The organism is Streptomyces sp. NPDC017943 (genome assembly GCF_044328425.1).
In the GTDB taxonomy this organism is placed as follows: domain Bacteria; phylum Actinomycetota; class Actinomycetes; order Streptomycetales; family Streptomycetaceae; genus Streptomyces; species Streptomyces djakartensis_A.
The window spans coordinates 667,649-722,936 of the sequence record NZ_JBIRHH010000004.1; the positions used below are offsets into that span (position 1 = coordinate 667,649).

The 55,288-nt window shown below is 73.1% G+C and carries 49 protein-coding genes, 9 tRNA genes, 1 other RNA gene and 1 pseudogene (1 of these 60 only partly in view); 29 read left to right on the forward strand and 31 right to left on the reverse strand.

The genetic code is table 11. The features are described from left to right. Nucleotides 1–84: 84 nt before the first annotated feature. A complete protein-coding gene (locus tag ACH4C6_RS16625; RefSeq protein ID WP_398109365.1) occupies nucleotides 85–264 on the reverse strand; it encodes a hypothetical protein in 180 nt (59 codons plus the stop codon). A gap of 258 nt (nucleotides 265–522) precedes the next feature. On the opposite strand from ACH4C6_RS16625, the gene upp reads away from it, so the two are divergent. Continuing rightward, nucleotides 523–1,158 carry a uracil phosphoribosyltransferase gene (gene upp, locus ACH4C6_RS16630; protein ID WP_398109277.1) on the forward strand — a complete coding sequence of 212 codons (636 nt, stop codon included), beginning with the start codon at nucleotides 523–525 and terminating at the stop codon, nucleotides 1,156–1,158. A gap of 86 nt (nucleotides 1,159–1,244) precedes the next feature. Here upp and ACH4C6_RS16635 read toward each other — a convergent pair whose 3' ends face one another. Together ACH4C6_RS16635 and ACH4C6_RS16640 are read right to left on the reverse strand one after the other, a co-directional pair. Then, a complete protein-coding gene (locus ACH4C6_RS16635; protein ID WP_398109366.1) occupies nucleotides 1,245–1,862 on the reverse strand; it encodes a LytR C-terminal domain-containing protein in 618 nt (205 codons plus the stop codon). Between the two features lie 147 nt (nucleotides 1,863–2,009). Continuing rightward, complete coding sequence (locus ACH4C6_RS16640; protein ID WP_004943146.1) at nucleotides 2,010–2,306, reverse strand: type II toxin-antitoxin system VapB family antitoxin; 297 nt, start codon at nucleotides 2,304–2,306, stop codon at nucleotides 2,010–2,012. A 106-nt stretch (nucleotides 2,307–2,412) separates the two neighbouring features. On the opposite strand from ACH4C6_RS16640, the gene ACH4C6_RS16645 reads away from it, so the two are divergent. Beyond that, on the forward strand, nucleotides 2,413–4,026 hold the full coding sequence (locus ACH4C6_RS16645; protein ID WP_398109278.1) for a helicase HerA-like domain-containing protein: 1,614 nt from the start codon (nucleotides 2,413–2,415) through the stop codon (nucleotides 4,024–4,026). Nucleotides 4,027–4,057: 31 nt separating this feature from the next. Here ACH4C6_RS16645 and ACH4C6_RS16650 read toward each other — a convergent pair. From ACH4C6_RS16650 to ACH4C6_RS16670, 5 genes and pseudogenes are all read right to left on the reverse strand, one after another. Continuing rightward, nucleotides 4,058–4,150: pseudogene (locus ACH4C6_RS16650) on the reverse strand (MarR family transcriptional regulator); the annotation flags it as partial. A gap of 51 nt (nucleotides 4,151–4,201) precedes the next feature. Next, nucleotides 4,202–4,333: a hypothetical protein gene (locus ACH4C6_RS16655; protein ID WP_398109279.1), complete on the reverse strand. Its 132-nt coding sequence runs from the start codon at nucleotides 4,331–4,333 to the stop codon at nucleotides 4,202–4,204. Nucleotides 4,334–4,387: 54 nt separating this feature from the next. Beyond that, nucleotides 4,388–4,732, reverse strand: coding sequence for a hypothetical protein (locus tag ACH4C6_RS16660; protein WP_398109280.1), 345 nt, complete (start codon nucleotides 4,730–4,732; stop codon nucleotides 4,388–4,390). A 407-nt stretch (nucleotides 4,733–5,139) separates the two neighbouring features. Continuing rightward, on the reverse strand, nucleotides 5,140–5,760 hold the full coding sequence (locus ACH4C6_RS16665) for an HhH-GPD-type base excision DNA repair protein (RefSeq protein WP_398109281.1): 621 nt from the start codon (nucleotides 5,758–5,760) through the stop codon (nucleotides 5,140–5,142). 47 nt (nucleotides 5,761–5,807) lie between these two features. Then, nucleotides 5,808–6,527: a siderophore-interacting protein gene (locus ACH4C6_RS16670; RefSeq protein ID WP_398109367.1), complete on the reverse strand. Its 720-nt coding sequence runs from the start codon at nucleotides 6,525–6,527 to the stop codon at nucleotides 5,808–5,810. Between the two features lie 77 nt (nucleotides 6,528–6,604). Between ACH4C6_RS16670 and ACH4C6_RS16675 the strand changes: the two genes are divergently transcribed. The 4 genes from ACH4C6_RS16675 to ACH4C6_RS16690 all read left to right on the forward strand — a co-directional run bounded on the left by ACH4C6_RS16675 (nucleotide 6,605) and on the right by ACH4C6_RS16690 (nucleotide 11,909). After that, entirely contained in the window at nucleotides 6,605–8,695 is a 2,091-nt protein-coding gene (locus tag ACH4C6_RS16675) for a penicillin acylase family protein (RefSeq protein WP_398109282.1), read from the forward strand. Then, a complete protein-coding gene (locus ACH4C6_RS16680; protein ID WP_398109283.1) occupies nucleotides 8,688–9,296 on the forward strand; it encodes a GNAT family N-acetyltransferase in 609 nt (202 codons plus the stop codon). The genes ACH4C6_RS16675 and ACH4C6_RS16680 overlap by 8 nt, the downstream gene beginning before the upstream one ends. After that, the gene (locus ACH4C6_RS16685; RefSeq protein ID WP_398109284.1) at nucleotides 9,293–9,778 is read left to right on the forward strand and encodes a cupin domain-containing protein; all 486 of its coding nucleotides are present in this window, start codon (nucleotides 9,293–9,295) and stop codon (nucleotides 9,776–9,778) included. Before ACH4C6_RS16680 ends, ACH4C6_RS16685 begins: the two co-directional genes overlap by 4 nt. A gap of 151 nt (nucleotides 9,779–9,929) precedes the next feature. Next, complete coding sequence (locus ACH4C6_RS16690; RefSeq protein WP_398109368.1) at nucleotides 9,930–11,909, forward strand: copper resistance CopC/CopD family protein; 1,980 nt, start codon at nucleotides 9,930–9,932, stop codon at nucleotides 11,907–11,909. Here the strand turns inward: ACH4C6_RS16690 and ACH4C6_RS16695 are convergent. After that, a complete protein-coding gene (locus ACH4C6_RS16695) occupies nucleotides 11,809–12,780 on the reverse strand; it encodes a DUF72 domain-containing protein (protein ID WP_398109285.1) in 972 nt (323 codons plus the stop codon). The genes ACH4C6_RS16690 and ACH4C6_RS16695 overlap by 101 nt on opposite strands. Nucleotides 12,781–12,929: 149 nt before the next feature. Between ACH4C6_RS16695 and ACH4C6_RS16700 the strand changes: the two genes are divergently transcribed. Together ACH4C6_RS16700 and ACH4C6_RS16705 are read left to right on the forward strand one after the other, a co-directional pair. Next, nucleotides 12,930–15,446: a SpoIIE family protein phosphatase gene (locus ACH4C6_RS16700; protein ID WP_398109286.1), complete on the forward strand. Its 2,517-nt coding sequence runs from the start codon at nucleotides 12,930–12,932 to the stop codon at nucleotides 15,444–15,446. A 56-nt stretch (nucleotides 15,447–15,502) separates the two neighbouring features. Further along, complete coding sequence (locus ACH4C6_RS16705) at nucleotides 15,503–15,970, forward strand: MSMEG_6728 family protein (RefSeq protein WP_398109287.1); 468 nt, start codon at nucleotides 15,503–15,505, stop codon at nucleotides 15,968–15,970. Nucleotides 15,971–16,034: 64 nt separating this feature from the next. Here ACH4C6_RS16705 and ACH4C6_RS16710 read toward each other — a convergent pair whose 3' ends face one another. The 3 genes from ACH4C6_RS16710 to ACH4C6_RS16720 form a co-directional block, all read right to left on the reverse strand. Next, nucleotides 16,035–16,181, reverse strand: a complete 147-nt coding sequence (locus ACH4C6_RS16710) for a hypothetical protein (RefSeq protein ID WP_398109288.1) — start codon at nucleotides 16,179–16,181, stop codon at nucleotides 16,035–16,037. Between the two features lie 92 nt (nucleotides 16,182–16,273). After that, a complete protein-coding gene (locus tag ACH4C6_RS16715) occupies nucleotides 16,274–16,495 on the reverse strand; it encodes a hypothetical protein (RefSeq protein ID WP_333931599.1) in 222 nt (73 codons plus the stop codon). 149 nt (nucleotides 16,496–16,644) lie between these two features. Continuing rightward, a tRNA-Ser gene (locus ACH4C6_RS16720) sits at nucleotides 16,645–16,732 on the reverse strand. A gap of 72 nt (nucleotides 16,733–16,804) precedes the next feature. Between ACH4C6_RS16720 and ffs the strand changes: the two genes are divergently transcribed. The 6 genes from ffs (at nucleotide 16,805) to ACH4C6_RS16750 (ending at nucleotide 25,950) form a co-directional block, all read left to right on the forward strand. Further along, nucleotides 16,805–16,901: signal recognition particle sRNA small type (gene ffs, locus ACH4C6_RS16725), an RNA gene on the forward strand. A gap of 92 nt (nucleotides 16,902–16,993) precedes the next feature. Continuing rightward, nucleotides 16,994–19,384: a DNA polymerase III subunit gamma and tau gene (locus tag ACH4C6_RS16730; RefSeq protein WP_398109289.1), complete on the forward strand. Its 2,391-nt coding sequence runs from the start codon at nucleotides 16,994–16,996 to the stop codon at nucleotides 19,382–19,384. Nucleotides 19,385–19,506: 122 nt separating this feature from the next. After that, on the forward strand, nucleotides 19,507–20,757 hold the full coding sequence (gene purD, locus ACH4C6_RS16735; protein ID WP_398109290.1) for a phosphoribosylamine--glycine ligase: 1,251 nt from the start codon (nucleotides 19,507–19,509) through the stop codon (nucleotides 20,755–20,757). Nucleotides 20,758–21,094: 337 nt separating this feature from the next. Next, complete coding sequence (locus ACH4C6_RS16740) at nucleotides 21,095–23,059, forward strand: hypothetical protein (protein WP_398109369.1); 1,965 nt, start codon at nucleotides 21,095–21,097, stop codon at nucleotides 23,057–23,059. Nucleotides 23,060–23,502: 443 nt separating this feature from the next. Further along, nucleotides 23,503–24,981 (forward strand): N,N-dimethylformamidase beta subunit family domain-containing protein, encoded by a 1,479-nt coding sequence (locus tag ACH4C6_RS16745; RefSeq protein WP_398109291.1) that lies wholly within the window; start codon nucleotides 23,503–23,505, stop codon nucleotides 24,979–24,981. A 69-nt stretch (nucleotides 24,982–25,050) separates the two neighbouring features. Beyond that, nucleotides 25,051–25,950, forward strand: coding sequence for a phosphoribosylaminoimidazolesuccinocarboxamide synthase (locus ACH4C6_RS16750; RefSeq protein WP_398109292.1), 900 nt, complete (start codon nucleotides 25,051–25,053; stop codon nucleotides 25,948–25,950). A gap of 42 nt (nucleotides 25,951–25,992) precedes the next feature. Here the strand turns inward: ACH4C6_RS16750 and ACH4C6_RS16755 are convergent. The 8 genes from ACH4C6_RS16755 to ACH4C6_RS16790 form a co-directional block, all read right to left on the reverse strand. Further along, nucleotides 25,993–26,068, reverse strand: a tRNA-Gly gene (locus ACH4C6_RS16755). Nucleotides 26,069–26,090: 22 nt separating this feature from the next. Then, entirely contained in the window at nucleotides 26,091–26,714 is a 624-nt protein-coding gene (locus tag ACH4C6_RS16760; protein WP_369197561.1) for a response regulator, read from the reverse strand. After that, complete coding sequence (locus tag ACH4C6_RS16765; RefSeq protein ID WP_398109293.1) at nucleotides 26,711–28,012, reverse strand: sensor histidine kinase; 1,302 nt, start codon at nucleotides 28,010–28,012, stop codon at nucleotides 26,711–26,713. The genes ACH4C6_RS16760 and ACH4C6_RS16765 overlap by 4 nt, the downstream gene beginning before the upstream one ends. Nucleotides 28,013–28,034: 22 nt before the next feature. Continuing rightward, complete coding sequence (locus ACH4C6_RS16770) at nucleotides 28,035–28,838, reverse strand: ABC transporter permease (RefSeq protein WP_398109294.1); 804 nt, start codon at nucleotides 28,836–28,838, stop codon at nucleotides 28,035–28,037. Further along, on the reverse strand, nucleotides 28,835–29,806 hold the full coding sequence (locus ACH4C6_RS16775; RefSeq protein WP_398109295.1) for an ABC transporter ATP-binding protein: 972 nt from the start codon (nucleotides 29,804–29,806) through the stop codon (nucleotides 28,835–28,837). Before ACH4C6_RS16775 ends, ACH4C6_RS16770 begins: the two co-directional genes overlap by 4 nt. A gap of 129 nt (nucleotides 29,807–29,935) precedes the next feature. Next, nucleotides 29,936–30,008 (reverse strand) — tRNA-Gly (locus tag ACH4C6_RS16780). A gap of 81 nt (nucleotides 30,009–30,089) precedes the next feature. Next, a tRNA-Gly gene (locus ACH4C6_RS16785) sits at nucleotides 30,090–30,161 on the reverse strand. 135 nt (nucleotides 30,162–30,296) lie between these two features. Next, nucleotides 30,297–30,614, reverse strand: coding sequence for an Lsr2 family protein (locus ACH4C6_RS16790; RefSeq protein WP_398109296.1), 318 nt, complete (start codon nucleotides 30,612–30,614; stop codon nucleotides 30,297–30,299). 268 nt (nucleotides 30,615–30,882) lie between these two features. Here ACH4C6_RS16790 and purS point away from each other — a divergent pair, with 268 nt between their 5' ends. From purS to purM, 7 genes are all read left to right on the forward strand, one after another. After that, nucleotides 30,883–31,146 (forward strand): phosphoribosylformylglycinamidine synthase subunit PurS, encoded by a 264-nt coding sequence (purS, locus tag ACH4C6_RS16795; RefSeq protein ID WP_309063126.1) that lies wholly within the window; start codon nucleotides 30,883–30,885, stop codon nucleotides 31,144–31,146. Continuing rightward, nucleotides 31,143–31,823, forward strand: coding sequence for a phosphoribosylformylglycinamidine synthase subunit PurQ (purQ, locus tag ACH4C6_RS16800; RefSeq protein WP_398109297.1), 681 nt, complete (start codon nucleotides 31,143–31,145; stop codon nucleotides 31,821–31,823). Before purS ends, purQ begins: the two co-directional genes overlap by 4 nt. Continuing rightward, the gene (gene purL, locus ACH4C6_RS16805; RefSeq protein ID WP_398109298.1) at nucleotides 31,820–34,078 is read left to right on the forward strand and encodes a phosphoribosylformylglycinamidine synthase subunit PurL; all 2,259 of its coding nucleotides are present in this window, start codon (nucleotides 31,820–31,822) and stop codon (nucleotides 34,076–34,078) included. The genes purQ and purL overlap by 4 nt, the downstream gene beginning before the upstream one ends. 82 nt (nucleotides 34,079–34,160) lie before the next feature. Beyond that, complete coding sequence (locus ACH4C6_RS16810; RefSeq protein ID WP_398109299.1) at nucleotides 34,161–34,958, forward strand: sterol carrier family protein; 798 nt, start codon at nucleotides 34,161–34,163, stop codon at nucleotides 34,956–34,958. 73 nt (nucleotides 34,959–35,031) lie between these two features. Beyond that, nucleotides 35,032–35,808 carry an META domain-containing protein gene (locus ACH4C6_RS16815; protein WP_398109300.1) on the forward strand — a complete coding sequence of 259 codons (777 nt, stop codon included), beginning with the start codon at nucleotides 35,032–35,034 and terminating at the stop codon, nucleotides 35,806–35,808. A gap of 63 nt (nucleotides 35,809–35,871) precedes the next feature. After that, the gene (gene purF / locus ACH4C6_RS16820) at nucleotides 35,872–37,401 is read left to right on the forward strand and encodes an amidophosphoribosyltransferase (RefSeq protein WP_398109301.1); all 1,530 of its coding nucleotides are present in this window, start codon (nucleotides 35,872–35,874) and stop codon (nucleotides 37,399–37,401) included. Between the two features lie 44 nt (nucleotides 37,402–37,445). Then, nucleotides 37,446–38,525 (forward strand): phosphoribosylformylglycinamidine cyclo-ligase, encoded by a 1,080-nt coding sequence (gene purM / locus ACH4C6_RS16825; RefSeq protein WP_398109302.1) that lies wholly within the window; start codon nucleotides 37,446–37,448, stop codon nucleotides 38,523–38,525. An 82-nt stretch (nucleotides 38,526–38,607) separates the two neighbouring features. Here purM and ACH4C6_RS16830 read toward each other — a convergent pair whose 3' ends face one another. Both ACH4C6_RS16830 and ACH4C6_RS16835 read right to left on the reverse strand, forming a co-directional pair. Then, nucleotides 38,608–38,856 carry a DUF3073 domain-containing protein gene (locus ACH4C6_RS16830; RefSeq protein WP_398109303.1) on the reverse strand — a complete coding sequence of 83 codons (249 nt, stop codon included), beginning with the start codon at nucleotides 38,854–38,856 and terminating at the stop codon, nucleotides 38,608–38,610. A gap of 310 nt (nucleotides 38,857–39,166) precedes the next feature. Then, on the reverse strand, nucleotides 39,167–40,273 hold the full coding sequence (locus tag ACH4C6_RS16835; RefSeq protein WP_398109304.1) for a Leu/Phe/Val dehydrogenase: 1,107 nt from the start codon (nucleotides 40,271–40,273) through the stop codon (nucleotides 39,167–39,169). 221 nt (nucleotides 40,274–40,494) lie between these two features. Here ACH4C6_RS16835 and ACH4C6_RS16840 point away from each other — a divergent pair, with 221 nt between their 5' ends. Further along, complete coding sequence (locus tag ACH4C6_RS16840) at nucleotides 40,495–41,340, forward strand: hypothetical protein (protein ID WP_398109305.1); 846 nt, start codon at nucleotides 40,495–40,497, stop codon at nucleotides 41,338–41,340. 598 nt (nucleotides 41,341–41,938) lie between these two features. Next, complete coding sequence (gene bldC / locus ACH4C6_RS16845) at nucleotides 41,939–42,145, forward strand: developmental transcriptional regulator BldC (RefSeq protein ID WP_003949541.1); 207 nt, start codon at nucleotides 41,939–41,941, stop codon at nucleotides 42,143–42,145. A 477-nt stretch (nucleotides 42,146–42,622) separates the two neighbouring features. Here the strand turns inward: bldC and ACH4C6_RS16850 are convergent, their stop codons facing one another. From ACH4C6_RS16850 to hrpA, 3 genes are all read right to left on the reverse strand, one after another. Further along, complete coding sequence (locus ACH4C6_RS16850; protein WP_398109306.1) at nucleotides 42,623–42,817, reverse strand: DUF6274 family protein; 195 nt, start codon at nucleotides 42,815–42,817, stop codon at nucleotides 42,623–42,625. 217 nt (nucleotides 42,818–43,034) lie between these two features. Next, nucleotides 43,035–43,109: transfer RNA gene (locus ACH4C6_RS16855), tRNA-Asp, on the reverse strand. A gap of 93 nt (nucleotides 43,110–43,202) precedes the next feature. Continuing rightward, complete coding sequence (hrpA, locus tag ACH4C6_RS16860; RefSeq protein WP_398109307.1) at nucleotides 43,203–47,171, reverse strand: ATP-dependent RNA helicase HrpA; 3,969 nt, start codon at nucleotides 47,169–47,171, stop codon at nucleotides 43,203–43,205. Between the two features lie 179 nt (nucleotides 47,172–47,350). Between hrpA and ACH4C6_RS16865 the strand changes: the two genes are divergently transcribed. Beyond that, nucleotides 47,351–47,923 carry a hypothetical protein gene (locus ACH4C6_RS16865; protein WP_398109308.1) on the forward strand — a complete coding sequence of 191 codons (573 nt, stop codon included), beginning with the start codon at nucleotides 47,351–47,353 and terminating at the stop codon, nucleotides 47,921–47,923. Between the two features lie 76 nt (nucleotides 47,924–47,999). On the opposite strand, the gene ACH4C6_RS16870 is transcribed toward ACH4C6_RS16865, so the two are convergent. After that, on the reverse strand, nucleotides 48,000–48,347 hold the full coding sequence (locus tag ACH4C6_RS16870) for a DUF6233 domain-containing protein (protein WP_398109309.1): 348 nt from the start codon (nucleotides 48,345–48,347) through the stop codon (nucleotides 48,000–48,002). Nucleotides 48,348–48,669: 322 nt separating this feature from the next. On the opposite strand from ACH4C6_RS16870, the gene ACH4C6_RS16875 reads away from it, so the two are divergent. Continuing rightward, nucleotides 48,670–49,011: an STAS domain-containing protein gene (locus ACH4C6_RS16875; RefSeq protein ID WP_398109310.1), complete on the forward strand. Its 342-nt coding sequence runs from the start codon at nucleotides 48,670–48,672 to the stop codon at nucleotides 49,009–49,011. Nucleotides 49,012–49,158: 147 nt separating this feature from the next. On the opposite strand, the gene ACH4C6_RS16880 is transcribed toward ACH4C6_RS16875, so the two are convergent. From ACH4C6_RS16880 to ACH4C6_RS16895, 4 genes are all read right to left on the reverse strand, one after another. After that, nucleotides 49,159–49,232 (reverse strand) — tRNA-Phe (locus ACH4C6_RS16880). A 24-nt stretch (nucleotides 49,233–49,256) separates the two neighbouring features. Further along, a tRNA-Asp gene (locus ACH4C6_RS16885) sits at nucleotides 49,257–49,331 on the reverse strand. Between the two features lie 36 nt (nucleotides 49,332–49,367). Next, nucleotides 49,368–49,440 (reverse strand) — tRNA-Glu (locus ACH4C6_RS16890). Between the two features lie 80 nt (nucleotides 49,441–49,520). Continuing rightward, a complete protein-coding gene (locus ACH4C6_RS16895; protein ID WP_398109311.1) occupies nucleotides 49,521–51,149 on the reverse strand; it encodes a metallophosphoesterase in 1,629 nt (542 codons plus the stop codon). Nucleotides 51,150–51,232: 83 nt separating this feature from the next. On the opposite strand from ACH4C6_RS16895, the gene ACH4C6_RS16900 reads away from it, so the two are divergent. From ACH4C6_RS16900 to ACH4C6_RS16915, 4 genes are all read left to right on the forward strand, one after another. Beyond that, entirely contained in the window at nucleotides 51,233–51,583 is a 351-nt protein-coding gene (locus ACH4C6_RS16900; RefSeq protein WP_398109312.1) for a metallopeptidase family protein, read from the forward strand. Between the two features lie 86 nt (nucleotides 51,584–51,669). Next, a complete protein-coding gene (locus tag ACH4C6_RS16905; RefSeq protein WP_398109313.1) occupies nucleotides 51,670–52,212 on the forward strand; it encodes a hypothetical protein in 543 nt (180 codons plus the stop codon). 355 nt (nucleotides 52,213–52,567) lie between these two features. Next, complete coding sequence (locus tag ACH4C6_RS16910) at nucleotides 52,568–54,685, forward strand: DEAD/DEAH box helicase (protein WP_398109314.1); 2,118 nt, start codon at nucleotides 52,568–52,570, stop codon at nucleotides 54,683–54,685. A gap of 203 nt (nucleotides 54,686–54,888) precedes the next feature. After that, nucleotides 54,889–54,961, forward strand: a tRNA-Lys gene (locus ACH4C6_RS16915). A 102-nt stretch (nucleotides 54,962–55,063) separates the two neighbouring features. Here the strand turns inward: ACH4C6_RS16915 and ACH4C6_RS16920 are convergent. Beyond that, a protein-coding gene (locus ACH4C6_RS16920; RefSeq protein WP_398109370.1) for an RNA polymerase sigma factor SigF crosses the window boundary here: on the reverse strand, nucleotides 55,064–55,288 show its 3' end. The gene runs 624 nt beyond the window's last position; 225 of the gene's 849 nt are visible here — the last part of the coding sequence; its start codon lies beyond the right edge, outside the window; it ends in the stop codon at nucleotides 55,064–55,066.

Consider the following 55,288-nt stretch of genomic DNA (forward strand, 5'->3'; position numbering starts at 1 on the left):
GGCTTTCCCCCGCCCCAGGTGCGGTCACCCGCGAAGAACGTCCGCGCGGTTCGCGATCTTCGCCGCCGGTTCGCCCGCCGTTCCCTACCAGCGGAACGTGCGCATGCGCATCGCGTGCCGCAGCCGGGCCGTCTTGGCGCGGCGCGGCTGCACGCGGTCGCGCAGTGCGCGGGCCTCCGCGAGGTCGCGCAGGAACCGGGCGCGGCGCCTGCGGCGCTCGGCGTCCGACTCGTCCGTCTCGTTCATCCGGTCGCTCCCCGGCATCCGGTCGGTCGTCGGCATCCGGTCCGTCGTCGGCATCCGGCCGGTCTCCGGCCTCCGGTCGGTCGCCGGGTTCCTCATCGGCCGCACGCGCGGCGACGGATCGTCTCGGGCATCCCGGTCGGGCATCTGGTTCACCACCCCCAGTCCGTCCCTCCCACCTTCCCCCGGACGGGCGGTTTGACGCCAGCGAGCGGGTGACGGGCTCGCGGGCACCTTGCCGTGCGGCCGGGGTCACCCTGCCCGGTTAATGTTGTGGCCATGCGTCTCCACGTCGTCGACCACCCTCTGGTCGCCCACAAGCTCACCACCCTGCGCGACCAGCGCACCGACTCCCCGACGTTCCGGCGTCTCGCCGACGAGCTGGTCACCCTGCTCGCCTACGAGGCCACGCGGGACGTGCGCACCGAGCAGGTCGACATCCAGACGCCGGTCGCCCGGACCACGGGCGTCAAGCTGTCGCACCCGCGTCCGCTGGTGGTGCCGATCCTGCGGGCCGGCCTCGGCATGCTCGACGGCATGGTCCGGCTGCTGCCGACCGCCGAGGTGGGCTTCCTCGGCATGATCCGCAACGAGGAGACGCTGGAGGCGTCCACGTACGCCACGCGGATGCCGGAGGACCTGTCGGGACGTCAGGTGTACGTGCTGGACCCGATGCTCGCCACCGGCGGCACGCTGGTCGCGGCGATCCGGGAGCTGATCCGGCGCGGCGCCGACGACGTGACGGCCGTGGTGCTGCTGGCGGCGCCCGAGGGCGTGGAGATCCTGGAGCGGGAGCTGGCGGGCACGCCGGTGACGGTCGTGACCGCCTCGGTGGACGAGCACCTGAACGACCAGGGCTACATCGTCCCCGGCCTCGGGGACGCGGGGGACCGCATGTACGGGGCGGCCGAGTAGCCCGGACGGGTAGCGCGGACGGGTAGCCCGGACGGGTTTCCCCGGGCCCTGCCGCCGGTGTGCCGCCGGTGTCCCGGCGGCGGGCCTCAGCAGTTCTTCTTCGACTTGGGCGCCGGCTCGGGTCTGGCCATCTCGGTCAGGGCCCGGTCGGCGTCCGGCTTTTTCGCCAGGTCCTTGAAGGCGTCGCCGATGACGAGGTCGAGGGCGGTGCCCTTGCGGGTGGCGTCGGTGCGCCGCTCGGCACCGGGGAGCTGGGTGCCGAGCACCGGCAGCGTGGTGTCGAGGGCGGCCGAGGGGCCGAGCAGGACGCCGGTGCCCTTGACCTTCTTGTCGTACTGCTTGGTCGCGTTGCCCACGTCGCCGATCTTGAAGCCGCGCTTCTTCAGCTCGTCGGCGGTCTTCTTGGCCAGGCCGCCGCGGGTGGTGGCGTTGAGGACGTTCACGGTGATCGTGCCCGGCCGGGGCACGGTCCGGGCGACGGGCGAGGCGCTCGCCCTGGTCGTCGGCTCGCACTCGGTGCCTCCGCCGGTCGCCGAGGCCTTCCGGCCGCCGCCGGTGAAGACGTCGATGAGCTGCAGGGTGCCCCAGCCGCCCACGCCGAGCACCAGGACGGAGGCCACGCCGACGGCGACGAGCCTGCCGTGCCGCCGGGGCCGGCGCATCCGGGGGTACTTGTTGCCCGTGATGCGGTACTTGCCGCCCATGCCGGGGGGAGTCAGCATGCTCATGAGCGCAGCGTAGTGCGCCCGGGCGACGATGCCTACTAGATGATCATTCGACATCGCCCAGTGGAACCCGAAAGGGCCAACCGGCCCCCGGACGGGGAGCGCGGCGGGCGCCGCGGCGGGGGGTCAGTCGAGTTCGAGCACGCGCGCGTGCAGCACCTGGCGCTGCTGGAGCGCCGCGCGCACCGCGCGGTGCAGGCCGTCCTCGAGGTAGAGGTCGCCCTGCCACTTCACGACGTGCGCGAAGAGGTCGCCGTAGAAGGTCGAGTCCTCGGCGAGGAGCGTCTCGAGGTCGAGCTGCTGTTTCGTCGTGACGAGCTGATCGAGGCGGACCGGGCGCGGCGCGACGTCCGCCCACTGCCGGGTGCTTTCCCGGCCGTGGTCGGGGTACGGCCGGCCGTTTCCGATGCGCTTGAAGATCACACGGAAAGCCTACCGGTCAAGACCTTCCGGGCGCAGCCATGGCGGCGGAGTGCGACGCTGAAAAAAACCCCACAAGGCGGTACGTAACGGGAACAGGGGCGTGAACATGCCGGATCACGAGACCATGCCGTCCACTCCCGCCCCCGAGGTGTCCGCCCGTGCCGCCGCCCTGCCGCAGGAGGCCCTGAAGATCGCTTCCGGCTACGCGTTCTCCGGCCCCGCCCTGGAGCTGGGCGCCCTGCTCTGGGACGGACGGTGCCTGCCCGACGCGCAGATCCGCGTGCCGCTGTCGATGCTCAACCGGCACGGGCTGGTCGCCGGCGCGACGGGCACCGGCAAGACCAAGACGCTCCAGCTGATCGCCGAGCAGTTGTCCGCCCAGGGGGTGCCGGTCTTCCTCGCCGACATCAAGGGCGACCTGTCGGGCATCGCCGAGCCGGGCCGTGCGGACGCCCGGGTCGAGGGCCGTGCGGGCGAGGTGGGCCAGCGGTGGGCGCCGGCCGGGTGCCCCGCCGAGTACTACGCCCTCGGCGGCATCGGCCGGGGCATCCCCGTCCGCGCGACGGTCACCGGCTTCGGCCCGGTGCTGCTGTCCAAGGTGCTGCGGCTGAACCGGACCCAGGAGCAGTCCCTCGCGCTGATCTTCCACTACGCCGACGGCAAGGGCCTGGAGCTGATCGACCTCAAGGACCTGCGGGCGGTGGTCGCGTACCTGACCTCGGACGAGGGCCGGCAGGAGCTGAAGACGATCGGCGGCCTGTCCGCGGCCACGGCCGGGGTGATCCTGCGCTCGCTGACCGCGTTCGAGGCGCAGGGCGCGTCCGGGTTCTTCGGCGAGCCCGAGTTCGACACGGGTGAGCTGCTGCGCACCGACGGGGACGGCCGGGGCGTGGTGTCCGTCCTGGAGCTGAGCGCCGTGCAGGACAGGCCGCAGCTGTTCTCCACGTTCCTGATGTGGCTGCTGGCCGACCTCTTCCACGACCTGCCCGAACTGGGCGACGTGGACAAGCCCCGCCTCGTCTTCTTCCTCGACGAGGCGCACCTGCTGTTCGACGACGCCTCCGAGGCGTTCCTGGAGTCGATCACGCAGACGGTGCGCCTGATTCGCTCGAAAGGGGTCGGGGTCTTCTTCGTGACGCAGACCCCGAAGGACGTGCCCGCGGACGTCCTCGCCCAGCTCGGCAACCGCGTCCAGCACGCCCTGCGCGCCTTCACCCCCGACGACCAGAAGGCCCTGAACGCCACGGTGAAGACCTTCCCGAAGTCGCCCTACGACCTGGAGGAGGTGCTGACCGGCCTCGGGACGGGCGAGGCGGTGGTCACCGTGCTCAGCGAGAAGGGCGCGCCGACCCCGGTCGCCGCGACGCGGCTGCGCGCGCCCGGGTCGCTGATGGGCCCGGTCGGCCAGGAGGCGCTGGACCGGGCCGTCCGGGAGTCGCCGCTGTACGAGCGGTACGCGCAGGCCGTGGACCGGGAGTCGGCGTACGAGCGGCTGGAGCGGGACCCGCGGGAGGGGCGCGGCCGGGGGGCCAAGGGGCCCGACGAGATGCGGGACGCCGCGCCCGCGCGGCGGGGCGGGGAGGAGCCGTCCATGGTCGAGCAGGTGGTCGGGAGCGGGATCTTCAAGTCCCTGGCCCGCTCGGTCGGGACGCAGGTCGGCCGGGAGATCACCCGATCGCTGTTCGGCACGGCACGCCGCTCGGGCCGCCGCAGACGTTGATCCCCACCCCTGCGGACTCGTGCGGCGGTCTGCTCGGGCTGATCCGCACCTGCTCCCCCAGCTCGGCGGAGGTCGTCGCACCCTCGGCGGAGGAGAGGAGCGCGGCGAAGGCCCGGGCGGGCATCCGTGGCGGCGGAGGCGCCGGTCGGTCGGGGGCCTCCGCCGTCCGCGTGGGTCAGCCGCGGTCGCGTTCCTCCGGGGGCCGGGGCGGCTCGGACTTCGTGGTGCGGGGAGCCGGCTTGGGGGCGCTGCGGGCGGCCTCGGCGCGCAGCAGGGCGCGCAGGACCGCGTAGGGGTCTTGGAGCATGGCGGTGCCGTTCCTTCTGGTTGCGTACGGGCTGGTGGACCGGGGCGGGTCCGTTCAGCAGCGCAGAACCCAGGAACGCGGGGGGCGCGGGACGTGCGGCGGGTGCGCCGGCCCGGGCGCGGCGGGGCGGGCCGGGCGTGCGGGCCGGGAGGCGGCCGGGAGCGGGGCCCGGCGCGGGGCGGCCTCCGTGCGCCGGGTGGTGCGTGCCGAGGGGCGCAGGACCGTGTCGAGAACGTCGGCCTCGGCGGTGGTGCTCTCCCCGGTGACGGTGACGGCCACGGGTCCGCCGGGGGCCGTGGCGTGGGCGCCCGGCAGGAGCAGGGCCAGCAGCAGGACGAGCACCCGCGGCCAGACGGGCCGGCGCGGGCCGCGGAGGGCCGGCTGCGGTGCGGGGGTCACGGGAGGTCACTCCCCACCGGGCGCGTGCCGTTCATCCCGTCCGCCGCGGGATCTACCCGCTCGGCCCAGTGCGTCCTGCCCGCCACGGGACCCCGGCTCGTCCGGCGGGCCGTGCGGGCTGTGCGGGTCGGGCGGCCAGGCGTCCCCGGACGGCACGTGCCGCGCGTGTGCCTCGGGCGCCTCGGGGTCGGAGGGCCAGCGGCCGGAGCGGCCGGAGGGGCCGGAGTGGCCGGGCGCGTGGTCTCGGTCGGCGTCGGGCTCCGGATCGCCGGGGGAGCCGCCCGGTGGCTCGGTCATGCTCCATGCTCGGACCGCGCCGCGGCCGTCCGCCATCCGGGCCGGTCCGGGAGACTGACGGCGGTGTACGGACGGGGGATCCCGCCCGGCGGGCCCCGGCCGGCGTCCGGCTACGCACCCGGCGGCTTCGTCTCCCCGGACGTCTTGGCCGCCTTGGACGCCTTCGCCGCCGCCTTCATCTCCTGCTTGTGCGCCCGTACCTTCGTCAAGGACTCGGGGCCCGTGATGTCGGCGACCGAGCGGAAGGAGTCGGCCTCGCCGTAGGAGCCCGCCGCCTCGCGCCAGCCCGTGGGGCGCACCCCGAGCTGCTTGCCGAGCAGGGCGAGGAAGATCTGGGCCTTCTGCTTGCCGAAGCCGGGCAGCCCGGCCAGCCGCTTCAGCAGCTCCTGTCCGGTGCCGGCGTCCTTCCAGACGGCCTCGGCGTCACCGTCGTAGTGCTCGACGAGGTACTGGCACAGCTGCTGGATGCGCTTGGCCATGGAGCCGGGGTAGCGGTGCACGGCCGGCTTCTGCGAGAGCAGCGCGGCGAAGGCCTCCGGCTCCTGCGCGGCGATCTCGTGCGCGTCGAGGTCGCCGGTGCCGAGCCGCTGCGCGATCGTCGCCGGGCCCTTGAACGCCCACTCCATCGGGACCTGCTGGTCCAGCAGCATCCCGACCAGCGCGGCGAGCGGACTGCGGCCGAGCAGCGCGTCGGCCTCGGGGTCCTGGGCGAGGTGAAGGGTGACGTCCATGCCCCGATCATCCCCCGGTGCGGGCCCGGCCGCGTCCGGAGCCGGTCTCAGGGGCGCCAGTACCCGAGCGCGTGCACCCGCTGCTTGGGCAGCCCCAGTTCCTTGCGGACGTACGCGGCGAGCGTGCGGGTCGTCGCCGTGTCGCAGGCGATCCACACGTACGGATCGCTCGTGCCGTGCAGCAGCTCCGGCAGCTCCGCGCGCACCCGGTCGACCAGGTGGGCGCCGGAGTCCCGGCGCGGCACCGTGCGCAGCTCGTGCCGGCCGGGGTCGGTGCGGAACGGCAGGTCGTCGTCGCCGCCCTCGAACCAGACGGTGGCCGGGGCCGGACCCAGGGCGTCCAGCAGGGAGTTGAGGGCGGGCAGGGAGGCCGGGTCGCCCACGGCGAAGACGTGCGAGGGGGCCGGGGAGGGCTGCTCGAACCCGGTGCCCTGGACGGTGGCCTCGATGGTGTCGCCGGGCGCGGCCGCCCGGGCCCAGTCGCTGGCGCACCCCTCGTGCAGGGCGAACTCCAGCGCGAAGGTGCCGTTCTCGGGGTCGGGGTCCACCAGGGTGTAGGCGCGCTGGTGGGGCTTGCCCGCGTTGTCGAACCAGAGGCGCACCCACATGGTCGGGTGCACTCCGGTCGCGGCGAGCAGACCGCCGTCGGTGAAGCGCAGCCGCCGGTACGCGGGCGTGACGTCCTCGTCGCCCGTCACGGTGAACCGGAAATCCTTCGCGCGCAGCAGTTTGAGGACCGCGCCCTCCCAACCCCGCCCCTGCCCCATCGCGTGGTCACCCTTCACGTACGATTCCGCCACATTGACTTAGGCAAGCCTAACCTAAAGGTAAGTGAGGGCACAGCGTGGTCACCGAGATCTACCGTGACGCCTGGGGCATTCCGCATGTGCGCGCGGGCGGCGCGGCCGAACTCGCCCACGCGCAGGGCCGCGTCACCGCCCGCGACCGGGCCTGGCAGCTGGAGGTCGAACGCCACCGCGCGCGGGGCACCTCGGCGTCCTTCCTGGGCGAGGACGCCCTGCCCTGGGACCTGTTCGCCAGACGCGCCAGACTCGACGACACGGCCGGACGGTGCTTCGCCGACCTGGAACGACGGGACCCGGAGACGGCGGCCTGGGTGCGGGCGTACGTCGACGGGGTCAACGCCGGTCTGGCGGAGCGCGACGAGGCCCCCGAGTTCGCCCGCACCGGCCTCGCCCCCGGCCGCTGGGAGCCCTGGACGCCGCTCGGCGTCTGGCTCGCCACCCACATCCTGTTCGCCGGGTTCCCGGCCAAGCTGTGGCGCGAGCAGGTCGTGACCCACCTCGGCCCCGACGCGGTCGGGCTGTTCGCCACCGACGGCCCGGGCACCGCCGGCAGCAACGGCTGGCTGGTCGGCGGGGAGCGGACCGTCACCGGACAGGCCGTCATCGCCGGCGACCCGCACCGCTTCATCGAGGACCCCGGCGTCTACCAGCAGATCCACCTGTCCTGCCCGGAGTTCGACGTCGTCGGCCTCGCCGTCCCCGGGGTCCCGGGCATCGCCCACTTCGGGCACACCGGCACGGTCGCCTGGGCCATCACCAACGCCATGGCCGACTACCAGGACCTGTACCGGGAGCGGCTGCGGCGCACCGGTGCCGGGGTGGAGGCCCTCGGGCCGGACGGCACCTGGCACCGGGCGTCCCGGCACACCGAGGTCGTGGAGGTCGCCGGTGCGGAGCCGGTCGAGGTCGAGGTCGTCGAGACCGCTCGCGGGCCGGTGATCATCGGCGGCCCCGAAGGGCTCGACGGGGAGCCGGCCGGCCCGTCGGGTGTGCCCGTGGCCATCAGCCTGCGCCACCCGCCGCGCGTCACCTCCGACCTCGGTTTCTCCGCCCTGCTGCCGCTGCTGCGCGCCCGCCGCGTCGCCGACGTGGACCGGGCCCTGGACCGGTGGGCCGAACCGGTCAACGTCGTCCAGGCCGCCGACACCGAGGGCGGTGTGCTGCACCGCGTGGCCGGACGGGTGCCGGTGCGCGCCGAGGCCGGCCGCGTGCGCCCGGTGCCCGCCTGGGAACCCGGCCACGACTGGCACGGCTGGCACGAGTCACCGCGGGCCGGACTCACCGGCGGCGTCGCCGTGATGGCCAATCAGCGGGGCCCCGCCGGACCCCTGGGCGTCGAGTTCGCCCCGCCCCACCGCCACGACCGCATCGCCGCGCTGCTGGCCGCGAAGGACCGCTGGTCGGCCGCCGACATGCCCGCCGTCCACGTGGACACCCACCTCGGCTCCGCCGCCCCGCTGCTGGACCTCCTCCGCTCCCTCGGCACCCTCACCCCCGGGGCCGCCGCGCTGCGCGACCGGCTCCTCGCCTGGGACCGCCGCATGGACGCCGACAGCCCGGACGCGGCCCTGTACGCGGCCGTCCGCTCGGCGCTCGTGCGGCGGCTGGCGGCCCATCCGGCCTTCGCCGCGCTCACCGTGCCGCCGGCGTACCCGGAGGTCTTCCGGCCGTGGCTCGCCCTGCTCCCGCGCATCGGCTTCGCGCTCGAACACCTGCTGACCGCCGACGACCTGTACGGCGTCGACCGCCCGGCGGCCGCCCGGGAGGCCGTCGAGGAGGTGGCCCTGCGGCCGCCCACCGGCGTCTGGGGGGACACCCACCGGCTGGCCCCCTGGCGGGCCCTGGAACCCCAGGCGCCCGTCGAGGAGCCGGGGTTGTCCGGCGACCACGACTGCGTGCTGTGCACCTCCGGCGTACCGGGCCTCACCGACCTCGCCGCCCGGGGCCCGGCCGCCCGCTACGTCTGGGACCTGGCCCGGCGCGAGGACAGCCGCTGGGTGGTCCCGCTCGGCGCGTCCGGCGTCCCGGGCTCGCCCCACCACCGCGACCAGCTCCCCCTGTGGCTCGGGGGAGACCTCGTCCCGGTCGTCACCGACTGGGACCGGCTGACGAAGGAGACCGATGTCTGACCCCTACGCCTCCCGCACCCCCGTCCACGAGCAGGTGGTGGACGGTCTCGGCACCGTCCGGATCCTGCCGCTGGACCCGGGGGCCGACGCCGGCGTGATCCATCGCTGGGTGAGCGAGGACCGGGCCGCCTTCTGGGGCATGACCGGCCTGACCGAACGACAGGTCGCCGGGATCTACGCCCACATGGAGACGCTCCCGGCCCACCACGCCTTCCTGGTCGTCCGGGACGGCGAGCCGGTCGCGGTCCTGCAGACCTACGAGCCGGAGGCCGACCGCGTCGGCGAGTGCTACGAGGTCCGCCCCGGCGACATCGGCGTGCACCTGCTGCTCGCCCCCACCGGCCCCGGCGGCGCACAGCCCGGCTGGACCTCGCGCCTGGTGGGCGTGATCGCCGCGTACGTCCTGCTGGGCCTGGACCGCCGGCGGGTCGTCGTCGACCCGGACGTGGCCAACGAGAAAGCGGTGGCCCGCTTCCTCAAGCAGGGCTTCACCCCGGGGCCGGTCGTAATCCTGCCGGAGGTCGACCTGCCGGACGTGTACCTGCCGGAGAAGAAGGCCCAGCTCGCCTTCCTGGACCGGGAGATACTCTTCCCCGCGTGACGCCCGACGAGCTCATCGCGCACTACGGCCTCGAACCGATCCCCCGCGAGGGCGGCCTGTTCCGCCAGACCTGGGCCGGGCCGCAGCGTCCCGACGGCAGGCCGGAGGGCACGGCGATCGTCGCCCTGCTCACCGCGGACGACTTCTCCGCCCTCCACCGCCTGCCCACGGACGAGATCTGGCACCACTACCTGGGCGATCCCCTGGAGCTCCTGCTGCTCGCGCCGGACGGCGGCACCCGCACGGCCGTCCTGGGGCCGGACGTCCTGGACGGCCAGCACGTCCAGTTCACCGTCCCGGCGGGCACCTGGATGGGCGGCAGGGTCCGCGCGGGCGGCTCGTGGACCCTGTTCGGCTGCACGCTGGCGCCCGGCTTCACCTTCGAGGGCTACGAACACGGGGACGCGGCCGGGCTGACGGCGCGTTACCCGGCGGCCGCCGCCGGGATCGCCGCGCTGTCCCGGCCCCTCCCGGAGCGGTGAGCGGGGCACGGACCGCGGGCCCCGCGTGAGCAGGGCGCCGGTTCCGTCCGTACATAACCGGAAGCCCCAGGACCCGACCCCGGAGAAGCACGTGGAGCACCGGCGGAACGAGGAGTGCACTGTCGGACGTCCCCGGGAGGTCCGGGCCCTGGTGCTGCTCGGCACCGTGCTGGCCCTGCTCCTCCTGGGCGGCGGCCCCGCCTCGGCCCACGCCGCCCTCGGCGGCACCGACCCCGACGACGGATCCGTCGTGCAGCGGGCCCCCCGTCACGTCACCCTGACCTTCACCGAGTCCGTCGGCCTCCTCGACGACTCCTTCCGGGTCTTCGGGCCCGACCAGCACCGCGTCCACACCGGCGAGCCCACCCACGCCGACGGCCGTTCCGAGACAGCCCGGGTCTCCCTGCCCGCCGGACTCGCCCAGGGCACCTACACGGTGGCCTGGCGGGTCGTGTCCGCCGACAGCCACCCCGTCTCGGGCGCCTTCAGCTTCTCGGTGGGCAAGCCGTCCGCGACCACCGCCCCGATCGACACCGGCCCCGCCGAGGACCCGCTCACCGGCCGCCTGTACGACGCCGCCCGCTACCTCGCCTACCTCGCCGCCGCCCTGCTCGTCGGCACCGCCGCGTTCGTGCTGCTGTGCCGGCCTGCGAACCCCTCCGCGCTGCGCCGGCCGGCGCGGGCCGCCTGGTGGGCGCTGCTCGGCGCCACGGCCGTCCTGCTCCTGCTGCGCGCCCCCTACGAGGCGGGCACCGGCCCGGCCGCCGCCTTCGGCACCGAGGCCCTCGGCCGCACCCTGACCGGCCGCCCCGGCCGGGCCCTGCTCGCGCGGCTGGCGGTGCTGCTGCTCACGGCGGCCTTCGCACGGTGGCTGTCCCGCCGCCGCGCCGGGGACCGCGGCCCGCAGCGCCGGGACCCCGTCCCGCTCACCGGGGCCGCGGTGCTGGCCGTCGGGCTCGCGCTGACGTGGGCGGCGGCCGAGCACGCCTCCGCCGGGATCCAGGTGCCGCTCGCGATGACGTCCTCCGTGGCGCACCTGCTCGCGACGGGCGTGTGGCTGGGCGGCCTGGCCGCGCTGCTGCTCGTCTCGCGCCGCGACTCGGGCGAGGACCTGGCGCGGATCGTGCCCCGCTTCTCCCGGATCGCCTTCGCCTCGGTGGCCGTACTGGCCGTCACCGGCCTCTACCAGTCCTGGCGCGGCCTCGGTTCCCTGTCCGCGTTGAGCACCACGCCGTACGGCCGCCTGCTGCTGGTGAAACTGGCGGGGGTGGGAGCGCTGCTCCTGGTCGCCCGCCACTCCCGCCGCTGGACGGCCCGGATCGCGGCGCCGGCGCCGGCCGTCCGGGCCGCCGTCCCGGAGCGGGCCCCGCAGCCGGTCGGCGCGACGGTCGGGAAGCCGGGCGGCGACGGCGGCCCGGAGCCGGTGGGCCCGCACCCCGGACCGGTCCCGGTCTCCTCACTCGCCCCCCACGGCCCCGACGCGGCGCACGGCCGCCCCGACGGCCTCGACGGTTCGGGCGGGAACGACCGCCCCGGCACGGCCGACGGAGCAGAAGCCCCCGGCGGTTCCGGCACAGCCGACGGCCACGAGAACCCCGTCGGTTCCCATGCCCCCGGCGCCCCCGACGACCCGGACGCCCGGCGGCGCGGTCTGCGGCGGTCCGTGCTCGCCGAGGCCGCCGTCGCGGCCGTGGTGCTGCTGATCACCACCGTGCTCACCGGGACGCTGCCCGGTCGCGCCCAGGCCGAGGCGGCGCGGCAGGCCCCGGTCGGCGCGCTGCCGCCCACCGCGGAGGTCGTCGTGCCCTTCGACACGGGCCGGGACGGCGTGACCGGCCGCGGCACCGTCTACGTCACGCTCGACCCCGCCCGGGTCGGCGAGAACGGCGTGACGGCCGTGGTCCACGGCTCCGACACCGGTCTGGTCGTCGTCCCCGAGGTCCGCATCACCTTCACCCTCCCCGCCCGCGAGGTGGGCCCCATCGACGCCGGGGTCAGGGACCGGGGCGGCTACTGGGGCACCAACTCCGTCAACCTGCCGCTCGCCGGGGACTGGACGATGAGGACGACCGTGCGGGTGTCGGACGTGGACCAGGTGACGGTGGCGAAGAAGGTGCGGATCGAGCCCTAGGCACCCGTCCCGCCGCCGTCGGCGCGGTGCCGTCGAGCAGCCGGGTCATGCTCTCGGCCGCGCGCACGGCGGCGTCGCCGCAGCAGTTGTTGAACAGCACGTGGACCTGGTCCGCCTCCTCGGCCAGCGCGCGTACCCGGGGCAGCCACTCGGCGAGTTCGTCCTCGCGGTACGCGTGGCGGAACCGGTCCTCCTTGCTGCCGGTGCCCCAGGCGGTGCTGCGGCCGTGGAAGCGGACGACGGCCAGCCGGGAGGAGGTCACCGGCGTCACGGGCGGCACGGACGAGGGCAGCGACTGCGTCATGTCGACGGCGACCGCGGCCATGCCGTGCCGGGCCAGCAGCGCCACCGTGTCCTCGGCCTGCTCCGGCTCCCACCAGGACGGGTGCCGGAACTCCACGGCGAGCGGCCAGCCCCCGGTCCGGGCGGCGCACTCCGCGAGGAACGCCTCGGCGCGCTGCCCGGGGCGGAACCACGGAGGGAACTGGAACAGCACGCTCCCGAGCCGCCCGGCCCGCCGCAGCGGCTCGACACCGGCCGCGAAGCGGGCCCACACCTCGTCCAGCACCCGGGGATCGCGGGGGTCGGCCGGCAGCCCGCCCGGCATCACGGCCGCCCGGGTGGGGTGCCCGGTCAGCAGCGAGAACGCCTTCACGTCGAACACGAACCCGTCCGGCGTGCGCTCGGCCCACAGCAGGCTGTTCCGCTCGCTCGGCAGCGCGTAGTACGAGGAGTCGACCTCGACGACCGGGAACCGCTCGGCGTAGTGCCGTAACCGCCCCTCGGCGTCCCGCCGTCCGGCCGGGTACCAGCCGCTGGCGACCAGGGCCTTGTCGGTCCACGAGCACGTGCCCACGAGGATCTCACCCATGGGTGGGCGGTTACCCGCGCCCGGCGCCGGCAGGCTCGCGCTCCTTCTGGCCGTGGTGCGGTGAGGGCTCCGCCGATCGGGGTAAACAGGTCATGACCGCGCATTTCCGGGGATACGACCGAGCCCCCGTGAGAGCGAGATGACCGATCATGGAGCAGCCCGTCACCATCGGCCGGGCCACCCGGTCGTCGTCCGGACCGGCACCCGAAGCCGTCGACGCCCTCGTCGGCGAGGCCCTCACCGCCCGCGTCACCCTCGACGAGGACGGCGCGGTGACCGGCTGGAACGCCGGCGCCGAAGAGCTGCTCGGGTATCCGGCCGGGCAGGTGACCGGCCGCCGTGCCGCGGACCTGCTGGCCGAGCCGATCCCGCTGCGCGGCGGCATGCCCGCCCTGGCCGGGCTGCCGCGCTGGAACGGCGACGTCGCCCTGCGCCACCGCGACGGCCGGACGCTGACCGTCAGGATCCTCGCCCACCACCGGCCCCCCGGCTCCCGCGCCCCCGCCTGGCTGATCGTCTCCGCCCTCCCGGGCCCCGGACCCGGCTCCGGCCTGGAGGAGCAACTGGTCGCCTGGAGCTTCGCCCAGTCCCCGTGCTGCGCCATGGCGCTCTACGACACCCGGCTGAGACTGCGGCGGGCCAACGCCGACATGGAACGCGCCACGGCCCTCACCGAGGAGGAGATGCGGGGCCTGCGCGTGTCCGAGATCATCGACGACGACTCCGGCGAGCGTGCGGAACGCGCCATGGCCCGGGTCCTCACGACCGGCGAGCCCGAGTACGAGGAGAACTTCCTGCGGGCCCCCGGCGAACTCCACGAGCACGCCTGGTCGCTCTTCATGTCGGTCCTGCGCGATCCGCGGGACGCCGCCGTCCGGGGCGTCTGCCTCGCCGCGCACGACATGACGGAGCAGTTCTGGGCCCGCAAGCGCCTGCAACTGATCGCCGAGGCGGGACGGCGCATCGGCACCACGCTCGACGTGACCCGCACCGCCCAGGAACTGGCGGACGTGACCGTCCCGGAGCTCGCCGACTTCGTCAGCGTCGACCTGCTGGCCACGCTGGAGGACCTGCCCAAACCGCCCGGGCGGACCGTCCCCGCGGAGGGCCCGCTGCTGCTGCGGCGGACCGCGCTGCGCTCGCGGATCCCCGGGGCGCCGGAGGCGGTCGTGGCCGCGGGCGCCGTGGACGCCTACCCCGCCGGTTCGGCGCCCTACGAGAGCCTGCGCACCGGACAGCCGGTGCTGCACGCGCCGGACGACCCGGCGTTCGCCGCGTGGCTCGCCCGCGACGCGGCCCGCTCCGCGCGCTACCGGGCGTTCGGCATCCACTCGGTGATGAGCGTGCCGCTCGTCGCCCGCGGCACCACCCTGGGCGTGGCGTACTTCGTGCGCCACCACAACACCGAGGTCTTCCGCCACGACGACCTGGTGCTGGCCGGGGAACTGACGGCCCGGGCCGCCGTCAGCATCGACAACGCCCGCCGCTACACGCGCGAGCGGGACACCGCCGTCATGCTCCAGCGCAGCCTGCTGCCGCAGCGGCTGCCCCGGCAGGCGGCGGTCGAGGTCGCCTCCCGCTACCTGCCGGCCGGCGGGCACGCCGGGGTCGGCGGCGACTGGTTCGACGTCATCCCGCTGTCCGGGGCCCGGGTGGCCCTGGTCGTCGGCGACGTCGTGGGCCACGGGCTGCACGCCAGCGCGACCATGGGGCGGCTGCGCACGGCGGTGCGCACCCTGGCCGACATCGACCTGCCCTGCGACGAACTGCTGACCCACCTGGACGACCTGGTGGCACGCCTGAACACGGAGGACGAGGGAGGGGAGACGGGCGGGCCCGCGCCGCCGCCCGCCTTCGCCGGAGCCCCGGACCCGGCGTCCAAGACCTCCGCCGACGTCGGCGCCACCTGCCTGTACGCCGTCTACGACCCGGTCTCCCGGCGCTGCTGCTTCTCCGCCGCCGGGCACCCCCGGCCCGCCGTGGTGAGCCCCGACGGCGCCGTTGACCTGATCGCCCTCGCGGCCGGCCCGCCGCTGGGCGTGGGCGGACTGCCGTACGAGGCCACCCAGGTGGAGCTGCCCGAGGGCAGCCTGCTCGCGCTGTACACCAACGGCCTGATCGAGACCGGCGACCACGACCTCGACGCGGGGGCCGACCGGCTGCGCCGCGCCCTGGCCCGGCCGGCGGCCTCGCTGGACGCCCTGTGCGACGCGGTCCTCGCCGACCTGCTGCCGCCGCGGCCGGCGGACGACGTGGCCCTGCTGCTGGCCCGCACCCGGGCGCTGCACGGCGACCGGGTGGCCACCTGGTCGGTGCCGTCCGACCCGTCCGCCGTCGCGCAGGCCCGCAAGGACGTCGTGGCGCAGCTGGAGCGGTGGGGGCTGTCCGACGCGGTGTTCGTGACCGAACTGGTCGCCAGCGAACTCGTCACCAACGCCATCCGGCACGCCGAGCCGCCGGTCCGGCTCCGGCTGATCCACGACACGAGCCTGATCTGCGAGGTCTCCGACGGCGGCAGCACCGCCCCCCACCTGCGCCGCGCCCGCAGCTACGACGAGGGCGGCCGGGGCCTGCTCCTGGTGGCGCAACTGACCGAGCGCTGGGGTACCCGGCAGACCGCGACCGGCAAGACCATCTGGGCGGAGCAGCCCCTGACCCGTGCCTGAGGACCCACCCGCCCCGGCCCCCGCCCCCGTGACAAGGCAAGGAGCACCGACGACGGATGCAGACCTTCCTCCCCTACGCGGACTTCGAGGAGACGGCCCTCGCCCTGGACCGCCGCAGGCTCGGCAAACAGCGGGTCGAGACACTCCAGGTGCTGCGCGGCCTGGTCGTCCCGGGCTACGGCTGGCGCAACCACCCGGCGGTGCGGATGTGGATCGGCTACGAGGAGGCCCTGGTCCGCTACGGCCTGGAGATCTGCCGGGTCTGGCGGGACCGGGGCCACCAGGACACCTGCGCCGCCACGATGGTGGCCGACCTCGCCGCGGCCCGCCCGCACGCCCCGATCCGCGACCAGTCCGCTCTGGCCGCCGAGGGCGAGCTTCCGCCCTGGCTGGGCGACGGGCCGTTCCACCGCAGCCACCGCTCGGCCCTGGTCCGCAAGGACCCGGAGACCTACGCGGAGCTCTTCCCGGGCGTCCCGGACGACCTGCCGTACGTCTGGCCCGACTCGGACCGCCGGCCGTAGACGTCCGTCACACGGGCGCCGGGAGCGGTGGAGCCGGGGCGGCGCGCTGCGCCGGCGGTGCTGGCTAGGCGGCCCGGCGGCGCTTGGCCGGGGCGGGCTGCGGCGCCTCCTCGGGCAGGAACGTGTCGTCCTCCCCGAAGTCGGGGGCCTGGAAGGGGTCCGTCGCCGGCGGCGGGGACGCGGCGGCGGAACGGCTGGGGTGCCCTTCCACGGCGGAGAACAGCGAAGTCGAGTCGATGAGAGGTCTCTTTTCCTGAGCGGGCCCGCGAGGGGCCCGTGCGTGCCGTGTCCCGGCACGGAGGACTACAGCTTGGTCATCTTGGCGTAGGGGCTCGGGATCCGCACGGGCGCGGAACCGAAGTCCACGAGCGCCGCGATTCCGTCCTCGATGCCGATGACGCGGCCGAGGCCGTACATGTCGTGGGTGACCTGGTCTCCCACGGCGAAGTGCTTGGGGGCCGGTGCGACCGGGGCCTTGAAGGGGCTGGTCGGCAGATGGCGCTTCGGAGCTGAAGGCTTAGTCATTGCCCCCAGTATGCGGCCAACACCGCCCGGCGCACCGCCCCTGCCCGTTCCGGATCTCCCGGAAACGCCGGCACACCGGCCCCACCCACCACGTCGAAGGGCCCCACCGCGAACGGTGGGGCCCTTCGACATCGTGCCCGGTGAGGCACTGGCGGAGGATACGAGATTCGAACTCGTGAGGGGTTGCCCCCAACACGCTTTCCAAGCGTGCGCCCTAGGCCTCTAGGCGAATCCTCCGCTGGGAACATTACATGACCGAGAGGAGTGCTCGCGAACTCGTTCCCTGCCCCCGACATCAGGTAACCTTGGCGCAGCCCCTCACGCGGCGCTATCTGACTGAACTCCCCCAGGGCCGGAAGGCAGCAAGGGTAGGTCGGCTCTGGCGGGTGCGTGGGGGGCGTCTGCGTTCCGCGGCGGCCCAGGGTTCTCCGGGCTCTCCGCCCCCGCCCGTCTCCGGGTCGGGGCCCGATGTCACCGGCCGCCTATAACCTCGTAGGCGTGTCGTCTCTCGCTCTGTACCGCCGCTACCGCCCGGAGACCTTCGCCGAGGTCATCGGGCAGGAGCATGTCACCGACCCGTTGCAGCAGGCGCTGCGCAACAACCGGGTCAACCACGCGTACCTGTTCAGCGGGCCGCGCGGCTGTGGCAAGACGACCAGTGCGCGCATCCTCGCCCGCTGCCTGAACTGCGAGCAGGGCCCCACGCCCACCCCGTGCGGCGAGTGCCACTCCTGCCAGGACCTCGCGCGCAACGGCCCCGGCTCCATCGACGTCATCGAGATCGACGCCGCTTCCCACGGAGGCGTGGACGACGCCCGTGACCTGCGCGAGAAGGCCTTCTTCGGACCGGCCCGCAGCAGGTACAAGATCTACATCATCGACGAGGCCCACATGGTCACGTCGGCCGGCTTCAACGCGCTGCTGAAGGTCGTCGAGGAGCCCCCGGAGCATCTCAAGTTCATCTTCGCCACCACCGAGCCCGAGAAGGTCATCGGGACGATCCGCTCCCGGACCCACCACTACCCCTTCCGGCTCGTCCCGCCCGGCACCCTCCGGGAGTACCTCGGCGAGGTCTGCCAGAAGGAGGGCATCCCGGTCGAGGACGGCGTGCTCCCGCTCGTGGTGCGGGCCGGCGCCGGATCCGTGCGTGACTCGATGTCCGTCATGGACCAGCTGCTCGCCGGCGCCGCCTCGGACGGTGTGACGTACGCCATGGCCACGTCCCTCCTGGGGTACACCGAGGGCTCGCTGCTCGACTCCGTCGTCGAGGCGTTCGCCACCGGTGACGGGGCCGCCGCCTTCGAGGTGGTCGACCGGGTGATCGAGGGCGGCAACGACCCGCGCCGGTTCGTCGCCGACCTGCTGGAGCGGCTGCGCGACCTCGTGATCCTGGCCGCCGTGCCGGACGCCGCCGAGAAGGGGCTGATCGACGCCCCGGCCGACGTCGTCGAGCGCATGCAGGCCCAGGCCGGCACCTTCGGGCCCGCCGAGCTGAGCCGCGCCGCCGACCTGGTCAACGAGGGCCTCACGGAGATGCGCGGTGCCCACTCGCCCCGGCTCCAGCTCGAACTGATCTGCGCGCGTGTGCTGCTCCCCGCCGCCTACGGCGACGAGCGGTCCGTCATGGCCCGCCTGGACCGCGTCGAGCGCGGCGTGAGCTTCTCCGCGGCTCCCGCGGGGGGCGCGCCCGCCATGGGCTACGTGCCCGGGCCGCAGGCCCATGCACAGCCCGCCCCGCCGGTCCCGCCCGGTGGCGGCCCGGCCGCGGCCCGCGCGGCGGTCCGGACGCCCGGCGGCCCCGGCGCCCCCGTCGACCAGGGCAGCGCCCCGACGGCCCCCGCCCCGACCGGCGCGGCCCCCAACCCCACCGGCCCGGGCGCCTCCCCGGCCGACGCGGGTGCAGCCGAGGGCCTTGCCCCGGCCGTACCCGCCGACACCCCCTCCGCTCCCGCGCCCGGCCCCGGCGGCGCACCCGCGCACCCCGCGCAGCCGCCGCAGGCCCCGGCACCCTCGGCCTCCGCCCCCGCTCCCGGCGCGTGGCCCACGGCCGCGTCCGCCGGTGGCGGCCGCCGCCCCGGCGGCTGGCCCACCGCCACCCCGGGCGCCTCCGCCTCCGGCGCCCCGGCGACGGGCCCCGCCGGGTCGGGCGCCCCCGCGCCGAGCACCCCCGCGCCCGCCCCGCAGGCCCCGCAGTCCCCTGCTGCGGCCGCGCCCCAGGCGGCTCCCGCCGCGCCCCCCGCCGGGGGGCTCGACCCGCGCATGTTGTGGCCGAACATCCTGGAGGCCGTCAAGAACCGCCGCCGCTTCACCTGGATCCTGCTCAGCCAGAACGCCCAGGTCGCCGGCTTCGACGGCACGACCCTCCAGCTCGGCTTCGTGAACGCGGGCGCCCGGGACAACTTCCTCAGCAGCGGCAGCGAGGACGTGCTGCGCCAGGCACTGGGCGAGCAGTTCAACGTGCAGTGGAAGATCGAGGCGATCGTCGACCCCTCGGGCGGCTCCACGCCACCGGCCCCCGGCGGCCCCGCGGGCTTCGGCGGCGGCCCGGGCGCGGCACCGGCCCCGGCCCCGGGCGGTTACGGCGGCTCCGCCGCGGCCACCGGCTCCGGCACCTGGGGCGGCGGCTCCGGCGGCGGTGGCGCCACGGCGACGGCCCAGCGCCCCGCCCCCGCGCAGGCGGCCGCCCCGGCGGCCCCCGCCCGGCAGGCCGCTCCCGCGCCCTCGACGCCGGTTCCCCAGCCCTCCGCACCCCAGCGGCGCCACGTCTCCGTCGAGGAGGACATCCCCGAGGACGACGACCCGGACCTGGACGAATCAGCGCTGTCGGGCCAGGAGCTGATCGTCAGGGAGCTGGGGGCGACCGTCGTGGAGGAGTTCACCAACGAGTAGCGGGCGCGCCCTCCGATACGGCCCCGCCCGCGTGCCGCTCGTAGGATCATCCAGACCCGTCCGTCCCCGGTCTTCGGAAGCCCGCACAAAGGGGAACCGGCCGCTGCCGTTAGGCTGACCCCGTGAAGGTCCTCGTCATCGGCAGCGGCGCCCGCGAACACGCCCTGTGCCACTCCCTGTCCCACGACCCCGACGTCACGGCGCTGTACTGCGCCCCTGGCAACGCCGGCATCGCCGAGGTCGCCGAGCTGCACCAGGTCGACGCCCTGGACGGCACCGCCGTCACCGCGCTGGCCACCCGGCTCGGCGCGGAGCTCGTGGTCGTCGGCCCGGAGGCGCCGCTCGTCGCCGGTGTCGCCGACGCCGTGCGCGAGGCGGGCATCCCGGTGTTCGGCCCGTCCGGCGAGGCCGCGCAGCTGGAAGGCTCCAAAGCCTTCGCCAAGGACGTCATGGCGGCGGCCGGAGTACCCACGGCCCGGTCCTACGTCTGCACGACGGCGGAGGAGGTCGAGACCGCACTCGACGCCTTCGGCGCTCCCTACGTCGTCAAGGACGACGGCCTCGCCGCCGGCAAGGGCGTCGTCGTCACCGACGACCTGAGCGCCGCCCGGGAGCACGCCGCCGCCTGTGAGCGCGTGGTCATCGAGGAGTACCTCGACGGCCCGGAGGTCTCCCTGTTCGCCGTCACCGACGGCGAGACGGTCGTCCCGCTCCAGCCCGCCCAGGACTTCAAGCGCGCCCTGAACGGCGACGAGGGTCCCAACACGGGCGGCATGGGGGCGTACTCGCCGCTGCCCTGGGCCGACCCGAAGCTGGTCGACGAGGTGCTGCGGACGGTGCTCCAGCCGACCGTGGACGAGATGCGGCGGCGCGGCACGCCGTTCTCCGGGCTGCTCTACGCCGGTCTCGCGATCACCTCGCGCGGTGTGCGCGTGATCGAGTTCAACGCCCGCTTCGGCGACCCGGAGACCCAGGTCGTGCTGGCCCGGCTGAGGACGCCGCTGGCCGGTCTGCTGCTGGCCGCCGCCACCGGCACCCTCGCCGACCTGGAGCCGCTGCGCTGGAGCGACGACGCGGCCGTGACCGTGGTCGTCGCCTCGCACAACTACCCGGGCACCCCGCGCACCGGCGACCCGATCACCGGACTGGACGAGGTCGCCGCCCAGGACGCCCCGCACGCGTACGTGCTGCACGCCGGCACCCGGCGGGAGGGCGACGCCGTGGTCAGCGCAGGCGGCCGGGTGCTGTCCGTCACGGCCACCGGCAAGGACCTCACCGAGGCCCGCGACCGCGCCTACACGGCCGTGGCCCGCATCCGCCTCGACGGGTCCCAGCACCGCACGGACATCGCCGCGAAGGCGGCCGGCGCGTAACTCCCCCGGCCGGGCGGACACCGCCCGTCCGGCCGCGATGAACCCCGCAGGCCCCGGATCCGTCTCAGGATCCGGGGCCTGACGTGTACCGGGAGGCGTCGGCGCGGGGTGACCCGATCGTCGTGCCGTCCGTCATCAGCTCTCCCCAAAGCCATTCCATCGAGTGACCGATGCCGTATCCGGCTGACGGGGGGAGGAGCCCCAACTATGGTGCGGCGCAAGCGTTCCGGCACTTGGCCCACCGGCATTGCGATGTCAGTGACGGGTGCCACAGTGGGGGAGTGAGCAAGGGAAGCGTCAGGTCTACGGGGAGGGGGTGAGGTCGGTCGTGACCGGAATGGGTGTGGAGGCAGGGGCGCAGGCCGCCCGGGCGCGGGCACTGGTCGTGCTGCGCATGCGCAGCCGTGCGCTGGCCGTCGCCCTGCTGCCCGCCGCCGTCGCCGTGATCCTGCTGGCGGGCGCCGCGGGCGGCCGTCTCGAGGGCTCCGGGTGGGACGCGGCCCGCTGGGCCCTGACGCCGGTCGCGGCGCTCGTGCTGCTCTTCGCCGGCGGGGTCGCCCTGGTCGTGGCGCGGGCCCGGCCCGCCCTGAGCCCCACCGTTCCGATCGCCGAGGAGGCGGCCCCGGACCTGTACCGGATGGTGCGCGACCTGGCCGACCGCCTCGACGTCCCGGCACCCTCCGCGATAGCGCTCACCCCGGACTGCGACAGCTGGCTCGAGGACCGCACGCACCCGGCGCACGGCCCACCGCCGGCCGAGGAGCACGAGGACATAGCGGGCTCCGGACGGCACGCCCACCGCAGACAGCCGGTCGCCCCGGTCCTGGTCATCGGCTCCCCGTTCCTGTGGTGGATGCGCGTCGGCGAACTGCGCGCGGTCCTCGCCCCGGTCGTCGCCGGTACGGGGCCCTCGGCCCATCCGGACATAGCGGCCGCCCGGCGCTTCGTCCGCGGTCTGGACGCCGCCGTGGCCGTGGCCTCGGCGCCCCGGCGCGACCCGGTGACCCGGGCCGTGCTCGCGGGGGTCGGCTGGGTGGCCCGGGCGCTGCTGCGCAGCTGCCGCGTGCACGCCGCCGAGATGGAGCGGGGTGTGGCGGCGGCCGCCGCGGAGCGTGCACAGGCTGTGGACTACGGGCTGCGGATCGTCGCCCAGGAGCAGGTCGGCCTGGCCTACGCGGGCTGGGACCGGCTGCTGACCCGGGTCGCGCTGCCGGCCTGGCGGATGGGCCGCTGGCCGTCCCGGCTGGACGCCGGTGTGGTCGCGGCGCTCACGGAGCTGTCCCGGCGGGACCGCCTGGCCGAGGGCTTCGCGTCCCGGCTCGGCGAGCGCCCCGCCTGCGACCTGCTGGAGGAGCCGGGCTCGGTCGACGAGGCCGCCTCCCTGCTCGCCGCCCGCCTCTTCCACGGCGGCCCGTCCGGGTCCGGGCCCGACTGGTCCCCCGTGGACTGGAGCGCGTACCCGGAGGAGGTCGTGGACCGCACATGGCGCCTGGACGCCGCCCGGCTGCACCGGGTCCTGGACGCCATGGGCGTCCGCCCGGCCACCGGTGACACGCCCCCGGCCTCCGCCGCTCCGACCCTGTCCCGGGTCCTCGACCACCTCACCGAGCCGGACCCCGCCTGGCCCCCCGGCCCGCCCTGCACGATCACGGCCCCGGGGTACAGCCCGGCCGCCTCCGCCTCCGGCGCCGTCCCCGCCACCCCGGCGCCCGCATCCGCCGCCCCCGGGGCGGGCAGCGGCGCCACACCGGGGACCGGCGCCGCCGGACCGGCGTCCGGGACCACCGGCACCACGACGGGCGGTGCTGCCGAGGCCCCCCGGCCCGGGGACAGCGGCACACCGGCCTTCGCCGACGACGAGGACCTCGCCGACACCACTCCCCGCAGCGCCGCGCTGGCCGCCCGGCTCAGCGCCGAGCTGGCCCGCGAGGAGGCCCCGCCCCCGCACGCGGCGTCCGCCGGCCCCGGCCCGGCGACCCCCGCCGCGTCCCCGGGGCCCGACCCCGCGGCCCTCTGGGACGACCGGACCCTGCCCCTCTTCCCGCTCCAGCCGCCGCGCACGGCCCGCGAGCTGCTCGCCGACCACCTCACGGCGATGGTCTGCTGCGCCGCGATGGACAGCGCGGGTGCCGCGCCCGGCCTGGACTGGCTGGACGGCCCGACCCTGCTCGTCGAGGGCGAGCGCGCGGCTGATCTGGCCCCCAAGGTGCTCACCCTGATCGAGGACGGCAACGCGGTCCCGCTGCGCACCTGGCTCGCCGAGCTGGGGATACGCCCGGAGAAGCCGGTCCGGCTCGGCTGAGGGACTGCGTCCGCCGCGGAGCAGCACCTTCCGCTTCTGGCCAATTCACAACGAACAGTGACGGAACGCGTGCGTCATGTGATGTGCTGGGAGCGTCACGCGCGTGGCAAGGGCGGGCGGAATACGACAAGCACATAAGCACGCGGAGTCGCACACGCCTCCCGGGCCGCGGACATCGCGGGACGGTACGGACCGCACGGACCGGCTCGCACGACCCGCGAGGGCCTGGCGGCACCAGGCCGGCCACCCGGCATGGCAACCGAGCGCCGCGCGGGGCACGCGGCGCGCACGCCGCCCGGCACGCACCACGCGCGCGACTCGTACCACCCGCACCACGGTCACACGCACAGCACGCACAGCACCACTACACGCACCACACGCACAGCACCAGAGAGCGCACACCGGTACGGACGATCACGGGGGCCAAGGGGAGGGGAGCCACCATGGGTTCGGAGCAGACCCGGCGCTGGGAGTCGGGAGCACTGGCACACGGCGTGACGGATCCCTTCGGGCAGGGCCCGGTGCCCTGGCTGCGCGGCAATGTGACGTACTTCGACGACACCGGCCAGGTCGTCCCTTGGTACGTCGACCAGGACGCGGCCCCCGGGTCGGCAAAAGGGACCCGCTCCGGCGGCGGCCCCCGCGCGGCGGACGACGTGCGCCTCCAGATCAAGGGCTTCACCTCCACCGGCGCGGTCGCGCCCGGCGAGGCCATCGACTTCCACATCACCGTCGACCCGCCGCAGGAGTTCGGCGTCGACATCTACCGCATCGGCCACTACGGCGGTGACGGCGCCGCGAAGATCACCACCAGCCCCCGCCTGTCCGGCATCGTGCAGCCCCCGCCGCTCACCGCCGACCGCACGGTCTCCTGCCACCACTGGTGGCTGTCCTGGCGCCTGCAAGTGCCCTCGTACTGGAACGTCGGGGCGTACGTGGCGGTCCTCACCACCGCCGACGGCTACCGCTCGCACGTCCCCTTCACCGTCCGGCACGACCAGCCCGCCGACCTGCTGCTCGTGCTGCCCGACGTCACCTGGCAGGCGTACAACCTCTATCCGGAGGACGGCCGCACCGGCGCCAGCCTCTACCACGCCTGGGACGGCACGGGCCGTCTGCTGGGCGAGTCGCAGGCCGCCACCACGGTCTCCTTCGACCGCCCCTACGCGGGCGCCGGCCTCCCCCTGCACGTGGGCCACGCCTACGACGTCATCCGCTGGGCCGAGCGCTACGGCTACGACCTCGGCTACGCCCACGCCTCCGACCTGCACGCCGGCCGTGTCGATCCGGCCCGCTACCGCGGGCTGGTCTTCCCCGGGCACGACGAGTACTGGTCGGCGGACATGCGCCGCACCGTGGAGGTCGCCCGCGACGCCGGCACCTCACTGGTGTTCCTGTCCGCCAACTCCCTGTACTGGCAGGTGGAACTGGGGCCCTCGCCCTCCGGTGTCCCCGACCGCCTGCTCACCTGCCGCAAGCGCAGGGGCCCGGGCAAGCCGGTGCTGTGGCGGGAGGTCGACCGGGCGGAGCAGCAGCTCCTGGGCATCCAGTACGCCGGGCCCGTGCCCGAGCCGCACCCGCTGATCGTGCGCAACGCCGGGCACTGGCTGTGGGAGGCGACCGGCGCCCACGAGGGCGACGAGATCGACGGGTTGGTGGCGGGCGAGGCCGACCGCTACTTCCCGCGCACCCCGCTGCCCGAGCACGAGGAGCGGATCCTGCTGGCCCACTCCCCGTACACCGACAAGGAGGGCACGCGCCGCCACCAGGAGACCTCCCTGTACCGCGCGCCCTCCGGGGCCTGGGTCTTCGCAGCAGGAACGTTCGCCTGGTCCCCGGCCCTGGACCGCCCGGGCCACGTCGACGAGCGGATCCAGCGGGCGACCGCGAATCTCCTGGACCGCATCTGCAAACGCGACTGACCCCGTGTCCGTGCCCGGCCTCCCGTACGGGAGAATCGAGCCACTTGGACATCACCACGGGGAGGAACCGTGTCCGGATTCGTCGAAAAGCCCGAGCCGATCGAGGTGCCGGGTCTGGTGCATCTGCACACCGGCAAGGTGCGCGAGCTGTACCGGAACGAGGCGGGCGACCTCGTGATGGTCGCCAGCGACCGCATCTCCGCCTACGACTGGGTGCTGCCGACCGAGATCCCCGACAAGGGCCGGATCCTCACCCAGCTGTCCCTGTGGTGGTTCGACCGGCTCTCCGACCTGGTCCCGAACCACGTCCTGAGCACGGACCTGCCCGCCGGCGCGCCCGCCGGCTGGGAGGGCCGCACGCTCGTGTGCAAGAACCTCGAGATGATCCCCGTGGAGTGCGTGGCCCGCGGCTACCTCACCGGCTCGGGCCTCGCCGAGTACCAGGAGACCCGCACGGTCTGCGGCCTTGCCCTGCCGGAGGGCCTGACCGACGGCAGCGAACTGCCCGCCCCGATCTTCACCCCGGCCACCAAGGCCGAGGTCGGCGAGCACGACGAGAACGTCTCCTACGAGGAGGTCGCCCGGCAGGTCGGCGCCGACACCGCCGCCCGGCTGCGCCAGGCGACCCTCGCGGTCTACTCCCGCGGCCGCGACATCGCCCGCGAGCGCGGCATCATCCTGGCGGACACGAAGTTCGAGTTCGGCTTCGACGGCGAGACCCTGGTCCTCGCCGACGAGGTCCTCACCGCGGATTCCTCCCGCTTCTGGCCGGCCGACCGGTGGGAGCCGGGCCGGGCGCAGCCGTCGTACGACAAGCAGTTCGTGCGCGACTGGCTCACCTCGGCGGAGTCCGGCTGGGACCGCAGGAGCGAGCAGCCGCCCCCGCCCCTGCCGCAGCAGGTCGTCGACGCCACCCGCGCCAAGTACGTGGAGGCGTACGAGCGCCTGACCGGAACGAACTGGTCGTAGACACGAGAGAAGCCCCCCGGCCGGAACCGGGGGGCTTCTCACTGGAGCGAACGACGAGGTTCGAACTCGCGACCTCAACCTTGGCAAGGTTGCGCTCTACCAACTGAGCTACGTTCGCATGCGCCGTGGCGCGGGAACCACTATACCCAACCTCGCTCCCGCGCGAGCCGCACCGCCGCGTGCCGGTTCTCCGCCCCGAGCTTGGAGACGGCCGAGGACAGGTAGTTCCGCACGGTCCCCTGGGACAGCGCGGCCCGCTCGGCGATCTCCGCGACGGGCGCCCCGTCGGCGGCGAGTTCCAGCACCTCGGCCTCCCGCACGGTCAGCGGCGAGTCCCCGGCGGCGATCGCGTCGGCGGCCAACTCCGGGTCGACGTAACGGTTCCCGGCGTGCACGGTGCGGATGATCTCGGCGAGCCGCTGGGCGCTGACCGTCTTCGGCACGAACCCCCGCACCCCCGCCTCCAGCGCCCGCTTCAAGTGCCCGGGCCTCCCGTGGCTGGTGACGATCAGGACCTTGCAGCCGGGCAGCTCGGTGCGCAGGGATGTGGCGACCTTCACACCGTCGGCCCCGGGCATCTGCAGGTCCAATACCGCCACGTCGGGCCGGTGCGCCCGGGCCATCGCCAGGGCCTCGGGCCCGGTGGCCGCCTCGGCGACGACCATGAGGTCCTCCTCCAGCGACAGCAGTGTGGCGAGCGCGCCCCGGATCAGGTGCTCGTCGTCGGCGAGCAGCAGCCGCACGGTCGTCCCCCCGTCCTTCATCGTGTGATGTCACCCACGCCCGCGCGGGCGTGGGCCGTCCCGGCCGGTGCGGCGGGCGCGGGCAGGGGGATCCGTGCGGTCAGCATGAAGCGCCCCTTGTCCACGGGCCCGGCCTCCAGCGTCCCGTCGATGCCGGCCAGCCGCTCCCGCAGCCCGGCCAGTCCGGAACCGGCCGGTCCGGAACCAGCCGGTCCGGAACCAGCCGGTCCGGTGGAGCCCTGCCCGGCCGCGGCGGCCCCGTCGTTCTCCACCGACAGCACCACACGCCCCTCCGCCGTCGACAGCCGTACCCGGCACCAGCTCGCGTCCCCGTGCCGCAGGACGTTCGTCGCGGCCTCCCGGACGACCCAGCCCAGGGCGGACTGCACCCCGGCCGGCAGCCCCGCCGGGACCGGGCCGGTGATCGTGCAGTCGATGCCGGCCGCCGTGAGCACGCCCTGCGCCCCGGCCAGTTCCGACCCGAGGTCGGCCTCGCGGTAGCCGCGCACGACCTCCCGCACCTCCCGCTGCGACTCGTGCGCGAGCCGTTGCACCTCGACCATCTGCGCCACCGCCTCGGGCCGCCCGCGCTGGGCGAGCTGCACGGCCAGTTCGCTCTTGAGCGCGATGACGGCGAGGTTGCGCCCCATCACGTCGTGCAGGTCCCGCCCGAACCGCAGCCGCTCCTCGGCGACGGCGAGCCGGGTCCGGGTCTCGCGGGCCTCGTCGAGTTCGTACACGGCGTCGAGCAGCCAGACCGAGAACACGGCCGTGAAGGCGATGAACATGCCGCCGGCCAGCACGATCAGCGCCGTGAACAGGGCCGTGAGCGCGGAGGCGCCGATGGCGAAGGTGACGATCCAGGTGCCGGCGGCGAAGGCGGCCGCGATCCCGAAGGCGCGCCGCCGGTCGCGGACGCCGAGCGCGATGATGCCGGGGCCGAAGATCAGGATGACCCCGAAGACCCCGCCCGCGGCGGTGTCGAAGCCCTCGCCCTCCGGTCCGTGCTCGGCCAGGGCGATCGCGGCGGCGGCGATCACGGCGGTCACGGCGGCGAGCGCCCACAGCAGCCCGACGGGCTGCGGCCGGCGGCCACGCGTCCAGTCCACCGCCGCCGAGACGGTCACGAAGCAGAGGGTGGCGTGCACGCCCACCACCAGCATGACGGCGGTGCCGAGCCGCGGGCCCAGCGGGGCGACGGAGGTCAGCCCGACGGAGAAGAACTCCATCACCGCGAAGAAGTGGAACGACCACCGGGTGTACGTCTCGACCTTCTCCGGCGTGGTCTTCCGCCGCCACCACCTGCCCGGCCCGCGCATCAGTCAGCCCTTCCCGGTTCGCCTAGCGCCGCGGTTCCCAGCGGAACCTCCGGCGTACAGCAAACACGGCGACGGCGGTCCAGGCCACCGCGACCGCGACGGCGCCCAGCGCCTCCGAGCCGGTCAGGTCGCCGGTCCAGCCCCCGCGCACCAGGGTGACGACGGGCGTCAGCGGCAGCAGTTCGCAGACGGAGGCCACCTCGTCCGGCAGCAGCTGCAGCGGGACGAACATGCCCGAGCCGACCATCGAGACCATCATCAGCGGCATGGGCGTCACCTGGGCGCTCTCGCCGGTCCGGGTGAAACTCGCGGTGGCCGCGGCCAGGGCGGCACACAGCACCAGCCCCAGCAGCAGGCCCAGGACGGCCAGATGGGGCGCGGAGGGCGCGGCCACGTCCAGCAGCACGGTGCACGCCGCCGCCAGCAGCAGGCTCTGCGCGAGCCCGGTGAGCACGGCCGGCAGGGCCGCTCCGGCGAGGATCTCGCCGTCCCGCAGCTCACCGGTGCGCAGCCGCTTCAGGACGAGTTCCTCGCGCCGCACGACGAACGTGCCGACGAGGACGGAGTAGACGGCGAACAGCAGGGAGAAGCCGATCGCGGCGGGCAGCACGAAGGTGCCCGTGTCGAGCCCGGCCTCGGCGAGGTCCATCTCCTTGGCCGCCTGCGAGGCGCTGACCGGCAGCACGAGCGGCACGAACAGCGCGGCGACGAGGGCGCCCCGGGTCCGGCCGAGCAGGGTCAGCTCGGCGCGGGCGAGGGCCGTCATCCGGCTGAGCGGGGTCGTCGCCGCCGTCGCGGGGCGGGGGGTGGTGCCGGTGGCGCTCATGCCGCGTACTCCTTCGTCGTCGTGCCCGCGGCGTGGTCCGCGGAGGCCTGCCGGGCGATGCCGAGGAACGCCTCCTCCAGGGAGGCCGAGCGCACGTCCAGGCGGCGCAGTTCGACCCGGGCCCGCGCGGCCCAGGTCAGCAGTCCGGTGGCCGTGCGCTGCAGTTCGTGGGTGCGCAGCCGGACCGTCCGGCCGTCGGTCTCGTGGCCGCTCACGCCCAGCTCGGCCAGCGGCGGCAGGTCGCCGACGAAGTAGCCGTCGGGCAGTTCGAAGGAGATCCGCGAAGGCTCCGCCGCGGTCACCTCGGCGGGGGTGCCGGTGGTGGCGATGCGTCCCTCGTGCATGATCGCCAGCCGGTCGGCGAGGTTCTCGGCCTCCTCGAGGTAGTGCGTGGTCAGCAGCACGGTCGTGCCGCCGTCGCGCAGGGCGGCGACCAACTCCCAGGTGTCGCGGCGGCCTTCGGCGTCCAGGCCGGTGGTCGGCTCGTCCAGGAAGAGCACCTCGGGGTCGCCCAGGAGCGCGAGCGCCAGGTCCAGCCGGCGCCGCTGGCCGCCGGACAGCTGCTTGACCCGGGTTCCCGCCCTGGCTTCCAGCCCGACCAGCGCCAGCACCTCGGCGGGCGGCCGGGCGCCGCTCACGCACCCCGCCCACATCCGCGCGGTCTCGGCGACGGTCAGCTCGGACGGGAAGCCGCCCTCCTGGAGCATCACGCCGGTGCGCGGGCGTACGGCGGCCCGTTCGGTGTACGGGTCGTGGCCGAGGACCCGGATGCGGCCCGAGGCCGGCGCCGCGAGTCCCTCCAGCAGCTCGACGGTGGACGTCTTGCCCGCGCCGTTCGTGCCCAGCAGCGCGAAGATCTCGCCGCGCCGGACGGAGAAGCCGATCCCGCGGACCGCCTCGAACCCGCCCCCGTACACACGCCGCAGGTCGGTGACCTCGATCACGTGCTCGTGTCCGTTGGTTTCCATGCCTTCAGCGTTCCGCCCGTACGGGGCCGTGAGCAGTGCGCGCTGTCATCACTCGGCATGACAAATGTCAGAGCGGTGGGGGGGAACACGAAAAGACCCCGGTCCAGAAGGACCGGGGTCTCATTCCCGAGCGGACGACGAGGCTCGAACTCGCGACCTCAACCTTGGCAAGGTTGCGCTCTACCAACTGAGCTACGTCCGCATGTGCTCCCGACCGGCTTTCACCGATCGGTGCGGGCACCAGCCTACCTGATCCACAACAGTGGCCGGTACGGCGGTGCAGAGCGGGTGACAGGAATCGCACACTGCGCCTTCCCCCTGGAAGGGGGATGTTCTACTACTGAACTACACCCGCATGTCTCCGTGAGCTGGGCCTTTGCGGCCTTGCCCCTCGGCGTGCTCCAGACTCTAGCTGATCAGCAGGGGTGCTGCGCAAGTCGGTTGCCGCGAGGGGCCGGTGAGCGGCCGTCGGCCCGGGCCGGACGGGCCGTCACTGGGCGGCGGTGAACGCCTCGTAGACCTTCTTGGGGATGCGTCCGCGCGCGGGGACGTCCATCTTGTGGGCCTGCGCCCACGCGCGCACGGCCGAGGGGTCCGGTGCGACCTCCGTCTGCCGGTACGCCCTGCCCGAGCGGGAGCGCGTGCGGCCGGCCTCGACGTAAGGCGCGAGCGCCTTGCGCAGTTCGCCGGCGTGGACCTCGCTCAGGTCGATCTCGTACGACGTCCCGTCCAGACCGAAGGCGATCGTTTCCGCCGCTTCGGAGCCGTCGATGTCGTCGAAGAGGGTGACCACGACCTTCTGCGCCACGAATATCGGTCCCTTCTTGCGGCACTTTGCCAATTCATTTGTACAGTGCCCGGCAATACTTGGTGAAGCCCGACTAAATCCCTTCTGCGTGCCCGTACGCAATGGGTTTCGGGTGTCGATCCGGAATCTTTCCCGAAAATTTCGTGTGCGCGGGCGCCGATGCCGGATCGTGATGGCTGTCACGTAGATTCCTACAAGTCAACGCGCGTAGAAATTTTGTGCGGGTAGTCTGAAGGAACCTGCTCAGCACCACACACCGGGAGTGCCAGTGGCACGCGTCGTAGTCGACGTCATGCTCAAGCCGGAGATCCTCGACCCCCAGGGCCAGGCGGTCCAGCGCGCACTGCCGCGGCTGGGTTTCGAAGGGATCTCGGACGTCCGCCAGGGAAAGCGTTTCGAACTGGAAGTTGACGGGCCGGTCGACGAGGCCGCCCTCGCCCGCATTCACGATCTTGCGGAGTCCTTCCTCGCGAACACCGTGATCGAGGACTTCACCGTCCGGGTCGAGGAAGCCGCGGAGGCCGTGAAGTGACCGCTCGTATCGGCGTCGTCACTTTTCCGGGGAGCCTGGACGACCGGGACACACAGCGCGCGATCCGCCTGGCGGGGGCCGAGCCGGTCGCCCTGTGGCACAAGGACAAGGACCTCAAGCAGGTCGACGCCGTGGTGCTGTGCGGCGGCTTCTCCTACGGCGACTACCTGCGGGCCGGCGCCATCGCCCGCTTCTCGCCCGTGATGGACCCGCTGCTGGAGCAGGCGAAGGCCGGCCTGCCGGTCCTCGGCATCTGCAACGGCTTCCAGATCCTCACCGAGGCCCACCTGCTGCCCGGCACGATGCTGCGCAACGACCACCTGCACTTCATCTGCCGCGACCAGAAGCTGCGCGTGGAGAACGCCGGGACCGCCTGGACCACCGACTACACGGCCGGCCAGGAGATCCACATCCCGCTGAAGAACAACGACGGGCAGTACGTCGCCGACCCGTACACGCTCGACAAGCTGGAGGCCGAGGGCCGGGTCGCCTTCCGGTACCTCGACTTCAATCCGAACGGCTCGCAGCGGGACATCGCCGGTGTCACCAACGAGGCCGGCAACGTGGTCGGTCTGATGCCGCACCCGGAGCACGCCGTGGAGCCGCTCATCGGCACCGGCCGCACGGACGGCCTCCCCTTCTTCACCTCGATCCTCAAGAAGCTGGTCAACGCATGAGCCGGACGCCTCTGGACACGGTCGAGCACGCGGCCGCGACCCCCGACGTCGAGCTGCCCTGGGCCGAACTCGGCCTGAAGAAGGACGAGTACGAGCGCGTGGTCGAGATCCTCGGCCGCCGGCCCACCGGGGCCGAGCTCGCCATGTACTCGGTCATGTGGTCCGAGCACTGCTCGTACAAGTCCTCCAAGGTGCACCTGCGCCAGTTCGGCGAGAAGGCGCCCGAGAACGACGCCATGCTCGTCGGCATCGGCGAGAACGCCGGTGTGGTGGACGTCGGCCAGGGCTACGCGGTCACCTTCAAGGTCGAGTCGCACAACCACCCGTCGTACGTCGAGCCCTACCAGGGCGCGGCCACCGGTGTCGGCGGCATCGTGCGCGACATCATCGCGATGGGCGCCCGCCCGGTCGCGGTCGTGGACCCGCTGCGCTTCGGTGCCGCCGACCACCCCGACACCAAGCGCGTCCTGCCCGGCGTCGTCGCGGGCATCGGTGGCTACGGCAACTGCCTGGGCCTGCCGAACATCGGCGGCGAGGTCGTCTTCGACGCCTGCTACCAGGGCAACCCGCTGGTCAACGCCGGTGCCATCGGCGTCATGCGGCACGAGGACATCCACCTCGCGAAGGCGTCCGGCGCGGGCAACAAGGTCATCCTGTACGGCGCCCGCACCGGCGGCGACGGCATCGGCGGCGCCTCGATCCTGGCCTCCGAGACCTTCGACGACGCCAAGCCCTCCAAGCGCCCCGCCGTCCAGGTCGGCGACCCCTTCCAGGAGAAGCTCCTCATCGAGTGCACTCTGGAGGCGTTCAAGGAGAAGCTGGTCGTCGGCATCCAGGACCTCGGCGCGGCCGGACTGTCCTGCGCGACGAGCGAGCTCGCCTCCAACGGCTCCGGCGGCATGCGCGTCACCCTGGACGACGTCCCGCTGCGCGACTCCACGCTCTCGCCCGAGGAGATCCTCATGAGCGAGTCGCAGGAGCGCATGTGCGCGGTCGTCGAGCCGGAGAAGGTCGACCGCTTCCTGGAGATCTGCGCGAAGTGGGACGTCATCGCCACCGTCATCGGTGAGGTGACCGACGGCGACCGCCTGGAGATCTACTGGCACGGCGGCAAGATCGTCGACGTGGACCCGCGCACGGTCGCGCACGAGGGCCCGGTCTACGAGCGCCCCTACGCCCGTCCCGACTGGCAGGACGCCCTCCAGGCCGACGACGCGAACAAGCTGCCGCGCCCGCAGACCTCGGAGGAGCTGAAGGACCAGGTCCTGAAGCTGGTCTCCTCCCCGAACCAGGCCTCCAAGTCCTGGATCACCAGCCAGTACGACCACTTCGTGCAGGGCAACACCGTCCTCGCCCAGCCCGAGGACTCCGGCATGATCCGGATCGACGAGGAGACCGGCCTCGGCGTGGCCCTCGCCACGGACGGCAACGGCCGGTACGCCAAGCTCGACCCGTACCACGGCGCCCAGCTGGCCCTGGCGGAGGCGTACCGCAACGTCGCCACCACCGGCGCCAAGCCGCTCGCCGTGTCCGACTGCCTGAACTTCGGCTCGCCCGAGGACCCGGCGGTCATGTGGCAGTTCGCGGAGGCCGTGCGCGGTCTGGCCGACGGCTGCCAGCAGTTGGGCACGCCGGTGACCGGCGGCAACGTCTCGCTCTACAACCAGACGGGCGAGGCCGCCATCCACCCGACGCCGGTCGTCGCCGTGCTCGGCGTGATCGACGACGTGGCCCGCCGCACCCCGGTCGCCTTCCAGGAGGAGGGCCAGCTGCTCTACCTCCTCGGCGACACGCGTGAGGAGTTCGGCGGCTCGGCCTGGTCCCAGGTCGTGCACGACCACCTCGGCGGCCTGCCGCCCGAGGTCGACCTGGAGCGCGAGCGCCTGCTGGCGGAGATCCTGATCTCCGCCTCCCGCGACGGCATGATCGACTCGGCGCACGACCTGTCCGACGGCGGTCTGATCCAGGCGGTCGTCGAGTCGGCCCTGCTGGGTGACAAGGGCGCGCGCCTGATCGTCCCGGACGGCCTGGACGCGTTTACGTTCCTGTTCTCCGAGTCGGCGGGCCGCGCGGTCGTGGCCGTGCCGCGCTCGGAGGAGGTCCGCTTCAACGACATGTGCGGCGCACGCGGCCTGCCGGCCACCCGCATCGGCGTCGTCGACGGCGACACGGTCGACGTGCAGGGCGAGTTCACCCTCACCCTGGCCGAGCTCCGCGAGGCCCACGAGACGACGATCCCGGCCCTGCTGGCGTGAGTCACCCCCCGAAGCCCCCGTCCGGACACCCGGGCGGGGGCTTCGGCACGACCCCGGCCGCGGCCGTCCTAGGCTGAGCCCCATGCCTCCGGCCAAGAAGCGCACCCGCAGTCACGACCCCGCCCGGATCCGCGCAGCCGTGCTCGGCCAGTTCGACAACGTGCGGCAGGCGGTCAGGAGCCTCACCCCGGAGCAGCTGGCGCTGCCGACCCGGCTCGGCGGCTGGAGCGTGCGGGAGCTGGCGGCCCACGTGACCATGGCCGTGGACACGGTCAGCCGCAACCTCGACCGCGAGCCGCCGGCCCGGGCGGAGCTCGGTCTGCTCGACTGGCCCGCCGCCACCGCCCACCGGGCCGCCGACATCGACGACGCCACCCGGCAGCTCGCCGCGGCCCACGCCGACCTCGACGCGCTGTACGCCGCGTCCGCGGAGCGCCTGGCGCGGAAGCTCGCGGACGCCCCCGGCAGCCGCGTCCTCGCCACCCGCACGGGTGCCATGACCCTCGACGACTACCTGGTCACCCGCACGGTCGAACTCGTCGTCCACACCGACGACCTCAATGCCGCCGTCCCCGGCCTCGGCATCCCCGTGGAGCGCCAGGCCCTGGCGGCCTGCACGCGCCTGCTGGCCGACGCGCTGGCCGCGAAGGCCCCGGGCGGTTCGACGGAGGTGCGGGTGCCGCCCTTCGCGGTGGTGCAGTGCGTGGCGGGCCCGCGGCACACCCGGGGCACCCCGCCCAACGTCGTCGAGACGGACCCGCTGACCTGGATCCGGCTCGCGACCGGGCGGCTGGACTGGGCCGAGGCGCTGAAGGACGCGCAGGTCAGCGCCAGCGGCGAGCGCGCCGACCTGGCGCCGCACCTGCCCCTCCTGGGGTGACGCCCCGGCCCGCCCGGGACGCACGCGCCGTCACAAGGGGAACCGATCCCCCCGGGTGGCCCGTCGAAGTGACATGGACAAGCAGAAGCAGCGCATGACCCTGACGGCCGCCGCCATGCTCGTCCCGCTCCTGGCGGCGTGCGGCAGCGAGCAGGCGGACGGCGGCAGCGGCTCGGCCGGTGCCGGGCGGCAGCAGGTCACCGGCGTGCGGTGGAGCGTGGACAGCGTCACCGCCGCCGGCCGGACCCACCAGGCCCCCACCGGCGCCCACGTGACCTTCGCCGAGGACCGCGCCGAAGGCAGCTTCGGCTGCAACGACTTCCGTGCGAAGGCCGAGGTCGACGGCGACCGCATCCGGCTCGGCAGGACCATGGCCACCCAGATGGCCTGCGCGGACAAGCCCATGGCCTTCGAGGCGACGCTGGCCCGCACGCTGTCCGGCCGGGAACTGAAGGCCGCGACCGACAGCGGCCACCTCACCCTCACCACCGACGAGGGCGCCATCGTCCGGCTGAGCAAGGCGAAGGACGCCCCTCTGGCCGGCACCCGCTGGACCGTCACGACCCCGGACCTCGACGGCCGCGCCCACCTCACCTTCGACGACGAGAAGGGCACCGTCTCCGGCAGCCTCGGCTGCAACAAGGTCAACGCCAAAGCCACCGTCCGCGACGGCCATATCACCCTGGGCCGTCCGGCCACCACCCGAATGATGTGCGAAGACTCACTCATGACCGGCGAGAAGACCCTGCTGCGACTTTTCGAGACGCGGCTCAGGTACACGGTCGATCAGCAAACCCTCACGCTGACCAGCGAGAACGGCACGACGGTCCGGGCCGGCGCCGCACGGTGACCCACGGAGAAGTCCGGTTTCCCCAATTCGGACCAACGGTCGACCTCGCCTACACTCGGTGGCGTGCCACGTGGTGACGGACGACTCAACCACGACCTGCTCCCCGGCGAGAAGGGCCCCCAGGACGCTTGCGGCGTCTTCGGTGTCTGGGCTCCGGGCGAAGAGGTCGCCAAGCTCACGTACTTCGGGCTCTACGCCCTCCAGCATCGAGGCCAGGAATCCGCGGGAATCGCGGTCAGCAACGGCTCACAGATCCTCGTCTTCAAGGACATGGGCCTGGTCTCGCAAGTCTTCGACGAGACCTCCCTCGGTTCGCTCCAGGGTCACATCGCGGTCGGACACGCCCGCTACTCGACCACCGGTGCCTCCGTCTGGGAGAACGCCCAGCCGACGTTCCGTGCCACCGGGCACGGCTCCATCGCGCTCGGCCACAACGGCAACCTCGTCAACACCGCCCAGCTCGCCGAGATGGTCGCCGACCTGCCCAAGCAGGAGGGCGGCCGCGCCCCGCGCGTCGCGGCGACCAACGACACCGACCTGCTCACCGCGCTCCTCGCGGCCCAGACGGACGAGGACGGCAAGCCGCTGACCATCGAGGAGGCCGCGCACAGCGTCCTCCCGCAGGTCCGGGGCGCCTTCTCCCTCGTCTTCATGGACGAGCACACCCTGTACGCGGCCCGCGACCCGCAGGGCATCCGCCCGCTGGTGCTCGGCCGCCTGGAGCGCGGCTGGGTCGTCGCCTCCGAGTCCGCGGCCCTCGACATCTGCGGCGCCAGCTACGTCCGCGAGATCGAGCCGGGCGAGTTCGTCGCCATCGACGAGAACGGCCTGCGCACCTCGCGATTCGCGGAAGCGAAGCCCAAGGGCTGCGTCTTCGAGTACGTCTACCTCGCCCGCCCGGACACCGACATCGCCGGCCGGAACGTGTACCTCTCCCGCGTGGAGATGGGCCGCAAGCTGGCGAAGGAGGCCCCGGTCGAGGCGGACCTGGTCATAGCGACCCCGGAATCGGGCACGCCCGCCGCCATCGGCTACGCGGAGGCCTCCGGCATCCCGTTCGGCGCGGGCCTGGTGAAGAACGCCTACGTGGGCCGGACCTTCATCCAGCCCTCGCAGACGATCCGCCAGCTGGGCATCCGCCTGAAGCTGAACCCGCTGAAGGAAGTCATCAAGGGCAAGCGCCTGGTGGTCGTGGACGACTCGATCGTGCGCGGCAACACCCAGCGGGCCCTGGTGCGCATGCTCCGCGAGGCGGGCGCCGCCGAGGTCCACATCCGGATCTCCTCGCCGCCCGTGAAGTGGCCCTGCTTCTTCGGCATCGACTTCGCCACCCGCGCCGAGCTCATCGCCAACGGCATGACGATCGACGAGATCGGCACCTCGCTCGGCGCCGACTCCCTGGCCTACATCTCCATCGACGGCATGATCGAGGCGACCACCATCGCCAAGCCGAACCTGTGCCGTGCCTGCTTCGACGGCGAGTACCCGATGGAGCTCCCCGACCCGGAGCTGCTCGGCAAGCAGCTGCTGGAGACGGAGCTGGCCGCCGGCCCGGCCGCCACGGCCGCAGCCGACGCGATCCGCCGCCCGTAGACGGCCCGTAACACCCGCCGTACGACACGAAGGTTCTCCCAGCCATGTCCGAGAAACCCCTTGCCGAAGGCGGCGCCAGCTACGCAGCCGCGGGCGTCGACATCGAAGCCGGCGACCACGCCGTCGAGCTCATGAAGGAGTGGGTGAAGAAGGCGCAGCGCCCCGAGGTCCTCGGCGGCCTCGGCGGTTTCGCCGGCCTCTTCGACGCCTCCGCCCTGAAGAACTACGAGCGCCCCCTGCTCGCCTCCGCCACGGACGGTGTCGGCACGAAGGTCGACATCGCCCGGCAGCTGGGCATCTACGACACCATCGGCCACGACCTGGTCGCGATGGTCATGGACGACATCGTGGTGTGCGGCGCCGAGCCGCTGTTCATGACCGACTACATCTGCGTCGGCAAGGTCCACCCCGAGCGCGTCGCCGCGATCGTCAAGGGCATCGCCGAGGGCTGCGTGCTGGCCGGGTGCGCCCTGGTGGGCGGCGAGACGGCCGAGCACCCGGGCCTGCTGGGCGAGGACGACTTCGACGTCGCCGGCGCCGGCACGGGCGTCGTGGAGGCCGACCGGCTGCTGGGTGCGGATCGCATCCGTACGGGTGACGCGGTGATCGCCATGGCGTCCTCCGGTCTTCACTCCAACGGGTACTCCCTCGTCCGCCACGTCCTGCTGAACCAGGCGGGCCTCGCGCTGGACGCGCACATCGCGGAGCTCGGCCGCACCCTCGGCGAGGAGCTGCTGGAGCCGACGAAGATCTACTCGCTGGACTGCCTGGCCCTGATGCGCACCACCGAGGTGCACGCCTTCAGCCACGTCACCGGCGGTGGGCTCGCGGCCAACCTGGCCCGCGTGATCCCCGACGGGCTGCACGCGATCGTCGACCGCTCCACCTGGGCGCCGGCCCCGATCTTCGACCTCGTCGGCCGGACGGGCCGAGTCGAGCGCCTGGAGCTCGAGAAGACGCTGAACATGGGCGTGGGCATGATCGCGATCGTGCCCCAGGAGTCCGTGGACGTGGCCCTGGCGACCCTGGCCGACCGTGGCGTGGACGCCTGGGTGGCCGGAGAGATCACGGAACGGGGCGAGCACCCCACGGGTGCCGCCCTGATCGGTGACTACGCGAGCTGAGGCACGGAGCCCTCACCCGCACGCAGCACAGAACCCGGTCGGTGACCGACGGTCACCGACCGGGTGAGTGCTCAGTGCAAGGTCAAGCGCCGCGACGATGCTGCGAGGACTGGCCGTCCCCGTCTTCGTCGTCGTCCTCGTAGAGGTCGGCGTACCGTGCGTACAGGTCGTCGTCATCATCGTCTTCGAACGGCTCGCCGTTAGGCGGCTGCGGATTCGAAGGCGATGCACCCAGCTCCTCGGCCAGGCGTGAGAGATCAGTCCCGCCGCTGTTGTACTTCAGCTGGCGGGCGACCTTCGTCTGCTTGGCCTTGGCCCGGCCGCGCCCCATGGCTCGACCCCCTCAACGACGGGGCTCGACGGCCCCAGAGTCTTGACACGCGTTCATGGTCCGGCACGGACTCTCCACAGAGAGACCGGTCCGTAGGGCTTCCACGGTACCTGAGCCCGCGCCCATACGGTACGTCGCCCGCATGACGTGCCCGCGCCCAGGACCTTCGAGGCGCCCCGTCCTCGCTGGTCAACCGCGATTTTAACCACTTATCGGCGGTCGACCCGCCGGGAGAAGTGAGAGTTCTCTCCAACTGCCCTCCGGCGGGTACCGGTCAAACGTACGAGACCCCGGGGCCGGACCGGGCGGGTCAGCCCGCCCGGCGTGCCGCGGCCGCGTCCTGCATGCGCTGCTCGGCGATCCGGTCGGCCGCGGCGGCCGGCGGAATGCCGTCCTCCTTCGCACGTGCGAATATGGCCAGCGTGGTGTCGAAGATCTTCGACGCCTTCGCCTTGCACCGGTCGAAGTCGAAGCCGTGCAGCTCGTCGGCGACCTGGATGACGCCGCCCGCGTTGACCACGTAGTCCGGCGCGTAGAGGATCCCGCGGTCGGCGAGGTCCTTCTCCACACCCGGGTGGGCGAGCTGGTTGTTGGCCGCGCCGCAGACCACCGTGGCGGTGAGCGCGGGCACCGTGTCGTCGTTCAGGGCCCCGCCGAGCGCGCAGGGGGCGTAGATGTCCAGGCCCTCGGCGCGGATCAGGGTGGCGGTGTCGGCCACGGCCGTGACGCCCGCCGGGTGGGCGGCGAGGATGCGGCCCACGGCCTCCTCGCGCACGTCCGTGATGACGACCTCGGCGCCCTCGGCCCGCAGGTGCTCCACCAGGTGGTGGCCGACCTTGCCGACGCCCGCGATGCCGACCTTGCGGCCCCGCAGCGAGGGGTCGCCCCACAGGTGCTGCGCGGAGGCGCGCATGCCCTGGTAGACGCCGTAGGCGGTCAGGACGGAGGAGTCGCCCGCGCCGCCGTTCTCCGGCGAGCGGCCCGTCGTCCAGCGGCACTCGCGCGCCACGACGTCCATGTCGGCCACGTAGGTGCCGACGTCGCAGGCGGTGACGTACCGGCCGCCGAGCGAGGCGACGAACCGGCCGTAGGCGAGGAGCAGCTCCTCGGTCTTGATCTTCTCCGGGTCACCGATGATCACGGCCTTGCCGCCGCCGTGGTCGAGACCGGCCATGGCGTTCTTGTACGACATCCCCCGGGCGAGGTTCAGCGCGTCGGCGACGGCCTCGGCCTCGTTCGCGTAGGGGTAGAAGCGCGTACCGCCGAGCGCGGGGCCCAGGGCGGTGGAGTGCAGGGCGATGACGGCCTTGAGGCCGCTCGCGCGGTCCTGGCAGAGCACGACTTGCTCATGTCCTCCCTGGTCCGAGTGGAACAGGGTGTGCAGGACATCAGCAGGTGCGCCGGTTACGTCGGTCACTGTGGTGACTCCTGAGTAAGTTGCGGCGGGTGGAGGCGCCCCCGTACGGGTGGCGGGGACTGTTGAGCACGAGATTAGAGCCTGGCGGCCCCGCCGGCGGCACCATGCTCAGGATCACCTCCGAGCGGAGTACGCCCGTGCGACGATTTGCATGGATTCACCGTGCGGCCGCGCGAGGGCCCGGCAGGTTTTCGCGGCGGCGCGCGGGGGAGGGAGCAGGCGTGCCCAAGGTGACCTCGGTGATCGTCCCGTACGCGACCTATCTGCGCGTGTACGAGCCGCTGGCCGCCTTCCCCGAGCCCGAGCGCAGCCATTGGGCGCGGTACGCCCGCCGTGACGACCGCCCCTCCTACCAGGACGAACTCCGTCGCGCGCTGGCCGACTTGGCCCCCACCCCGCCGGTTCCCGTGCCGGTGCACGAGAGCGAGGACGCCTTCGTGCTCGACGTCGACGGGGTGGTCTGCGTGTGCCCCTGGCGCACCCGGCTGCGCGGCTGGCAGGCCCTGGACGATCTCTCCGGCGAGCTGCCGCCCCCGGTCCTGGACGCGGTCCTGCCGCCCCTCCTGCGCGATCAGGCGGCCCAGGACTACGAGCGCTGGCTGACCGACCACCCGGACGCCCGGCCGTGGATCCGCACGGCGACCTGGCAGGTGCCGATCAACTGGTTCGTCCTGGTCTCGGACGAGGAGCGGGAGTACGTCCGGGGCGCCGCCGAGGACAGCCCGCCCGTCCTGCGCTACCGCACCCCGATGGTCCAGGCCCGGCGGCGCGTGGCCCGGGGGCTGCGCGCCCTGCGCGAGGCGATGGACGAGGGGCCGCTGATCGACGGCCTGGTGGACGTCGGGCGGTGGCTGGAGGAGTTCCACCCGCGTTCGCTGGTGGAACTGGACTACGGCGGCCTGGTGCACGCCCTGCCGGCCGGGACGCTGGAGGAGGACCACTCGGCGGCGGACGTGGCCGAGGGCATCGCCGCGCTGCGCCGGGGCGACGGCACGGCCGCCGGGGAGGCCTACGCCCGGCTCGTGGAGCGGTGGCGTTCCGTACGGGATCTCCGGTCCGCCAACTGACCCCTGACCTCGCCGTCGGCACGTACCGCTCGCGGTTGGTCACGAACTGACGTTTGACGAACCGCCCGATTTGGGGTTTCGTCCTCGCACCGACTTCCTGAAGCGGGCCGAGCGTTTCCTGAGGCTTCGTCAACAAGGGACGTAGGACCCGATCCGGGCAGACCTCGCAAGTAGGCCAAGCGTGACGGACTGCACGTACGAGGCCCTTGCGCCGCTTGCCCCTCCTCATGCCAAAATAGGACAAGGAGTCCGGGGAGGGCTCCTCCGTCCTGTAGTGCTGCACTATGGGTGGAATCTCAGCATTGCACGCTTTGGGGGGTCTGGTGCCTTCCTGATCACCGCGTGACTGATCGTCACAGCGGTGTGACTGTCCGCTATGGCATGGTCCATCGGCTTCCGTCGGTGATGAACGCCTGGGGGGGCAATTCCATCGGTTTGGCCGACGCGGCTGGACAGATGGTGTAGTTGTAGTGCCGAGGACAAGCCGTTCGTCCTATAACCGACTCGACTCGCGTCCGCCATTTCGGGCAACGCGGGTCAAGGTGCAGAATTTAGAGGAAAGAACCGAGAAGGTTCGGTTCTCCCGAGGAGGCCGCTCATGACCGCTCGCACCCCTGATGCCGAGCCGCTGCTGACCCCGGCTGAGGTCGCCACCATGTTCCGCGTCGACCCCAAGACGGTCACGCGGTGGGCGAAGGCCGGCAAGCTCACGTCGATCCGCACGCTCGGCGGGCATCGGCGCTACCGCGAGGCCGAGGTCCGCGCTCTGCTCGCGGGCATCCCGCAGCAGCGCAGCGAGGCCTGAACAACTGAATACCGGTCGAATCGGTCCGTCCCCCAACTGACCGTGACGTCCGGGCCCACAGCTCCAAGCGACGCGGGGTGCTGCCCCAACAGCCCCCACGCCCAAGTCAGTCAGAGCAGCACTACAGGCATATGACAGGGTGCGTCGTCGATCGCGCTGGACTCCGCCGGGTCCAGCGCGATCTTTTTTGTGCCCTCGTGCCGGTCCGCCGGCCTGCCGGTGAGCGGCCTTGTCGGAGTCTGGGGGACGGGCGGGGTGCGGGTGCCGGATCCCCTCCGGGCGGGAGCCTCGGGGAGAGTGCAATTGCACATATTAAATTGACCTGTTGTAGGAGGGGCGTAAGTACCGCGCTTCTCCCGGAACATGCGGTGACTCCCGTCACATACCGCACGGCTTGTTGGCCTGCCGCCCGGTGCGGTAAAGGAACGCGCGGTTCCAGCGGCCGCCGCACGCACGGGTGTTGGGCGGCCCGAGGGGTCAGGCGGGTGCGGGGCTCTCGTCCTCCCGGCCCGGCGGAGGCTCGGGGGCGGTGGTCCCCGGAGCGGACTCCATCGCCAGCCGCAGCAGGCGATGGCAGATCGGGCAGTGCCGGGTGAGATGCCGGTACGACGACGCGGCCGCCAGGTGCGCGCGAAGCAGCGCCCGCGTCTCGTGCCTGGCCGATGCCGCCATACGCCACCTCCGGGGAGCCGTACGGGAACGGCCCCTGGTTCCGGGTTACCGGCCGGTTGAGGGAGCGTCAAGACGGCGCGAGGGGCCCGGGAGGCGCCCTCGGTTACTGGGGCACGCACACGGTGGAAGGGGGGCGGCCGGCCGGGGGTCCGTAGGTGACGGAGTGTCGGCCGCACGACGAGAGGCCCGGATCCGAAGATCCGGGCCTCTCTCACTGCGGTCCTGACGGGATTTGAACCCGCGGCCTCCACCTTGACAGGGTGGCGAGCACTCCAAACTGCTCCACAGGACCAGGTTTCGCTGCGCTATTCGTGCGTTGCGCTGCGAGAAGAGACTGTACAGGAGGGTGAGCCGCGGGTCGAACTCACCCTCCGTATGCGGGCTGTCACGGAGCCGCCGCGTCGATCGCCTTCACGATCCGCTTGTCGGAGACGGGGTACGCCGTGCCCAGCGCGTGGGCGAAGTAGCTGACCCTGAGCTCCTCGAGCATCCAGCGGATGTCCAGGACCGCCGGCGGGACCGGCCGGCCCTGCGGCATCTGCTCCAGGAGCCAGGCGTACTCGTCCTGCATCTCGTGGACCTTCGCCATGCGCGTGGTGTCACGCTGGACGTTCGTCGGCATCTGCTGCAGACGCCGGTCGGCGGCCACCAGATAGCGCATCAGGTCCGGCAGCCGGCGCAGGCCGGCCTCCGTCACGAACCCGGGCTTCACGAGCGCGTCCAGCTGCTTCCGCACGTCCTGGAGGTTCGGCAGCAGCGCGGGGCTGCGCACGGCCTTCAGCCGGCGTTCGCAGGCCTGCCAGGCGGCGAGGACCTGCTGCACCTGACCCACCGTGCGGACCGTCGTGTCGACGATCTCGGCGCGCACCTTGTCGTACAGCTTGCGGTAGGACTCCTCGTCCCAGGCCGGTCCGCCGAGGTCGCCGATCAGCTTGTCGGCGGCCGCCATGGCGCAGTCGTCGAACAGGGCCTGGATCGAGCCGTGCGGGTTGGCCGACAGGGCCAGCTTCTGCGCGTTCGTCAGCTTCTCCGAGGCGAACTTCGCCGGGTTGACCGGGATGTTGCGCAGGATCAGCCGGCGGGTGCCCTTCCACATGGCCTCCGCCTGCTCCGCCTCGGTGTCGAAGAGGCGTACGGAGACCGTGTCGCCGTCGTCGACCAGCGCCGGGTAGGCCTTCACCGGCTGGCCGGCCCGGCGCGTCTCGAAGACGCGCGTGAGCGTGCCGATCGTCCAGTCGGTGAGGCCCGCGCGCTCCAGGGACGGGCCGCCCTGCCGCTCGGCCGTGGCCGCCGCGGCCTGCGAGAGGGCCTTGCGGGCCTTGGGCCTCAGCCGGAGCTTCAACGCCTCCAGGTCCTTGTCCTCGGCCAGCTTGCGGCGCCGCTCGTCGACGATCCGGAACGTGATCCGCAGATGGTCGGGGACCTTGGCCCAGTCGAAGTCGTCCGGCTCGAAGGGGACACCGACCATGAGCCGCAGCTCGCGGGCCATGGTCGTGGTCAGCGGCTCCTGGAGGGGCACCGCCCTGTCCAGGAACGCCTTCGCGTAGTTCGGCGCGGGCACGTAGTTGCGGCGGACGGGCTTGGGCAGGGAGCGGATCAGCTCGGTGACCAGCTCCTCGCGCAGGCCCGGGATCTGCCAGTCGAAGCCCTCGTCCGTCACCTGGTTGAGCACCTGCAACGGGACGTGGACCGTCACGCCGTCGGCGTCGGCACCGGGTTCGAACTGGTACGTCACACGGAACTTGAGGTTCCCCTGGCGCCACGAGTCGGGGTAGTCGGCCTTGGTGACCTCGCCCGCCTTCTCGTTGATGAGCATCTCGCGCTCGAAGTCGAGGAAGTCGGGCTGCTCGTGGCGCTTGTGCTTCCACCAGGAGTCGAAGTGCGCGCCGGAGACGACGTGTTCGGGGACGCGCCGGTCGTAGAAGTCGAAGAGCGTCTCGTCGTCGACGAGGATGTCACGGCGCCGGGCGCGGTGCTCCAGCTCCTCGACCTCGGTGAGCAGGCGGCGGTTGTCGGAGAAGAACTTGTGGTGGGTGCGCCAGTCGCCCTCGACGAGCGCGTTGCGGATGAACAGCTCGCGGCTGATCTCCGGGTCGATCCGCCCGTAGTTGACCTTCCGCTGCGCCACGATCGGCACGCCGTACAGCGTGACCTTCTCGTACGCCATCACGGCCGCCTGGTCCTTCTCCCAGTGCGGCTCGCTGTAGGTGCGCTTGACGAGGTGCTGGGCGAGGGGCTCGACCCACTCCGGCTCGATCTTCGCGTTGACCCGGGCCCAGAGGCGGGACGTCTCGACGAGTTCGGCCGACATCACGAAGCGCGGGGGCTTCCTGAACAGCGCCGAGCCCGGGAAGATCGCGAACTTGGCGTTGCGGGCGCCCAGGTACTCGTTCTTCCCCGTGCTCCTCCCGCCCTCCCCGCCGGTCTCCTTCACGTCCTTCATGCCGACGTGGGACAGCAGGCCCGCGAGCAGGGAGACGTGGATGCGGTCGGCCGGGGCGTCGTCGTCGTTGAGGTGGATGCCCATCTGCTTGGCGACCGTGCGCAACTGGGTGTAGATGTCCTGCCATTCACGGATGCGAAGGAAGTTGAGGTACTCCTGCTTGCACATCCGGCGGAAGGAGGACGAACCGCGCTCCTTCTGCTGCTCCCGCAGGTAGCGCCAGAGGTTGAGGTACGCCAGGAAGTCGCTGGTCTCGTCCTTGAAGCGGGCGTGCTGCTGATCGGCCTGGGCCTGCTTGTCGGCGGGGCGTTCCCGCGGGTCCTGGATGGACAGGGCGGCGGCTATGACCATGACCTCGCGGACGCAGCCGTTCCTGTCGGCCTCCAGGACCATCCGGGCCAGCCGGGGGTCGACGGGCAGCTGGGCGAGCTTGCGGCCGGTGTCGGTGAGCCGCTTGCGGGGGTCCTTCTGCGCCGGGTCCAGGGCGCCCAGCTCCTGCAGGAGCTGTACGCCGTCGCGGATGTTGCGGTGGTCCGGCGGGTCGATGAAGGGGAACTTCTCGATGTCGCCGAGGCCGGCCGCGGTCATCTGCAGGATGACGGAGGCCAGGTTCGTCCGGAGGATCTCCGCGTCGGTGAACTCCGGCCGGGCGTCGAAGTCGTCCTCGCTGTACAGCCGGATGCAGATGCCGTCGGACGTACGGCCGCAACGGCCCTTGCGCTGGTTGGCGCTGGCCTGCGAGACCGGCTCGATCGGCAGGCGCTGCACCTTCGTGCGGTGGCTGTAGCGCGAGATGCGGGCGAAGCCGGGGTCGATGACGTACTTGATGCCCGGGACGGTCAGGGAGGTCTCGGCGACGTTCGTGGCCAGCACGATCCTGCGGCCCGTGTGCGGCTGGAAGACGCGGTGCTGCTCCGCGTGGGAGAGCCGGGCGTAGAGCGGCAGGATCTCCGTGAAGCGGTAGTTCTTCTTGGTCAGGGCGTCGGCGGTGTCGCGGATCTCGCGTTCCCCGGAGAGGAAGACCAGGATGTCGCCCTGGCCCTCCTTCTGCAGTTCCTCGACGGCGTCGGTGATCGCGGTGATCTGGTCGCGGTCGGCGTCGTCGCCGTCCTCCTCCAGGAGCGGGCGGTAGCGCACCTCGACGGGGTACGTGCGGCCGCTGACCTCGATGATCGGGGCGTCGCCGAAGTGCCGCGAGAAGCGCTCCGGGTCGATCGTCGCCGAGGTGATGACGACCTTGAGGTCGGGGCGCTTGGGCAGCAGCTGGGCGAGGTAGCCGAGCAGGAAGTCGATGTTGAGGGACCGCTCGTGGGCCTCGTCGATGATGATCGTGTCGTAGGCGCGCAGCTCGCGGTCGGTCTGGATCTCGGCGAGCAGGATGCCGTCCGTCATCAGCTTGACGCAGGTGGCCTCGGGGTCGACCTGGTCGGTGAAGCGCACCTTCCAGCCGACGGTCTCGCCGAGGGGCGTGTTCAGCTCCTCCGCGACGCGCTCGGCGACGGTGCGGGCGGCGATCCTGCGCGGCTGGGTGTGGCCGATCATGCCGCGCACGCCCCGGCCGAGCTCCATGCAGATCTTGGGGATCTGCGTCGTCTTGCCCGAGCCGGTCTCGCCGGCGACGATCACGACCTGGTGGTCGCGGATCGCGGCCGCGATGTCGTCCTTCTTCTGGCTGACCGGCAGCTGCTCGGGATACGTGATCTCGGGCACGCGGGCGCGCCGGGCCGCGAGCCGCTCCTCGCCCTTGGCGATCTCCGCCTCGATCTCGGCGAGAACGGCGGCCCGGGCCTCCGGCTTACGGATCTTGCGCGCGCCTTCGAGCCGCCGCCCGAGCCGGTGCGCGTCGCGCAGGGACAGCTCGGTGAGGCGGGGGGCGAGGGCGCCGAGGGCGGGGGCGGGGTGCGTAGACATACGCGATCCAGGATCTCATCCCGGCGAATTTCGTGGCGAACGCTTTTGCCCCGCCGCCGGCCCTCGCCGCCCGGAACCTCTGCCGGCGAGCCCGACCGTAGGCTGAGTGCGGCCGGCGTGGGCCGAGCGGGGTCGTCGGGACGGGGGACGGGTTGGGGCGGCAGGAGCGCTACCGCAAGGTGATCGGACCACTGCTGCGGGCCGGGCTCGAGGTGCTGCCCGACGGGGTTCCGCGCTCGGCGATCCCGCATGTCCTCGGGTACGAACGGGAGCGGGTCTTCGGGTTCCGCCTGATCGAGTACGACGACCCGCGCCTCGTGGAGCGGCTCAACGAGGCCTGGTACGACCTCGCCACCTCCTCCGGCCTGATCGACGGGAACCGCGAGTTCCTCCTCATGCTGCCCAGGGGGACCCGGACCGCCGAGGAGGACCGCCGGCGGCGCACGATGCACGTCTGGCACCGGGTCCGCCTGCGGGAAGAGTGGGACGTCATGGGGGCCGGTGCGGCGTCGTTCCTCGGCATCCGTGCCGGCCGCCCCGGTTTCGCCATGCTGGCCCTGGACAACAGCGTCTGGCTGCTGGCCGACACGTACGAGACGGGTGCGGCCGTGTACGCGGTGCGTGATCCCGCCGGCTCCCCAGGGGTCCTGCGCGCGTTGAAGTGGGAGTCGGAGTGGCTCGTCGGGAAGGACGAGGACCGGGAGTTCCGGCGCGAGGTCGACGCGTGGCTGGAGAGCAGGTCCCAGCGCTAGGCACAGGTGCGGAGCGCTCCGCCGTCGGCCTGGAGGAGGTGGGGTCGGAGGGGGACGCCCGGGGTTTCCGTCCGTCCTAGTCGAGGAAGCCGAGTGCGCTGTCCGGGCGGCACTGGGGGCAGGGCTTGATGCCGTCGGCCAGGGCCCGGCGGGCCTCGTCCCGCTCCAGGCCCCGGGACCGCTTCCCGGCGTTCCAGCAGTCGCCGACGTGCACGTACACCGGGTCGTGGCCGGACAGCCCCTGTTCGAGCAGCCACTGTGGCGCCGGCGGCCGGGCTTCGATCCCCTGGCGCCGTTCGGCCTCCCGGGTCTCCTCCACCGCGATCCACCGGTCGATCTGCGCCAGGGCCGCCTTGGCCTGCCGGACCACCACACGGCGCGCGAAGCGCAGCAGCTCGAGCCGGGACGGCGGTTCCTCGTTCACATGTTCGATTCTAGGGTCGGGTGGCTCACCCGTCACCCCGCCCCCGCGTACGGGGAGCCCCGAGGCCGGGGTGTCCCGCGTGACGGCGGGCCGGACCGTAACGGGCTTCACAGGAAATCCACCATGGGGGGCATCGTGGTCACCGGCGTCGCTGTGCGACCGTGGAGGAACAGCGAGACCGACCGGCACGCTCAGGTGCCGGTCTTTCGGGACGCCGGGCGTTGCCCCCATCACGGGCACTCGGCCCCGCCATCGCCGCGACGCCTCTCCAGGGAGTGTGTCGCCTTTGCGCTCGCCCACCCCCGGAAGGGGGCGTGCCCGCATGAACGTCACCACCGCCGTCAACGGCACCTCCGCACGCATTCACGCACGCGGGGAGATCGACTTCCACACCCTCACCCCCCTGCGCGCCGCCGTCGCCGCGCTGCCGCCGCAGGTGACCGAGCTCCAGTGGGACCTGACCGACACCGCCTTCATGGATGTGGCCGGCCTCCACCTGCTCTTCAACCCGGCCATCGGTGACCCGGCGCTCCGCGTCACCGTGACCGGGCTGGGCCGGCAGCCGATGTGGCTGCTGCGCCTCGCCGCCGAGACGAACCCGGTGGTCTTCGACCTCTCCCGCCTGCTGCCCGGCAGCCCTCCGGCCTGCACTGCAGCCGCGTGACCGGTGCAGCCCGGTCGGAGGCGGCGACCGGGCCCGGCCCCGCGCGCCATTCGTCGCCTGTGCGTCGGCACACCGAGTGGCGGGACGACACGAAAGAGCCCCTCTCCGGAATCCCGGAGAGGGGCTCAAGCCCTGATAGGGCGGTTGTGGCTGGGGCCGGGGTCGAACCGGCGACCTTCCGCTTTTCAGGCGGACGCTCGTACCAACTGAGCTACCCAGCCACGAGGTTTCACGTGAAACCTCAGCGGTCCTGACGGGATTTGAACCCGCGGCCTCCACCTTGACAGGGTGGCGAGCACTCCAAACTGCTCCACAGGACCAAGCTTTCGTACGACAGTGTCGCACAGGGTGGTGCGTGCCCCCAACGGGATTCGAACCCGTGCTACCGCCTTGAAAGGGCGGCGTCCTAGGCCGCTAGACGATGAGGGCTATCGGCCCGCCTGGGCGCTTCTCAGCGCGTCGGGGACGTGAGAAGCATATGGGATGGCGGGAGCTATCGCCAAAACGGTTTACGGGCGTGGGGTCGCGGACGGGGAGGGGCCGCCCGTTCCCGTGCCTGCTCCCTCCGATCCGGAAGGGCTGGGAGACGATCCGGAGGGGCTGGGAGACGGGTTCGCGCCCGGCTGGTTCTCCTCCGGCAGGTGGCGGCTCACCTCGGCGGTGGTGAGGCCGAGCCCGCCCAGTTCGATCTCGTCCCAGGCCTGGAGATGGCGGGTCTCCCGGTCGAAGTAGAGGATCGACGCCTCGATGGGGTCGGGGTGCTTGCCCTCGATGGCGCGCAGACCGCTGCCGCCCGTGGAGCCCTCGATGCGCAGCCGGGTGCCGTACGCCAGGACCTTCATCTCGTCGTGGTGCAGGTGCCCGGCGAGGACCAGAGGGACCTCGCCGTCGACCTCGCGGGCGGCGGAGGGCTCGTGGGCCACGGCGATGTCCACCGGGGTTCCCGCGGCGCGCTGGTCGCGCAGGGCCGTGGCCAGGCGGGCACCGGCCAGCTCCTGCGACTGCTCGGCACCGGTGCGGCGCGCGCGGTCCGGGGTGAACTGCGGGTCGCCCATGCCGGCGAAGCGCAGGCCCTCGATGGTCTCGGCCCGGCCCCCGTCCAGGACGTGGACGTTCTTCAGGTCCTCCAGATACTCCTGGGTGATCATCGAGTCGTGGTTGCCGCGCACCCAGACGTAGGGCGCGCCGAGGTCCTCGACCGGGTCGAGGAAGCCGTTCTCGGCGGCCGTGCCGTGGTCCATCGTGTCGCCCGAGTCGACGATCACGTCCACCTTGTACTGCTCCACCAGCGAGGCGATGATCTTCCAGCTCGCCGGGTTCAGATGGATGTCGGAGACGTGCAGGACCCGGATCGTGGAGGGGTCGGGGGCGTAGGCGGGGAGGGTGGAGGTGGCGTCGTAGAGCCGGGTGACGTTGGTGACCAGGCGGGCCAACTCCTTCTGGTAGACGTCGAATTCCGTGACGATGCTGCGCGCGTTGCCGACCAGGGAGGGTGCCGAGGTGAGCAGGCCGGAGAACCGGGGCTCCAGCACGGAGTCGGGGCGCCAGGTGGCGTAGGCCGTGCCGCCCGAGGCGGCGAGCAGGGTGAGGGCGAGGCCGCCGGCGGCCAGGGCGCGCCGGGGCCGGCGGTAGACGGCGAGGCCGAGCGCGGTGGCTCCGGTGACGACGGCGACCCCGGACCGCACGGCCAGGTCGAGGGTGCCGCGGCCGACGTCCTCGGTGACCTCGTCCTGGAGACCGGAGAGGCGCTCGGGATGGTCGACCAGGGCCCGGGAGCGGTCCGGGTCGAGCTGGTCGACGTTCACGTCCAGGCGGAACGGCGCGATGTGGCTGTCCAGCTGAAGGGCGCCCAGCGGCGAGATGTTGATCTTCGTGCCGCCCGTGAAGGAGGGCCGCAGCGTCATGGTGGTGTCCATGGGGCCCACCGGGACCCGGACGTTGCCCACGACCAGCAGGCCGAGCCAGGCGCCGGCGAGCACCACCGTCACCAGCCCCAGGGCCCGGGTCCAGGGGTGCGGCTGCGGTACGAGGGCGATCGTGGCGGGTGCCTGGCGGGAGCGGTAGCGGCGGGCCAGGGCGTGCGGGACGGTGCGGACGGGCTTCAGGACACGCAAGACTGCGGCGGGGACGCGGGCCATTGATCCCGTATGCCCACGTCGGCAGCCGGGTATGCGGCGCCGGAAGGCTCTCGCGGACCGGGGTCGTGGCCGACAATGGGCCTGTGCTGGAGATGACGCGCGAGGAGTTCGAGGAGCTGGTCGCCGAGGCGCTCGACCGGATCCCGCCGGAGCTGACCCGACTGATGGACAACGTCGCGGTGTTCGTCGAGGACGAGCCGCCCGCGGACGACCCGGAGCTGCTCGGGCTCTACGAGGGGACTCCGCTGACCGACCGCGGCGAGTGGTACGCCGGTGTGCTGCCGGACCGGATCACGATCTACCGCAACCCCACCCTGCGGATGTGCGCATCGCGCGAGGACGTGGTCGCCGAGACGGAGGTCACCGTGGTGCACGAGATCGCGCACCACTTCGGCATCGACGACGAGCGCCTTCACGCCCTGGGCTACGGCTGACCGTGTTGTGAATACGGGGCGCGTGTCCTCTTGTGGGCGGCGGGAGTTGAGGTGTTGACTCCCTCACCCTTCCCGGAGGTGGCCCCGTGCGCCCCTTGTACGTACCCGTCCGCCTGGCCGCCGCGGTCGTGGCCGTCGCCGCCGCCGCGGGCTGCATGAGCGTCGGCGACGACGGCGCGGGCGGGAGCGTCGAGCCGTCGCGTTCCGCCGGGCACCACGCCGGTGAGGGGCCCGGCGGCGGCTCGGGAGTCTCGGGCGGCTCCGGGCCCGGGGCGGTGTCGGCCGACGGCAAGCGGGGGCACGGCAAGGGCAAGAAGGGCGGCAAGGGCAAGGGCGAGGGCAAGGACGGCGAGGCGAAGGAGTCGGCGTCCCCCGCCGCCTCGCCGTCCGCCCGGGCGAGCGCGTCCGCACCCGGGCGCGACCGGCCCGGCAGGCCGTCCCGGCCCACGCCGAAGCCGCCCGCCCCGCCCGAGCCCACCCGCACGGCCGAGCCGGAGCCCACGCCCACACCCCCCGAGCCGACGACGAGCCCGGAGCCCACGCCCGAGCCGTCGTCCTCGGCGCACGAGCCGCCCGGACCGCAGCTGGTCCAGCGGGAACCGGCCCCCGAGGCGGGGGTACCGGTGTAGCGCGGGGCGCCGGGTGTCCTGCGGGTGCCGGGCGGCCCGGGGAACAACCCGCGCGGGCCGGGGAACAATCCGCGCGGGACGCTGGTTGACGCACTTCGGAAGCGCCCCGCGGTCTGCGGACGAGGGCGCGTTCCCGCTGTCACCCGCTCGGTCCGGTTTGCGTCAAGGGCCCCGGACTGCGTATGGTGGCAGATCGTTTGATCCCATCTTGCCCGGCGCCACCGCAGAGCGCGCCGTGTGGCGCGTACTCTCCCTTGCCGTGGTGGACCGCATTGAGGCGGTCGTATTGCGAATCGCGAATCACGGAGTTGACGGGCGCGTGCCGACTTGAGACTCCGGAAGGTTTCGCATTCGCATGTCCATCGCCAGTACTGATCACGTCGTCGTGCCCGAGAACGAGGCAGTCGAGGACGCCCCCGAGACCACCTTCGCCGACCTCGGTCTGCCCGAGGGTGTCGTGCGCAAGCTCGCGCAGAACGGCGTGACCACCCCCTTCCCGATCCAGGCCGCGACCATCCCGGACGCCCTGGCCGGCAAGGACATCCTCGGCCGCGGCCGCACCGGCTCCGGCAAGACCCTGTCGTTCGGTCTGCCCACCCTGGCCACCCTGGCCGGCGGCCGGACCGAGAAGCACAAGCCGCGTGCCGTCATCCTGACCCCCACGCGTGAGCTCGCCATGCAGGTCGCCGACGCGCTCCAGCCCTACGGCGACGTCCTCGGCCTGAAGATGAAGGTCGTCTGCGGCGGTACGTCCATGGGCAACCAGATCTACGCCCTGGAGCGCGGCGTCGACATCCTGGTCGCCACGCCGGGCCGGCTGCGCGACATCATCAACCGCGGCGCCTGCTCCCTGGAGAACGTCCAGATCGCGGTCCTCGACGAGGCCGACCAGATGTCCGACCTGGGCTTCATGCCCGAGGTGACGGAGCTGCTCGACCAGGTGCCCGCGGGCGGTCAGCGGATGCTCTTCTCCGCGACCATGGAGAACGAGATCAAGACGCTCGTCGACCGGTACCTGGACAACCCGGTGAGCCACGAGGTCGACGCCGCCCAGGGCGCCGTGACGACCATGTCGCACCACATCCTCATCGTGAAGCCCAAGGACAAGGCGCCGGTCACCGCCGCGATCGCCTCCCGCAAGGGCCGCACGATCATCTTCGTCCGCACCCAGCTGGGTGCCGACCGCGTCGCCGAGCAGCTGCGCGACTCCGGGGTGAAGGCCGACGCGCTGCACGGCGGCATGACCCAGGGCGCGCGGACCCGCACCCTCGCCGACTTCAAGGACGGCTACGTCAACGTCCTCGTCGCCACCGACGTCGCCGCCCGCGGCATCCACGTCGACGGCATCGACCTCGTGCTGAACGTCGACCCCGCCGGCGACCACAAGGACTACCTGCACCGGGCGGGCCGTACCGCGCGAGCGGGCCGTACCGGCACCGTCGTCTCCCTGTCGCTGCCGCACCAGCGGCGCCAGATCTTCCGGCTGATGGAGGACGCGGGCGTCGACGCCTCGCGCCACATCATCCAGGGCGCCGGCGCCTTCGACCCCGAGGTCGCCGAGATCACCGGGGCCCGGTCGATGACCGAGGTCCAGGCCGAGTCCGTGGGCAACGCCGCGCAGCAGGCCGAGCGCGAGGTCGCCCAGCTCGCCAAGGAGCTGGAGCGGGCCCAGCGGCGCGCGAACGAGCTGCGCGAGGAGGCCGACCGGCTGCTCGCCCGGGTCGCGCGTGACCGCGGCGAGGAGCCCGCGGCCGCGGACGCCGAGGTTGGGGACGCCACCGTCGCCGTCGAGGTGTCGGTGCCGGAGCAGCCCACCGCCCAGGACGTCGAGCGCGAGGACCGCGCCGAGACCTCCGCGCCCTACGAGCGCCGGGAGCGGCGCGAGGAGCGCGGCGGGGCCGGGCGCGACCGGTACGCCGACCGGGACCGGTCCTTCGACCGTGACCGCGGTGGCCGTTCCTTCGACCGTCGTGACGACCGCGGTGGCCGTTCGTTCGAGCGCCGGGACGACCGCGGCGGCTTCAACCGCGACCGTGACCGTGACCGGGGTGGCCGTTCCTTCGACCGTCGTGACGACCGTGGCGGCCGTTCCTTCGAGCGCCGTGACGACCGTGGCGGTGACCGGGGCGAGCGCGGCGGCTTCCGCCGTGACGACCGCGGTGGCCGTTCCTTCGAGCGCCGTGACGACCGTGGCGGCCGTTCGTTCGAGCGCCGTGACGACCGTGGCGGCTTCAACCGCGACCGTGACCGCGGCGGCTTCCGCCGGGACGAGCGCGGCGGGCACCGGGGCAGCGACCGTCCCTTCAACCGCGACCGCCGGGACGACCGCCCGGGCTTCCGCTCCGGCGGCCATGACCGCCCCGGCCACGACCGTCCGGGCCACGACCGTCCGTACGGCCGGCGTGACGACCACCGCGGCGGCGGTTCCTTCGGCCGCCGTGAGGACAAGCCGCGCTGGAAGCGCAACGGCTGACGCACACGCGTGACGACGAGCGCCGTGGTTCCGTCCCCCCGGGGCGGGGCCGCGGCGCTTCGCCGTCCGGTGGGTCAACACGCCCGGGGCGGGCGGCGCGTGGGACCCATCGGCCCTGTTCGTCCCTCCGGCAGGGCCCCGAGCCGGATACCCGATCGGAGACGCGGCGTCGTCCGGCTATGCTCGTGGGGGCGACATCGCCTGGGCCCTTAGCTCAATTGGCAGAGCAGTGGACTTTTAATCCATTGGTTGTGGGTTCGAGTCCCACAGGGCCTACCGCGAGGCAGCCGGGGCAGACGCCCTCCGGCCGCTCGAAGAAGCGCCCCGACCGGGGAGACCGGTCGGGGCGCTTTTCTCGTCCAGCGGGGCAGGGCCGCGTCAGCTCGTGGCGAGCATCCCCGAACGCAGCCGGGCCACCGTGCGGGAGATCAGCCGGGAGACGTGCATCTGGGAGATGCCGAGGCGGGCGCCGATCTCGGCCTGGGTCAGCTCCTCCACGAAGCGCAGGTGCAGGATCAGCCGCTGGCGCTCGTCCAGTTCGGCGACCAGCGGGGCCAGCGTGTGGAAGTCCTCGACGAGTTCGAGAGCCGGGTCGTCCCCGCC

What these genes read in the sequence shown, in the direction of transcription:
- ACH4C6_RS16910 (WP_398109314.1), top strand. Translation starts at nt 52,568, where the DNA reads ATGTCCATCGCCAGTACTGATCACGTCGTCGTGCCCGAGAACGAGGCA.
- purM (WP_398109302.1), top strand. Translation starts at nt 37,446, where the DNA reads ATGTCCGAGAAACCCCTTGCCGAAGGCGGCGCCAGCTACGCAGCCGCG.
- ACH4C6_RS16665 (WP_398109281.1), bottom strand. Translation starts at nt 5,760, where the DNA reads ATGGACGTCACCCTTCACCTCGCCCAGGACCCCGAGGCCGACGCGCTG.
- ACH4C6_RS16830 (WP_398109303.1), bottom strand. Translation starts at nt 38,856, where the DNA reads ATGGGGCGCGGCCGGGCCAAGGCCAAGCAGACGAAGGTCGCCCGCCAG.
- ACH4C6_RS16695 (WP_398109285.1), bottom strand. Translation starts at nt 12,780, where the DNA reads ATGGGTGAGATCCTCGTGGGCACGTGCTCGTGGACCGACAAGGCCCTG.
- ACH4C6_RS16875 (WP_398109310.1), top strand. Translation starts at nt 48,670, where the DNA reads ATGAACGTCACCACCGCCGTCAACGGCACCTCCGCACGCATTCACGCA.
- ACH4C6_RS16810 (WP_398109299.1), top strand. Translation starts at nt 34,161, where the DNA reads ATGCCTCCGGCCAAGAAGCGCACCCGCAGTCACGACCCCGCCCGGATC.
- ACH4C6_RS16705 (WP_398109287.1), top strand. Translation starts at nt 15,503, where the DNA reads ATGCAGACCTTCCTCCCCTACGCGGACTTCGAGGAGACGGCCCTCGCC.
- ACH4C6_RS16850 (WP_398109306.1), bottom strand. Translation starts at nt 42,817, where the DNA reads ATGGCGGCATCGGCCAGGCACGAGACGCGGGCGCTGCTTCGCGCGCAC.
- ACH4C6_RS16670 (WP_398109367.1), bottom strand. Translation starts at nt 6,527, where the DNA reads ATGGGGCAGGGGCGGGGTTGGGAGGGCGCGGTCCTCAAACTGCTGCGC.
- ACH4C6_RS16700 (WP_398109286.1), top strand. Translation starts at nt 12,930, where the DNA reads ATGGAGCAGCCCGTCACCATCGGCCGGGCCACCCGGTCGTCGTCCGGA.
- ACH4C6_RS16635 (WP_398109366.1), bottom strand. Translation starts at nt 1,862, where the DNA reads ATGGGCGGCAAGTACCGCATCACGGGCAACAAGTACCCCCGGATGCGC.
- ACH4C6_RS16815 (WP_398109300.1), top strand. Translation starts at nt 35,032, where the DNA reads ATGGACAAGCAGAAGCAGCGCATGACCCTGACGGCCGCCGCCATGCTC.
- ACH4C6_RS16775 (WP_398109295.1), bottom strand. Translation starts at nt 29,806, where the DNA reads ATGGAAACCAACGGACACGAGCACGTGATCGAGGTCACCGACCTGCGG.
- ACH4C6_RS16895 (WP_398109311.1), bottom strand. Translation starts at nt 51,149, where the DNA reads ATGGCCCGCGTCCCCGCCGCAGTCTTGCGTGTCCTGAAGCCCGTCCGC.
- ACH4C6_RS16740 (WP_398109369.1), top strand. Translation starts at nt 21,095, where the DNA reads ATGGGTGTGGAGGCAGGGGCGCAGGCCGCCCGGGCGCGGGCACTGGTC.
- ACH4C6_RS16680 (WP_398109283.1), top strand. Translation starts at nt 8,688, where the DNA reads ATGTCTGACCCCTACGCCTCCCGCACCCCCGTCCACGAGCAGGTGGTG.
- hrpA (WP_398109307.1), bottom strand. Translation starts at nt 47,171, where the DNA reads ATGTCTACGCACCCCGCCCCCGCCCTCGGCGCCCTCGCCCCCCGCCTC.
- ACH4C6_RS16715 (WP_333931599.1), bottom strand. Translation starts at nt 16,495, where the DNA reads ATGACTAAGCCTTCAGCTCCGAAGCGCCATCTGCCGACCAGCCCCTTC.
- ACH4C6_RS16765 (WP_398109293.1), bottom strand. Translation starts at nt 28,012, where the DNA reads ATGCGCGGGCCGGGCAGGTGGTGGCGGCGGAAGACCACGCCGGAGAAG.
- ACH4C6_RS16655 (WP_398109279.1), bottom strand. Translation starts at nt 4,333, where the DNA reads ATGCTCCAAGACCCCTACGCGGTCCTGCGCGCCCTGCTGCGCGCCGAG.
- bldC (WP_003949541.1), top strand. Translation starts at nt 41,939, where the DNA reads ATGACCGCTCGCACCCCTGATGCCGAGCCGCTGCTGACCCCGGCTGAG.
- ACH4C6_RS16760 (WP_369197561.1), bottom strand. Translation starts at nt 26,714, where the DNA reads ATGAAGGACGGGGGGACGACCGTGCGGCTGCTGCTCGCCGACGACGAG.
- ACH4C6_RS16770 (WP_398109294.1), bottom strand. Translation starts at nt 28,838, where the DNA reads ATGAGCGCCACCGGCACCACCCCCCGCCCCGCGACGGCGGCGACGACC.
- upp (WP_398109277.1), top strand. Translation starts at nt 523, where the DNA reads ATGCGTCTCCACGTCGTCGACCACCCTCTGGTCGCCCACAAGCTCACC.
- ACH4C6_RS16745 (WP_398109291.1), top strand. Translation starts at nt 23,503, where the DNA reads ATGGGTTCGGAGCAGACCCGGCGCTGGGAGTCGGGAGCACTGGCACAC.
- ACH4C6_RS16645 (WP_398109278.1), top strand. Translation starts at nt 2,413, where the DNA reads ATGCCGGATCACGAGACCATGCCGTCCACTCCCGCCCCCGAGGTGTCC.
- ACH4C6_RS16625 (WP_398109365.1), bottom strand. Translation starts at nt 264, where the DNA reads ATGCCGGGGAGCGACCGGATGAACGAGACGGACGAGTCGGACGCCGAG.
- purL (WP_398109298.1), top strand. Translation starts at nt 31,820, where the DNA reads ATGAGCCGGACGCCTCTGGACACGGTCGAGCACGCGGCCGCGACCCCC.